The 44,756-nt window shown below is 71.0% G+C and carries 50 protein-coding genes and 1 tRNA gene; 24 read left to right on the top strand and 27 right to left on the bottom strand.

The window, feature by feature from the left end:
* The 5 genes from MET9862_RS29825 to MET9862_RS15390 form a co-directional block, all read left to right on the top strand.
* Positions 1 to 362, top strand: a 362-nt coding sequence (locus MET9862_RS29825) for a hypothetical protein (protein WP_210248107.1), incomplete at its 5' end; no start/stop codon positions are given.
* A gap of 335 nt (positions 363 to 697) precedes the next feature.
* Positions 698 to 1,204 carry a hypothetical protein gene (locus MET9862_RS15405; RefSeq protein WP_185156880.1) on the top strand — a complete coding sequence of 169 codons (507 nt, stop codon included), beginning with the start codon at positions 698 to 700 and terminating at the stop codon, positions 1,202 to 1,204.
* A 237-nt stretch (positions 1,205 to 1,441) separates the two neighbouring features.
* Positions 1,442 to 1,690: a hypothetical protein gene (locus tag MET9862_RS15400; protein ID WP_142583789.1), complete on the top strand. Its 249-nt coding sequence runs from the start codon at positions 1,442 to 1,444 to the stop codon at positions 1,688 to 1,690.
* Positions 1,691 to 1,784: 94 nt separating this feature from the next.
* The gene (locus MET9862_RS15395; protein WP_142583788.1) at positions 1,785 to 2,240 is read left to right on the top strand and encodes a cupin domain-containing protein; all 456 of its coding nucleotides are present in this window, start codon (positions 1,785 to 1,787) and stop codon (positions 2,238 to 2,240) included.
* 218 nt (positions 2,241 to 2,458) lie between these two features.
* Positions 2,459 to 3,775 carry an MFS transporter gene (locus tag MET9862_RS15390; RefSeq protein ID WP_142583787.1) on the top strand — a complete coding sequence of 439 codons (1,317 nt, stop codon included), beginning with the start codon at positions 2,459 to 2,461 and terminating at the stop codon, positions 3,773 to 3,775.
* An 85-nt stretch (positions 3,776 to 3,860) separates the two neighbouring features.
* Here MET9862_RS15390 and MET9862_RS15385 read toward each other — a convergent pair.
* Positions 3,861 to 3,950 (bottom strand) — tRNA-Ser (locus MET9862_RS15385).
* 313 nt (positions 3,951 to 4,263) lie between these two features.
* Between MET9862_RS15385 and MET9862_RS15380 the strand changes: the two genes are divergently transcribed.
* Positions 4,264 to 4,392, top strand: coding sequence for a TFIIS helical bundle-like domain containing protein (locus MET9862_RS15380; RefSeq protein ID WP_142583786.1), 129 nt, complete (start codon positions 4,264 to 4,266; stop codon positions 4,390 to 4,392).
* A 35-nt stretch (positions 4,393 to 4,427) separates the two neighbouring features.
* Here the strand turns inward: MET9862_RS15380 and MET9862_RS15375 are convergent, their stop codons facing one another.
* The gene (locus tag MET9862_RS15375) at positions 4,428 to 5,030 is read right to left on the bottom strand and encodes an exopolysaccharide biosynthesis protein (RefSeq protein ID WP_280178971.1); all 603 of its coding nucleotides are present in this window, start codon (positions 5,028 to 5,030) and stop codon (positions 4,428 to 4,430) included.
* A gap of 384 nt (positions 5,031 to 5,414) precedes the next feature.
* Here MET9862_RS15375 and bcsS point away from each other — a divergent pair, with 384 nt between their 5' ends.
* The 3 genes from bcsS (at position 5,415) to MET9862_RS15360 (ending at position 7,355) form a co-directional block, all read left to right on the top strand.
* Positions 5,415 to 6,107 (top strand): cellulose biosynthesis protein BcsS, encoded by a 693-nt coding sequence (gene bcsS, locus MET9862_RS15370; RefSeq protein ID WP_142583785.1) that lies wholly within the window; start codon positions 5,415 to 5,417, stop codon positions 6,105 to 6,107.
* Between the two features lie 203 nt (positions 6,108 to 6,310).
* On the top strand, positions 6,311 to 7,174 hold the full coding sequence (locus MET9862_RS15365; protein ID WP_142583784.1) for a formyltransferase family protein: 864 nt from the start codon (positions 6,311 to 6,313) through the stop codon (positions 7,172 to 7,174).
* Between the two features lie 4 nt (positions 7,175 to 7,178).
* Complete coding sequence (locus MET9862_RS15360) at positions 7,179 to 7,355, top strand: DUF2256 domain-containing protein (protein WP_185156879.1); 177 nt, start codon at positions 7,179 to 7,181, stop codon at positions 7,353 to 7,355.
* Here the strand turns inward: MET9862_RS15360 and MET9862_RS15355 are convergent.
* The 9 genes from MET9862_RS15355 to MET9862_RS15315 form a co-directional block, all read right to left on the bottom strand.
* Positions 7,331 to 7,927 (bottom strand): nucleotidyltransferase family protein, encoded by a 597-nt coding sequence (locus MET9862_RS15355; protein ID WP_142583782.1) that lies wholly within the window; start codon positions 7,925 to 7,927, stop codon positions 7,331 to 7,333. The genes MET9862_RS15360 and MET9862_RS15355 overlap by 25 nt on opposite strands.
* Complete coding sequence (locus MET9862_RS15350) at positions 7,920 to 8,945, bottom strand: molybdopterin-binding protein (protein WP_142583781.1); 1,026 nt, start codon at positions 8,943 to 8,945, stop codon at positions 7,920 to 7,922. The genes MET9862_RS15355 and MET9862_RS15350 overlap by 8 nt, the downstream gene beginning before the upstream one ends.
* Positions 8,942 to 9,637, bottom strand: a complete 696-nt coding sequence (locus MET9862_RS15345; RefSeq protein WP_142583780.1) for an XdhC family protein — start codon at positions 9,635 to 9,637, stop codon at positions 8,942 to 8,944. The genes MET9862_RS15350 and MET9862_RS15345 overlap by 4 nt, the downstream gene beginning before the upstream one ends.
* A gap of 1 nt (position 9,638) precedes the next feature.
* Complete coding sequence (locus tag MET9862_RS15340; RefSeq protein WP_142583779.1) at positions 9,639 to 9,962, bottom strand: XdhC family protein; 324 nt, start codon at positions 9,960 to 9,962, stop codon at positions 9,639 to 9,641.
* Positions 9,963 to 10,142: 180 nt separating this feature from the next.
* On the bottom strand, positions 10,143 to 11,696 hold the full coding sequence (locus MET9862_RS15335) for a sensor domain-containing diguanylate cyclase (RefSeq protein ID WP_142583778.1): 1,554 nt from the start codon (positions 11,694 to 11,696) through the stop codon (positions 10,143 to 10,145).
* A gap of 160 nt (positions 11,697 to 11,856) precedes the next feature.
* Positions 11,857 to 12,702 (bottom strand): 23S rRNA (adenine(2030)-N(6))-methyltransferase RlmJ, encoded by an 846-nt coding sequence (locus MET9862_RS15330; RefSeq protein ID WP_142583777.1) that lies wholly within the window; start codon positions 12,700 to 12,702, stop codon positions 11,857 to 11,859.
* A 108-nt stretch (positions 12,703 to 12,810) separates the two neighbouring features.
* Positions 12,811 to 13,491, bottom strand: coding sequence for a ribonuclease T2 family protein (locus tag MET9862_RS15325; RefSeq protein ID WP_142583776.1), 681 nt, complete (start codon positions 13,489 to 13,491; stop codon positions 12,811 to 12,813).
* A gap of 44 nt (positions 13,492 to 13,535) precedes the next feature.
* Positions 13,536 to 13,961 carry a hypothetical protein gene (locus MET9862_RS15320; RefSeq protein WP_373322010.1) on the bottom strand — a complete coding sequence of 142 codons (426 nt, stop codon included), beginning with the start codon at positions 13,959 to 13,961 and terminating at the stop codon, positions 13,536 to 13,538.
* Positions 13,962 to 14,203: 242 nt separating this feature from the next.
* Complete coding sequence (locus MET9862_RS15315; protein ID WP_142583774.1) at positions 14,204 to 15,202, bottom strand: extensin-like domain-containing protein; 999 nt, start codon at positions 15,200 to 15,202, stop codon at positions 14,204 to 14,206.
* 88 nt (positions 15,203 to 15,290) lie between these two features.
* Here MET9862_RS15315 and MET9862_RS15310 point away from each other — a divergent pair, with 88 nt between their 5' ends.
* Positions 15,291 to 16,523, top strand: coding sequence for an amidase (locus tag MET9862_RS15310; protein ID WP_142583773.1), 1,233 nt, complete (start codon positions 15,291 to 15,293; stop codon positions 16,521 to 16,523).
* Here MET9862_RS15310 and MET9862_RS15305 read toward each other — a convergent pair whose 3' ends face one another.
* The gene (locus MET9862_RS15305) at positions 16,524 to 17,702 is read right to left on the bottom strand and encodes an AI-2E family transporter (RefSeq protein WP_142583790.1); all 1,179 of its coding nucleotides are present in this window, start codon (positions 17,700 to 17,702) and stop codon (positions 16,524 to 16,526) included.
* 44 nt (positions 17,703 to 17,746) lie between these two features.
* The gene (locus tag MET9862_RS15300; protein WP_142583772.1) at positions 17,747 to 18,250 is read right to left on the bottom strand and encodes a molybdenum cofactor biosynthesis protein MoaE; all 504 of its coding nucleotides are present in this window, start codon (positions 18,248 to 18,250) and stop codon (positions 17,747 to 17,749) included.
* Positions 18,251 to 18,453: 203 nt separating this feature from the next.
* Between MET9862_RS15300 and MET9862_RS15295 the strand changes: the two genes are divergently transcribed.
* Both MET9862_RS15295 and MET9862_RS15290 read left to right on the top strand, forming a co-directional pair.
* Positions 18,454 to 19,470 carry a gamma carbonic anhydrase family protein gene (locus MET9862_RS15295; protein WP_142583771.1) on the top strand — a complete coding sequence of 339 codons (1,017 nt, stop codon included), beginning with the start codon at positions 18,454 to 18,456 and terminating at the stop codon, positions 19,468 to 19,470.
* Positions 19,471 to 19,668: 198 nt separating this feature from the next.
* Positions 19,669 to 20,883: an NADP-dependent isocitrate dehydrogenase gene (locus MET9862_RS15290; RefSeq protein ID WP_142583770.1), complete on the top strand. Its 1,215-nt coding sequence runs from the start codon at positions 19,669 to 19,671 to the stop codon at positions 20,881 to 20,883.
* 89 nt (positions 20,884 to 20,972) lie between these two features.
* Here MET9862_RS15290 and MET9862_RS15285 read toward each other — a convergent pair whose 3' ends face one another.
* The gene (locus MET9862_RS15285; protein ID WP_142583769.1) at positions 20,973 to 22,661 is read right to left on the bottom strand and encodes a methyl-accepting chemotaxis protein; all 1,689 of its coding nucleotides are present in this window, start codon (positions 22,659 to 22,661) and stop codon (positions 20,973 to 20,975) included.
* A gap of 239 nt (positions 22,662 to 22,900) precedes the next feature.
* Here MET9862_RS15285 and MET9862_RS15280 point away from each other — a divergent pair, with 239 nt between their 5' ends.
* The 8 genes from MET9862_RS15280 to MET9862_RS15245 all read left to right on the top strand — a co-directional run bounded on the left by MET9862_RS15280 (position 22,901) and on the right by MET9862_RS15245 (position 28,509).
* On the top strand, positions 22,901 to 23,695 hold the full coding sequence (locus MET9862_RS15280; protein WP_142583768.1) for an inositol monophosphatase family protein: 795 nt from the start codon (positions 22,901 to 22,903) through the stop codon (positions 23,693 to 23,695).
* A 61-nt stretch (positions 23,696 to 23,756) separates the two neighbouring features.
* A complete protein-coding gene (locus MET9862_RS15275) occupies positions 23,757 to 24,302 on the top strand; it encodes an adenine phosphoribosyltransferase (protein ID WP_142583767.1) in 546 nt (181 codons plus the stop codon).
* A gap of 169 nt (positions 24,303 to 24,471) precedes the next feature.
* Positions 24,472 to 24,651 carry a hypothetical protein gene (locus tag MET9862_RS15270; protein ID WP_142583766.1) on the top strand — a complete coding sequence of 60 codons (180 nt, stop codon included), beginning with the start codon at positions 24,472 to 24,474 and terminating at the stop codon, positions 24,649 to 24,651.
* A gap of 196 nt (positions 24,652 to 24,847) precedes the next feature.
* Entirely contained in the window at positions 24,848 to 24,982 is a 135-nt protein-coding gene (rpmH, locus tag MET9862_RS15265) for a 50S ribosomal protein L34 (protein ID WP_007558110.1), read from the top strand.
* Between the two features lie 70 nt (positions 24,983 to 25,052).
* Positions 25,053 to 25,592: a ribonuclease P protein component gene (gene rnpA, locus MET9862_RS15260; protein WP_142583765.1), complete on the top strand. Its 540-nt coding sequence runs from the start codon at positions 25,053 to 25,055 to the stop codon at positions 25,590 to 25,592.
* The gene (gene yidC / locus MET9862_RS15255) at positions 25,582 to 27,426 is read left to right on the top strand and encodes a membrane protein insertase YidC (RefSeq protein ID WP_142583764.1); all 1,845 of its coding nucleotides are present in this window, start codon (positions 25,582 to 25,584) and stop codon (positions 27,424 to 27,426) included. The genes rnpA and yidC overlap by 11 nt, the downstream gene beginning before the upstream one ends.
* Before the next feature lie 43 nt (positions 27,427 to 27,469).
* Positions 27,470 to 28,141 (top strand): ribosome biogenesis GTP-binding protein YihA/YsxC, encoded by a 672-nt coding sequence (gene yihA / locus MET9862_RS15250; protein WP_142583763.1) that lies wholly within the window; start codon positions 27,470 to 27,472, stop codon positions 28,139 to 28,141.
* Complete coding sequence (locus MET9862_RS15245; protein WP_142583762.1) at positions 28,138 to 28,509, top strand: DUF423 domain-containing protein; 372 nt, start codon at positions 28,138 to 28,140, stop codon at positions 28,507 to 28,509. Before yihA ends, MET9862_RS15245 begins: the two co-directional genes overlap by 4 nt.
* Here the strand turns inward: MET9862_RS15245 and MET9862_RS15240 are convergent.
* Positions 28,490 to 29,521, bottom strand: a complete 1,032-nt coding sequence (locus tag MET9862_RS15240; protein ID WP_142583761.1) for a D-cysteine desulfhydrase family protein — start codon at positions 29,519 to 29,521, stop codon at positions 28,490 to 28,492. The two genes, MET9862_RS15245 and MET9862_RS15240, sit on opposite strands and share 20 nt — an antisense overlap.
* 45 nt (positions 29,522 to 29,566) lie before the next feature.
* The gene (locus MET9862_RS15235) at positions 29,567 to 31,411 is read right to left on the bottom strand and encodes an ABC transporter transmembrane domain-containing protein (RefSeq protein WP_142583760.1); all 1,845 of its coding nucleotides are present in this window, start codon (positions 31,409 to 31,411) and stop codon (positions 29,567 to 29,569) included.
* 259 nt (positions 31,412 to 31,670) lie between these two features.
* Between MET9862_RS15235 and rpmE the strand changes: the two genes are divergently transcribed.
* Positions 31,671 to 31,922 carry a 50S ribosomal protein L31 gene (rpmE, locus tag MET9862_RS15230; RefSeq protein WP_142583759.1) on the top strand — a complete coding sequence of 84 codons (252 nt, stop codon included), beginning with the start codon at positions 31,671 to 31,673 and terminating at the stop codon, positions 31,920 to 31,922.
* Positions 31,923 to 31,992: 70 nt separating this feature from the next.
* Here the strand turns inward: rpmE and MET9862_RS15225 are convergent, their stop codons facing one another.
* Both MET9862_RS15225 and MET9862_RS15220 read right to left on the bottom strand, forming a co-directional pair.
* Positions 31,993 to 33,198, bottom strand: coding sequence for an acyltransferase family protein (locus tag MET9862_RS15225; protein WP_142583758.1), 1,206 nt, complete (start codon positions 33,196 to 33,198; stop codon positions 31,993 to 31,995).
* Positions 33,199 to 33,341: 143 nt separating this feature from the next.
* Positions 33,342 to 34,760 (bottom strand): sensor histidine kinase, encoded by a 1,419-nt coding sequence (locus tag MET9862_RS15220; RefSeq protein ID WP_142583757.1) that lies wholly within the window; start codon positions 34,758 to 34,760, stop codon positions 33,342 to 33,344.
* Between the two features lie 98 nt (positions 34,761 to 34,858).
* Here MET9862_RS15220 and MET9862_RS15215 point away from each other — a divergent pair, with 98 nt between their 5' ends.
* Complete coding sequence (locus MET9862_RS15215; protein WP_142583756.1) at positions 34,859 to 35,044, top strand: type II toxin-antitoxin system VapB family antitoxin; 186 nt, start codon at positions 34,859 to 34,861, stop codon at positions 35,042 to 35,044.
* Positions 35,045 to 35,194: 150 nt separating this feature from the next.
* Here the strand turns inward: MET9862_RS15215 and nhaA are convergent, their stop codons facing one another.
* From nhaA to MET9862_RS15180, 7 genes are all read right to left on the bottom strand, one after another.
* Positions 35,195 to 36,379, bottom strand: a complete 1,185-nt coding sequence (gene nhaA / locus MET9862_RS15210; RefSeq protein ID WP_142583755.1) for a Na+/H+ antiporter NhaA — start codon at positions 36,377 to 36,379, stop codon at positions 35,195 to 35,197.
* A 211-nt stretch (positions 36,380 to 36,590) separates the two neighbouring features.
* Positions 36,591 to 37,268 (bottom strand): response regulator transcription factor, encoded by a 678-nt coding sequence (locus tag MET9862_RS15205; protein WP_142583754.1) that lies wholly within the window; start codon positions 37,266 to 37,268, stop codon positions 36,591 to 36,593.
* A gap of 13 nt (positions 37,269 to 37,281) precedes the next feature.
* Positions 37,282 to 37,659 (bottom strand): PepSY domain-containing protein, encoded by a 378-nt coding sequence (locus MET9862_RS15200; RefSeq protein ID WP_142583753.1) that lies wholly within the window; start codon positions 37,657 to 37,659, stop codon positions 37,282 to 37,284.
* Positions 37,660 to 37,834: 175 nt separating this feature from the next.
* Positions 37,835 to 38,041, bottom strand: a complete 207-nt coding sequence (locus MET9862_RS15195) for a hypothetical protein (protein ID WP_142583752.1) — start codon at positions 38,039 to 38,041, stop codon at positions 37,835 to 37,837.
* On the bottom strand, positions 38,038 to 38,340 hold the full coding sequence (locus tag MET9862_RS15190) for a hypothetical protein (RefSeq protein ID WP_142583751.1): 303 nt from the start codon (positions 38,338 to 38,340) through the stop codon (positions 38,038 to 38,040). The genes MET9862_RS15195 and MET9862_RS15190 overlap by 4 nt, the downstream gene beginning before the upstream one ends.
* A gap of 159 nt (positions 38,341 to 38,499) precedes the next feature.
* Positions 38,500 to 38,991 carry a hypothetical protein gene (locus MET9862_RS15185; RefSeq protein WP_142583750.1) on the bottom strand — a complete coding sequence of 164 codons (492 nt, stop codon included), beginning with the start codon at positions 38,989 to 38,991 and terminating at the stop codon, positions 38,500 to 38,502.
* A gap of 31 nt (positions 38,992 to 39,022) precedes the next feature.
* Positions 39,023 to 39,631, bottom strand: a complete 609-nt coding sequence (locus MET9862_RS15180; RefSeq protein WP_142583749.1) for a lysozyme — start codon at positions 39,629 to 39,631, stop codon at positions 39,023 to 39,025.
* A 182-nt stretch (positions 39,632 to 39,813) separates the two neighbouring features.
* On the opposite strand from MET9862_RS15180, the gene MET9862_RS15175 reads away from it, so the two are divergent.
* Both MET9862_RS15175 and MET9862_RS15170 read left to right on the top strand, forming a co-directional pair.
* Positions 39,814 to 40,863, top strand: a complete 1,050-nt coding sequence (locus MET9862_RS15175) for a hypothetical protein (RefSeq protein ID WP_142583748.1) — start codon at positions 39,814 to 39,816, stop codon at positions 40,861 to 40,863.
* A gap of 63 nt (positions 40,864 to 40,926) precedes the next feature.
* Positions 40,927 to 41,922, top strand: coding sequence for a hypothetical protein (locus MET9862_RS15170; RefSeq protein ID WP_142583747.1), 996 nt, complete (start codon positions 40,927 to 40,929; stop codon positions 41,920 to 41,922).
* A gap of 27 nt (positions 41,923 to 41,949) precedes the next feature.
* Here MET9862_RS15170 and MET9862_RS15165 read toward each other — a convergent pair whose 3' ends face one another.
* Together MET9862_RS15165 and MET9862_RS15160 are read right to left on the bottom strand one after the other, a co-directional pair.
* Positions 41,950 to 43,530 (bottom strand): DUF2793 domain-containing protein, encoded by a 1,581-nt coding sequence (locus MET9862_RS15165; RefSeq protein WP_142583746.1) that lies wholly within the window; start codon positions 43,528 to 43,530, stop codon positions 41,950 to 41,952.
* Positions 43,531 to 43,557: 27 nt separating this feature from the next.
* The coding region (locus MET9862_RS15160; protein WP_244612732.1) for a GTA baseplate fiber-binding domain-containing protein at positions 43,558 to 44,756 on the bottom strand (1,199 nt) is incomplete at its 5' end.

Raw genomic sequence — 44,756 nt, 5'->3', positions numbered from 1 at the left:
ATCGGCTTGATCTGGTTGCGCAGGAAGAGGATCGCGACGCCGAGCAGGACCATCGAGGACCCGGTCATCCACACCAGGAAGATGTGCGAGTTGGACGCGACATCGGCCAGAGCAGAGCGAGGACCGCGGCGGCGGTCATGCCCGCGAGAATGAACCAGATCGGCGTCATCGGACCCTATCGATCGGACCGAACTTGGGCCCGTGCGCCAGGGTACGGGCGCGCTTCCGCCCGCACGATCCCCGGATTCGGCGACACGGTGTCACGCGAATCGCGCCCGAAAATCAAGAGCGCGCCGCCTGCCGGGGCGACGGGGCGGGATTGTCGAGCCGGGTCGAAACGTTTTCGTCTGGACTTGCTCTGACCTTCACGCGTTGTGCGCCGCGTCTTGCGTTTTGCTCTGCGATATTCTCGTTCAACTGTTGCCGGACTGTGCGACTTGTGCGAGAGAGAGCGCGTCCGCACAAGGCTTGGCGGGAGAGCCCAGATCGGCGTGAGCCGGTTATGGCGTCGTGGAGCGACCGCCCCCGGAAGCTTCAAGGCACAATCCCGTGGAGTTGGACGATCTGGAGTGTGACGCCTTGCGCGTCCCGACGGGCAGGAGGCCGGGCACGGCTCTTCGGCTCCCAGGTACTCGCGACAGAGGGGGGCAGCCGAGTGGTTGACGGGCCACGGGCCCGCTGTCGTGGAGAATGCGGCATGTTCCGAGACGACGCCTTCCAGGACGATCCCGCAGACGCGTTCGAATACGTGCTCGACCGGCCCGATCGGTGCTGGAACTACGAGCCCTCGCGCGCCGAGGTGTTCAAAGAATTCGCCGCTGCCGTCTACACCACGGATGCCGAGGGCTGGCTGACCTACTACAACGATGCGGCGGCCGAGCTCTGGGGGTTCCGGCCGGTGCTCGGCAAGGCGCGCTGGTGCGGCTCCTGGCGCCTCTACGAGCCTGACGGCACGCTGGTGCCCCATGGCGAGAGCCCGCTGGCCGTGGCTCTGCAGACGGGGGTGATCACCCGCGGCCAGCAGATGCTCTTGGAGCGGCCGGACGGCACCCGCGTGCCGATCATCCCCAGCCCGACCGCGCTGCGCGACCGCACCGGCACCCTGGTTGCCGGCTCGAACGTGCTCCTGCGCGTGTCCTCTGCCCGGCCGCGGCGCCGGCTCGGCCGCGAGGCCGCTCGGTCGCGCCTCGCCATGACCGCCTGAGGCCCGGCTCGGCGCGCCTCCTCGGATCCATCACGCCGCAAGAGCCGTTCCCGATCGCGCCGCGATCGGGAACGGCTCCGAAGTCTTGTTTTGACGCGCTCTCTTGCGCCGAACCGGTGTCCACTTCGGCTTAAGAGCGCTCTGGCCCTGCCCTTGGCGGCCGGCTGGCGCCTCCCTTACACCGGGCGGAGACGGCGGGCCGGCGCGGGCTGCCGGTTCGACGAGGAAGCGGGACCGATGACCGAAGACCAGCCCGAACCGCTCGACGAGATGACCCGGCTGCAGGCCAAGTTCGCTGCGATGGAGATCGTCGTCGGCGTGCTGATCGGCCGCCTGGCGGAGGAGAATCCCGAGATCCGCGAGGACGTGAAGCGGGACGTCTCGGTGATCCTCGCCGACATGGCCGGCGGAAGCGAGAGCGAGGAGCTGGTCGTCACCGAGGTCCGGCGCGCGGCTGCGCTCCTGACGAGCGTCTCGGTCTCCTGATCGCGGAAACTCTCTCCCCGGCATGGTCCGGGCGGCGTATGCTGTCGGTCTCGCGGCCATCCCGGCCGCACCGGCCGAACGGATCGGAGGGCTCATGTCACAGCCCGCGGCTTCCCCATCCGACGCGAGCCTGTCTGGCAAGACGTGCCGCTTGGTCCGGGCCGACCGCTCGGTCCGCGGCAAGCAGGGGCTCGACTACACGGTCGGCATCTCGGCCGAGAGCGTCGGGGCGCAGGGGATCCACCTGCAGCTCGTGACGATCCCGCCGCTGGCGCGGGCCAAGGCCCATCTCCATGCGGGCCACGAGACGGCAATCTACGCCCTGAGCGGCGTCTCCGGCTGCTGGTACGGCGAGGGCCTTGAGGAGCACGCGGTCGTCCGGCCCGGCGACTTCTTCTACATCCCCGCCGGAGTGCCTCATCTGCCCTACAACCCGAGCGCCGACGAGCCCTGTGTCGCGGTCATCGCCCGGACCGATCCGAACGAGCAGGAGAGCGTCGTGCTCCGGCCGGATCTCGATGCGGTCCGGGCCGGGACGGGCGGTTCCTGAGCGGTCCGGCGCGACCATGCGCGCAGGCTGGCAAGGGGCCCACGCTCACGGTCCGGCTCGGCGACAGACCATAACGCAGTTGTGAAACGCCGCCGCGGCATCCGGGCCGCGCGGCGCGGAACCGGACGGCGCACGGGCACTTGTCGCGCTGCCGATGATTCGGGTTCATCCGAGAACCGGAAACGGCGCCTGACGACCTCTTCGATCCGGAGATCGCCATGACCTCATCGCGCCCGATGGCCGCGCCGAGCGCCGCGCGCCAGCCTTCAGCCGCGACCCTGCGCGGCCTCGACGCCCTCAACTTCTTCCTGGCCGACGTGCGCGACGGTCTCGGTCCCTATCTCGCCATCTACCTCCTCGCCGTACGCGGGCCCGACCAGGGCTGGAACGAGGCGACGATCGGCCTCGTCATGACCATTGCCGGGATCGCGGGCCTGATCGCGCAGACGCCGGCCGGCGCGCTGATCGACCGGACGCGCGCCAAGCGCGCCATCGTCATCGCCGCCGCGCTCGCGGTCACCGCGAGCTGCCTCGTCCTGCCCTGGATCTCCAACTTCTACCTCGTGGCCGCGACGCAGTCGCTCTCCGGGATCGCGGGCGCGATCTTCCCGCCGGCGCTGGCCGGCATCACCCTCGGCGTCGTCGGTCCGAAGCTGTTCTCGAAGCGGGTGGGGCGCAACGAGGGCTTCAACCATGCGGGCAACGCCGTGTCCGCCTTGCTCGCGGGCGGTCTCGCCTACCTGTTCGGCCCGGTCGTGGTGTTCTGGCTGATGGGCATCCTTGCCCTCTGCTCGATCGGCGCGATGCTGATGGTGCCGGCCTCCGCGATCGACGACGACCTCGCCCGCGGCCTGGATTACGCGGAGACCCAGGATTGCCAGCAGGCGTCGGGCGTCGGGGCTCTCCTGCAGAACCACAGCCTGCTGCTGTTCGCGGTGCTCTGCGCCGCCTTCCACCTGGCCAATGCCGCCATGCTGCCCTCGGTGGGCCAGCTCCTGACGAAGGTGGTCGGCAAGGACTATGCGACCTCCCTCATCGCGATCTGCATCGTCGCCGCCCAATGCGTGATGGTGCCGATGGCGGTCATGGTCGGGCACAAGGCCGACGGCTGGGGACGCAAGCCGATCTTCCTCGTCGCCTTCGGCTTCCTGGCCCTGCGGGGCGTTCTCTACACGCTCTCCGACAACCCGGTCTGGCTGGTGGCGGTCCAGTGCCTCGACGGCATCGGGGCGGGCATCTACGGGGCTCTGTTCCCCATCGTGGTGGCCGACCTCACCCGTGGCACGGGCCGGTTCAACGTGGCGCAGGGCGCCGTCGCGACGGCGCAGGGGCTCGGCGCCTCGTTCAGCGCCACGCTGGCCGGCGTGCTCATCGTGTCCGCCGGCTACTCGACCGCCTTCCTGGTCCTGGCTGCCGTCGCGGCGGCGGGCTTCGTGGTCTACCTGCTGTTCATGCCGGAGACCTACAACTACGAGCCGCGCCGGGACGACACCGCCGCGGCGCCCCCCGCCCCGCACGTGGTTCCGGCCGAGTAGGGTGTGGCGCAGCGGAGGCGCTGCGCCCAGGCGCAGAGGCGATCAGGGCCCGGCAGAACGGCCGTCGTCCGGTCTCAGGAAGAACTGGCGGAGGGAGCGGGATTCGAACCCGCGATACCGTTTCCGGTATACACACTTTCCAGGCGTGCGCCTTCAACCACTCGGCCACCCCTCCCGACTCCGCGATCGGAGCGGCGCGCGGCGCGTGGCCGGCTGCTCGGGATGCGGAGTGGCGCGTGCTGTACCTGCCAGGACAGCCGGGCGCAAGGCGCCTCGCCACGATTTGCGCAGACCGCCTCCTGGCGGCCCACCCGACGGCCCGCGAGGAACGGGCGCGCGGCTCGCCCGTTGAAGGGGGAAGCTGCGCCGCAGCACGCGATCCGCTCCCGAAACGGCGGTCCGGCGCGGCGCGCGCATCACATCCGAGGCTGGACGCGCGGCATATTCGGGTCGGCCGCCGTCCCAGTCCGTTAGCTGAGGAGGTTCCCATGAGCCTGATCGGACGCATCGTCACCAAGATCCTCGGCAATGAGGATCGGCCCGTCGTCCGCGACGGCCGCAACGCGGATTCGAGCACGCCGATCGGGCGGCTCGTCACCAAGATCCTGCGGAAGTAGCGGGGCCCGGCGGCACGGGCCCCGCCCGTGCCGCTCTACAGGCCGAACAGGGCCATGATCCCGGAGACGATGGCGTAGACGAAGCCGGCATTCAGGGCGACGCCGACCACGCCGATGGCGAGGCCGACCAGCACGACGATGCCGTCGCGCTCCACCAGCCCCAGGCCGACCAGGCAGACCGCGAGGCCGAGCGGGATCTGGCCGATCACCGGTGCGGCGACGATCAGCGCCATGGCGAGGGTCAGGAGCGCCACGCCCATGCCGCGCATGCCGAGCGCGCTCTCGAACACGCTCATCCGCGGGCGCGACCAGCGCTCCAGCCGCTGCAACAGCGGCACCGCGCGGTCAACGGCGCGCTTCACGTCCCGCCGCGGAATCGACCGGCCGAGCAGCCTGCTCGGCAGCCAGGGGGCCGACATCCCGGCCGCGATCTGGATCGCGACGAGCAGCAGCAGCAGGCCGCAAACGAGCGGGATCGGCGGCGGCATCGGCAGGCAGTTCGGCAGGCCGAGCAACACCACCAGCAGCGCGAAGGCACGGTCTCGCAGCACGGCGACGATGTCGCCGACCGTCAGACGGTCCCCCTCCTGGCTCGCCAGGATCGTGAGGACTTCGGACGTTCGTGCACCGGAATACAAGGCTCGACCGCGGTTGGCTGTCCCGGCGCGGCTCTAGCCGAGTTCCGGACGGTCGCCAAGTTCCGAGGTCCACGCTGATCCGGGATGGGCCCGGACCCACAGGTCACGAACAGCCAAGCCGATTCGCAATGTCCGCGCGGGTCTGGATTTCCGTCAGGTTTGTTTCCTGCGCGATTGGCAGACTCGAAGGAGGGGATCGGCCTGACGTTCCTATTTTGTCCGGAGAAAACTGGATCTTCCGGACAGTGAATATTACGATACAGCAGTCATGAGGCGGCATTCCGGGCTGTTCAAAGGGATGCTCGCTGAGGATGTATTTCGTCAGGGATACGCCTGTTGGCTGCATGCCTCATACGGCGCGGATGGAGAGCGGTCGGTGCGGGCATGGCTGCGCCGCTGATACTGGCCTCGACATCCGTCCGTGCGGACGAGACCTGGAATCTCCTGCTGTTCGGCAGCCTGGATGCCGGCGCCTCTACGTTTCTGACCACCGGCGCGAAGCTGGGATTTGGCCGGCTCGACCGCGACGGCTTCCTCCTGCTGGCAAGTTTCGGGACCGGATCGAGGGCGGAGCGCGCGACGTGCGCCTTCGCACCTGCCGTCACCGTCTCTCGCGAACGGCGCACGGCGATGGGTTCGGCCCTCGCCGGTCATCAATGGGTTTCCGATTGGGGCGTCGTCGCGCTTTATGCCGGGCCCGAGGGCTCGGTCGAGATGCTGACGGGCGGGTTCGGCAGCGCGATGCCGCCGCCGCGCTACGGCCTGCGTCTGCACGGTGAGCTCTGGGCCCGTCCGACCGACGACACCCTGGTCCAGGGCACCGCGATTCTCGGCACGGCGCGGATGGATGCCTGGCTGCGCCTTGCCTGGGGATACCGGCTCTGGGGCGCGTATCTCGGTCCGGAGGCGAGCCTCTACGCCGACCGGCTCGGCTACCGGAAATCGGCGCTCGGCCTGCATGCCACCGATTTCGACCTCGGTCGCTTCAGCCTGCGCATCTCTGCCGGACTTCAGACGGAGACGGGTCTGCGCGACCCCTATCCCTACCTCTCGATCTCGGCCTGGACGCCGTTCTGAAGCACCGGCCGTCACGGGGCCCGGCACGCCCGTCTCACGCTCCTGCTAGGGCGGACCGCGCCTGCCGCCTCGCCTCTTACCGTGCCTCTTGCCGCGCCGCCGGCCGCGAGCAAGGTATGACGATGCCCGGGGGGATCTGTCGGGGCAGCCCTCCCGCTCCCGCCGTCGCCATCCAGGTCGCAGCCCCGTCCGCCGGAGAGATCATGAAGTTCGCGTTTGCCGGCATCGATTTCCTCGGCGGCGTCTTCGACGGGCTGCTGGAGGCGGGCTGGACCCCGATCAAGCTGTTCACCCGCCCCTGCGACGGCATCTACGACCACAACGAGACCGTGGTGGCGCGCGCCCGGCAGTTCCGCATCCCGATCCAGCTCTCGCGCATCCGCACGGCCGACCTCGACATGCTGCAGGCCGCGCATGGGCGTGACTGGGCGCTGGTGGTGGCGGGCTATCCCTGGCTGGTGACGGGCTGGCGCGGCCGGGCCGCCTACGGGCTGAACATCCATCCCTCGCCCCTGCCGACCGGACGCGGGCCCTATCCGCTCTTCCGGGCGATCGAGGAGGGCTACGAGAGCTGGGGCGTCACCGCCCACGTGCTGGCGGACGGCTTCGACACCGGGGACATCATCGCGCAGGACATCTTCCCGCTCCCCGCGAATGCGGACCACGAGGGGCTCCTCGCCCGATGCCAGATGGCGGCCCGCCTGATCGCCACGGGCCCGATCGCGCGGGATCTGCCGCAGCGCTGGCGCCGGGCCGAGCCGCAGGGCGACGGCTCCTACTGGCCGCGGGCGACGGATGCCGACCGCACCCTCGATTTCCGCGCCGGAGTCGATGCGGTGCTGCGCCGGGTGCGCGCTTTCGGCGCCATCGAGACCCTGGCGCGCCTCGACGAGGGCCGCATCTTCGTGGCCGAGGCGAGCGGCTGGCACGAGGCGCACGGCCACACGCCCGGTGCCGTGGTGCACCGCTACCGCCGCCACCTCGTGATCGCGGCCCGCGACGGCTACGTCCAGATTACCCGCTGGTCGCCGGTCCCGCTCGCGGAGGCCGGCCGGATCGGCCGCTGAAGCGATGCCGCCGATGCGCCGCAAGGGCGATCTTCCCGTCAAGACCTGCGCGCAGTGCGGCCGTCCCTTCGCGTGGCGCAAGAAGTGGGAACGGGTCTGGGACGCGGTGCGCTACTGTTCCGACCGCTGTCGCACGGAGGCGCGGCGCCAGCGCGTTCAGGAGCCCGAGCGGCCCGGCTGAAGCGCCGCCAGCGCCTCGGGCGTGTCGATGTCGAGCCCGCTGCCCGGATCGCCCGGGATCTCCAGGACATCCGCCCGTGCGGCCAGCAGGGGGCCGGCGCCGCGGTCTCCGTCAAGCCCCGCGAGTTCCGCGGCGAGGCGCCGCCGGTTCAGCAGGACCGGATTGCCGCGGCGTCCGCCCGCGACCGGGACCACGGCGGCCTGGCTGCCGTCGAAGGCGTCGGCAAGACGCGCGACCAGGGCCGGCATGACCCGCGGCATGTCGCCGAGCATCACCACCGCTCCGGCGCAGCGTTCGGGCAGGGCGGCGAGCCCGGCCTTCAGCGAGGTCGAGAGGCCGGCGGCGAAGTCCGGATTCTCGACGAAGGCGAGGTCGAGGCCGGCCAGGGCCGCCCGCACCGGGGCCGCCTGCGCGCCGAGCACGACGACGACCGGCCGCAACCGTGTCGCGAGCGCGGTCTCCGCGGCGTGCCGCACGAGGGGGCGCCCGTCGAGCGCGGCGAGGAGCTTCGGGCGCGCGCCGAACCGGATGCCGCGTCCCGCCGCCAGCAGGACGATGCCGGTCTCAGGCATCGCCGTCCTCGGCGCTCTCGCCGCCGGCGCGGGGCTGCGGGCGGGAGACGATCTCCATCAGGAGGCCGCCGACGCCGAGGGCGACGATGTCGGCGCGGGTCACCGTCAGACCGGCGAGCAGGCGGTGCAGCACCCAGTCGAAGCCGTTCTCCTTCGGCGAGCGGGCGCAGCCCGGTGCGCCGATCACCGGCACGGTGCCGAGACGCCCGACCAGGAGCAGGTTGCCGGGATCGACCGGCATGCCGAGATGGTCGACGCACCCGCCCGCCCGCTCCAGGCCGGCGGGGATCACGTCCTGTCGATCGGCGATGGCCGAGGCGCCGAAGACGATCACGAGGTCGGCCCCTGCATCCGCCAGACCGGCCAGGGCCTCGGCGACCGCGGCAGCCGTGTGCGGCACCCGGTGCTCGGCCAGGATCGCCGCGCCCGTGGGAGCGAGGCGTGCGGCGAGCACCGCGCGGGTGCGGTCGAGCGTCGCCGGCTTCAGGCCCGGCAGCAGCGTCGAGACGACGCCGACGCGCCGACGGCGATAGGGAGCAATGCCGAGCGCCGGTCCGGTCGCCGCCGCGACGGCCCGCGCCAGGGTCGCGCCGGCGACCGCGTAGGGGATGATCTTGACGGTCGCCACCATCTCGCCCGCGACCACCGGCTTGAAGGGCGGCAGGGTCGCGAGGGTCACGGCCTCGTCCACGGCGTTCACCGCATCGACGGTTCCCCGCTCCACGAGCAGCACGCCGGCTGTCTCCGCGTACAGGTTGCAGCGGCCGGTGAACGGCGCCTCGGCGGCAAGGCCGGTGCCGGCGACATGGCGGGCGAGCCGGCCAGCCGCCTCGTCCTCGCCGACATCGCCGGGCTCGAGCCGGACCGCCACCACGGCGTCGATCCCGGCCCGGGCAAGGTCGGCCGTCATCTCGGGCGGGATGATGCGGCCCTTGCGCAGGGTGGTGTCGGCCGTGCGGAGGGTGTGGGCGGTGATGAGCCCGGCGGCCTCGGCCACCGGCACGGGGCCGAATCTCACGCGTGCCCCTCCGGATGGCGCAAGGCCTGCACGATCTCGCCGAGCACCGAGAGCGCGATCTCGGCGGGCGTCGCCGCGCCGATGTCGAGCCCGATCGGCGCGCGGATGCGGGCGGTCTCCGCCTCGGAGAAGCCGGCCTCGGCGAGCCGCGCCAGGCGGGCCGCATGCGTCTTCCGGGAACCCAGCGCGCCCACATAGAAGCAGCCGGCGCGGAGGGCCGCCTGGAGCGCCGGATCATCGATCTTGGGATCGTGGGTCAGGGCGGCGAGCGCGCAGTAGGGATCCAGCGGGGGCACCCGGGAGCCGAGCGCCCGGTCCGGCCATTCCGCCACGAGCTCGGTGCCGGGGAAGCGCTCCGGGCTCGCGAAGGCGGTGCGCGGGTCGATCACGGTCAGCGCGAGGTCGAGGGCGGCGGCCATCGGGACGAGGGCCTGCGAGATATGGACGGCGCCGATCACCACGAGGCGCACGGCCGGCACCTGCACGGTGAGGAAGATCGCGCGCCCCTCCGCCTCGACGAGCCCGCTCCTGCCCGAGGCCAGGGCCTTGCGCAGAAGCGGCGCGAGCGGGTCGCCGGTCAGTGCCTCCGCGGTCACGAGGCGCTGCGTCCCCTCCGCGATGTCGGTGACGAGAACGGCCGGACGGCGCGCGGCCCGCTCGGCATTCAAGGCCTGAAGGGTGTGGTCGCGCATATCAGTCGATCCGCTCCACATAGACGCGGATGCGGCCGCCGCAGGACAGGCCGACTCGCCACGCGGTCTCGTCGGCCACGCCGAATTCGAGGATGCGGGGCTTGCCCTCCGCGATCACGTCGAGGGCGTCCGCGATCACGGCGCCCTCGACACAGCCGCCCGAGACCGAGCCGAGGAAGCTCCCGGCCTCGTCGATGACGAGGTGGCTGCCCACCGGTCGCGGGGCCGAGCCCCAGGTCTCGATCACCGTGGCGAGCGCCACCCCGCGCCCCGCGCGCCGCCACGTCTCGGCGGCGGCCAGGATGTCGGTGTCGGAGGAGAGCATGGATCCAGGCCTTGTGATCCCGAAAGCCGCGACGGGTCCGGGTCTCCCGCAGGTATGGCGTGCCGGGGCCGGCGCAAGGTGAGAGCGCCGCCCCAGGCCGCTGCCCGCCGGCTTCGATACGTCCCGGACGCGGAGCTGTCTCCCTCGGATCGTCTCTGATGCTCCGTCGTGGCCGGTCCCTCAGACCGTTTGCGCGTGCCGGTGCTGGGGCCGGTTCGCAGAGTCGCTGGTCTCGCTGGACGCAGGCGCCGTGCCGAGGGAGGGAGCTTGGCAGGTCCGGTTCCGTCCGGTTGCCTTGGCTTCGTAGAGCGCGGCATCGGCGCGGCCGAAGAGATCCGCGGGTCTCCCGTGCGGGGCTGTGGCGAGGCCGATGCTCACGGTCACGGCCTCGGCGCCGATCCCGGCGCTGCCGATGGCGAGGGCCGCCACCTCGGCGTGGATCTTCTCCGCGATGCGGAGGGCACCGTCCGCGTCGGTGCTGGGCAGAAGCAGGGCGAACTCCTCGCCGCCCACACGGGCGACGAGGTCGTCGGGCCGGTGGACGCTTGCCGACAGGGCGCCGGCCAGCGCCCTCAGCACCGTATCCCCCACGGCGTGGCCGTAGCGGTCGTTGTAGCGTTTGAAGTGGTCGGCATCGACGATGAGGAGCGAGAGCGGCTCGCTCCCAGCCCGGAGCCCGTCGAAGGCCTCCGCCAGGGCATCCTCGAAGCGGCGGCGGTTGGCGAGCCCGGTCAGGGCATCGGTGTGGGAGAGCCGGGCCAGTTCCGCCTCCACGGCGGCGCGGCGTCGAAGCTCCCGGCCGAACAGCAGCGACAGTCCGATGGTGAGCCCGCACAGGACCAGCACCACCGCACCGATCACCAGGGCCCGCACGCGCCACTCGGCCTCGATCTCCTGCGTTGCCAGGGCGACGTTGAGAATGAGCGGCAGGTCGCCGACCTGGGTGAAGGTGTAGAAGCGCTCGATGCCGTCGCGCACGGAGATGGCGACCGCACGGCCGCTCCTCGCGCCCGCGAACAGCTCGAAATTCTGCGTGCCCGCGATGTTCGCGCCGATATCGCTGGCGATGGACGGGTAGCGGGTGATGCGCGTGCCGTCGCGGCGGTAGAGGTTGATGGCGCCGAGCCGTCCCAGTTCGAGCCGCTCGAACAGCCGGTCGAAATAGGAGAGCGAGAGGCTGGCGAGCACCAAGCCGCCGAAGGAGCCGTCCGGCTTGTCGATCCGGCGGCTCAGCACAATGATGCTGTTTCCGCCCAGACGCGAGACCAAGGGCTGACTGATGTGGAGCCCGAGCTTGGGGTCGGCCTTGTGGGCCTGGAAGTAGGCGCGGTCCGCGTTGTTCAGCCGGCGGGCGGGCCAGCCGGCCGCATCGATCACGCTGTCCCCATTCTCGTCGAGGACGAGCATCACGCCGAGATCCTTGGCGCTGGCCGCGCGGTCGAACAGGATCAACTGGCGCAGTTCCGGGGTCGCCTCCGCCACCCCCGGAGCCTGTAGATTGTCGATGACCGCCTGGAGCGACAGGTCGATGATCTCGACGTTGCGCGCGATGTCGCGCTCGACCACCTGAAGCAGGTTCCGCGAGGTCTGCTCGGCTCTTTCCCACGCGTCCCCGCGCATCTCGATGAGCATCACGCCCGAGACCGCGACCATGCCGATGGGCGCGAGGACTCCGAGGACGATCCAGGTGCGGGCCGACCGGAGCCAGGATGCGACGCGGCGCGGCGAACCCATTCTCATGCGGCTCCCTGGATCAGCGCCCTATTTCGCGGCCTTTGTCCGGTCAAAAGCTGAATATTGCCTTTAGAAGATCGGTCCAGAGCGGGACTTGTCGGGTCTGGCACCGGTACAGCGAAGGAACATGCGTGAGTACAGGGGCATGGATCTGGTCCGCTCAGGTCGGCGTTCCGATCGCGTCGCAGCGGAATCCGCCGTAGCCGCCGCGGGCGAGGCGGGAGGCCAGGGCCGGCAGGAACAGAGCCGCCTCCTCGGCGAGCCGCCAGGGCGGGTTGATCACGATCATCCCGGTGCCCGCGAGGCGGGTGCCGTCCGGCCGGTCGATCATGAGATCGAGGCGCAATCCGGGGCGCCCCAGATCCTGGTCGAGGCCCTGCGCCATGCGGTCGATGGCTGCGGCATCCTTGATCGGGTACCAAGCGAGGAAGATTCCGGTCGGCCATTTCCGCACCGCCTTGGCGAGGTGGAGGCCCAGGCGCGCGATCTCCCCGGGCACCTCGTAGGGCGGGTCGATCAGCACGAGCCCGCGCCGCTCGGGCGGCGGGATCATCGCGTTGATCGCCGTCCAGCCGTCGAGATGCACCACCTTGGTGCGGGAATCCCGGTTGTAGCGCTCGCGCAGGGTCTCGACATCGACCGGGTGCAACTCGACGAAGACGCCGCGGTCCCCTGGGCGCAGGGCCTCGCGGATCACGGCCGGCGAGCCCGGATAGACGGTGTCGCCGTGGCGCGACCGCACCGCCGCCACCGCCGCCCGGTAGGGTTCGAGGAGGCCCTCCACCGCTTCCGGGAACGGCGCGTCGAGCCGGCCCCAGCCTTCGCGCCACTCGCCGGTGCGCTCCGCCTCGTCGGCGGTCAGGTCGTAGAGGCCGAGCCCTGCGAAGGCGTCGATCGCCCGGAAGGCGGTGGGCTTGAGGCGGAGATGCGCCAGAACCCGCGCCAGCACGAGATGTTTGAGGACGTCGCAGAAATTGCCCGCGTGGAAGGCGTGCCGGTAGTTCATGCGGGCGGTCTGATGTCTCTCACGGATCTCCCGCCGATCGGAAGGTCGTGACGTGCCCTTACACGAAGTCGCGCCGTCCCGCAGGCACGGGAGCACCGGCGCGTGGGATCAGCGCCCGGCGCCGACCGTGACGGTCCCGGCGCGGCAGTTCTGCCGGGCGAGCTCGGGGCAGGGGGTGAAGCCGCGCAGGTCCTTGGAAAAGCAGATCCGCACCTCCTGCAGCGCGCCGCGCGCGCAGGCGACCTGCATCATGTCAGGGCGCAGGCCCCGGTTCGCCGCGACGAACAGGCGGGCGATCTCGATCGGGGCCATGCGCCGCTCGGGACCGCCGCCCTTCAGATCGTCCGGGATCGTCACCGCCTCGCGCGCGTCGCGGGCGGCACGGAAATAGGCGGCCGGGTCGAGGCCCGAGCAGGTGCCGTGCTTGCGCCACTCGTAGCGGGCGAGGCCCTCGCTCGGATAGACCGTGCCCGCCACCTCCATCGCCTGCCGAGTGGGCGCGCGCTCCACCGCCGAGCAGTTCTGCGGATAGCCACGCTCGAATTGCGGCCAGAGCCCGTGCACCACGAAGCCGAGGCCGCGGCCGGACGCGCATTGCCGCGCATCGGGCCGGTCCGCCGTCTCGCAATAGGTCGGCGACCAGGACAGGGCGAGGACGTAGAAGTCGAAGGCGCCCGGCCGGTCGCTGCGGCTGAAGCCGCCGTAATCCTGCGCCCTTGCTGCCGCGGGCAGCAAGCCGAGCAGGCAGGCGGCCGCGCATCCGAATCGTCTCAAGATCCCGTCCCGCATGACCGTCCCCCCGAAAGGTCGAAGCGTGTGGGTGTGCCGCGATCCTACGGCCGCGCCATGCGGCAGGCGGTGGCGTAGGCGTAGCTGAGGTCGCGGTCGAGGCCGTGGATGCAGAACTCGACGCCCCAGGTCGAGCCGATGATGCCGAGGTTCTCGCGGACCGAGTAATCGACCTTGCGGCGCACGCCGTCCGAGGTGGTGGCGGTCGCCGAGCAGAAGCGGCGCGGGATGTAATCGAGGCCGTAGGGCCGCCAGGCGGTGCGCTCGATCCGGTCGAAGGCCACGATGGTGAGCGAGGAGTTCCAGAACTTCGCTTCCTTCTCGGCGAACTGGTCCGAGACCTTCTCCAGCACGCCCGGATCCTGGCAGCCGGGGATGTTCGCGTCGTAGGGGAAGGTGTGCTCCTCGGCGGGCTCGATCTCCTCGCGGGCCGAGCGGGCAAGCGCCGGCTGCAGGGCGGCCAGCAGCATCAGGCCGGCACCGAGGGCGGCGGGGAGCCGGCGCGACTTCGCGGCGATGGGCGACATGGGCGGACTCGTACGCTCGGATTCCTGAATCCGGAGGACGATGAACCCGGCCGGCCCCGAGTCAAGCCGCGGGCGCCGGCCGAGGTCGATTCCCGTGGCGGTGCGGCAGGGGGGTCACATCGCGCGCCCCGATCCGTCGGCGATGACGCGAGCGCGCCGCCTGCCGGCGCGATGCCGCGGCGATGTCAGTAGAGCGGACCCGGCGAGGCGCCCGGCGGGCTGATCGACAGCGGCATGGCATCGGGCTCGAAGGCGCTCCGCGGCGGGGCGGCGCGCGGGGGCGCTGGCCGCGGCGGCACCGAGGCGTAGGCCGCCGGGGCCTGATGCAGGGCGGGCTCCTGCGGACGGGCCGGGGCGCGGGCCACCTGCGTGGCCGCGCGGTTCTGCGACATCGGCGTCACGCCGTAGGGATCGTCCTCCTCGACGTCGATCGGCGCCTGGGGCGGGGCCGGCTGACGCGGCGGCGGCAACGGCCGCGAGGGCGTGCGGCCCTCGGCGCCGAGCTGCGGCGTGAACTTGATCAGCGGCTGGCAGATGCGGCGCAGGCCCCGCGGATCGTGTCGGGCGAGGTCCACGTGGATGTGGTCGTAGTGGAAGACGTTCGACCCCGGCGCCAGCACGGTGGTGAAGCGCTGGCAGGCGCCCAGGAAGACCTCCCGCAGGAAGCCCTGCTCGGCCTCGGTGCCGCGCCAGCCGCCCTTCACGGTGATGACGTAGCCGTCCGCCAGCTTGAAGGACATGATATCCACGGCGTTGCCGAAGGAATGCTCGGAGAGCTTGGCGCCGGGCTGGTTGTTGCGCCCGCGGCAGGCATAGGAGCCGGCATTGATCTCGGCGACGGGCTGGCCGAAATACAGCTCGGCTGCCGGTTGGATCGTGTCGGCGAGCCACGCCTCGGCCTCGGAGAGCGCCGGGCAGCCCAGGGTCATGCGCTGCTTGAGCGCGACGGTGCCGCCCGCCAGCCGCGTCACCCGGAAGGGCTGCTGCATGCCGCAGGGGCCGGGCCCGTCGATTTCCTTGACCGGGATGATGAACTCGGTCGGGGTCACGAGCTTCTTGGACAGGCAGATCTGCTCCGCCTGATCCCGCCATGGGTCGCGCCGCTCGAACTTGTTGAGCGCACAGCCCGTGAGCCCCGCGCCGGCCAGCGCCAGGGCGGAGAACGCAATTACGCTACGCCACATGGCGCGGAGAATGCGCAGCTCTCCGTAAAGCCTTCGTCAACGTTGCCCCGGCGTTGACAGGATCGGTCGGGGCCGGACAGACCGAGCCATGCTCTCGCTTCTCGACATCCGCTCCCGCATCGAGGCCGGCCAGCTCACGCCGGCCGGCGCCATCGACCTCTGCCGCGCGGCGATCGCCGCCCGCGACCCCGGGATCGGCGCCCTGGCGAGCCTGCGCGCGGAGGCGGCCGTCCCGGAGACGGGGCCGCTCGCCGGCATCGCGGTCGGCGTGAAGGACATCATCGACACCGCCGACATGCCGACGCAGATGGGCTCGCCGATCTATGCCGGCTGGCAGCCGAAGGCCGATGCCGCGGTGGTGGCGCGCCTGCGACGGCTCGGCGCCGCGATCCTGGCCAAGACCACGACCTCGCCCTTCGCCAGCGCCGACCCGACCCAGACGCGCAACCCGCACGATCCCGGCCGCACGCCGGGCGGCTCCTCGGCGGGCTCGGCCGCGGCGGTGGGCGCGGGCCTGCTCCCCCTGGCCCTCGGCACGCAGACGGCGGGCTCGGTGATCCGGCCCGCGAGCTTCTGCGGCTGCGCCGCGATCAAGCCCTCCTTCCGCCTGCTGCCGACGGTGGGCGTGAAGACCTTCTCCTGGGCGCTCGACACGCTCGGCCTGTTCGCGGCCGGCACGCAGGACCTCGCCTACGCGCTGGCCGTCCTCGCCAACCGCCCGGAGATCGCGGGCGCTGCGGTCGCGGCGCCGCGCATCGGCCTCGTCCTGCAGGATTTCGCGGGCGAGGCCGAGCCGGAGGCGCGCGCCGCCCTCGAGGCCGCCCGGCGCGCCGCCGAGCGGGCCGGTGCCCGCGTCGACGACCTGATCCTCCCCGAGCCGATGCCGGAGGCCTGGACGCGTCAGCGGGTGATCCAGGACTACGAGGCGGCCCAGGCCCTCGGCTGGGAATATGCGACGCATCGTGCCGCCCTGTCCGAGCAGCTCGGGCAGCATCTCGACGGGGCACAGGCCATCCCGGCTTCCGCATACGACGCGGCGCGCCGCGCCGCCCACCATGCCCGCCGGGCCCTGAAGGACCTGTTCTCCGATTACGACGCGCTGCTCACCTTCTCGGCACCCGGCCCCGCGCCGCAGGGCCTCGCCTCGACGGGCGACCCGCGCTTCAATCGGCTCTGGACCCTGATGGGCGTCCCTTGCGTGAACGTGCCGGTGCCGGGCGGCCCCCTGCCGGTCGGCGTGCAGGTGATTGCCCGGTTCGGCGATGACGGCCGCGCGCTTGCCGTGGCGCGGCTGATCGAGGAGGCGCTGGCGCGGCAGTGATCAGCGGTCCTTGGACTCTCCGAGCACGTCCTCGACGTAGATCTGGTCGAGCATCACCTTGATCACCGCCATGAGCGGCAGGGCCAGCGCGATGCCCCAGAGGCCGAAGATCACGCCGAGCAGGAGCTGGCCGGCGAAGATCGTGGCGGGCGGGATGTCGAGGGCCCGCTTCTGGATGAAGGGCGTGAGTCCGTAGCTCTCCAGGGTCTGGACCGCGAGGTAGACGCCGAGGGCGCCGAGCACCGCGTTGGTGCCCGAGGCGAGGCTCGCGAGCAGGATGACGACGCCCGCGACGAGCGGCCCGATCGTCGGCACGAAGGCGAGCAGGCCCGCCTGCAGCCCGAGGATCAGCGCGCCGCCGATCCCGAGGAAGGCGAGGCCGGCCCAGGTGCACAGGAAGATCACCGCCATGGTGAGGAGCTGGCCGAACAGCCAGTGGCGCAGGGTTTCGCCCGCCCCGTCGAGGACGGCGGCCCCGCGCGGGCGCCTACGCGGCGGCACGAAGCGCAGCACGCCGTCGCGGTAGCTGCCCGGATCGGCCGCGAAGGCGATGCCGAGGAACACGATCACCGCGATGTTGCCGAGGGCGTTGAACAGGCCGAGCACCACGGCCGCCGCCGGCCCGAGCACGTTTCCGGCATCGGACAGGAGCGAGCCCGGGCTCTTGAGGATGCCGGCGGCCAGCCCCTGGAGGCCGCCGGACTTCTGCCCGTCCTTGGCATCGGAATCCGGCTTGCCGCCCTCGCCGCCCTGGCCGGGGAAGGGCACGTCGATGCCGCGCTGGGCGAGCCAGTCGCGCACCGTGCCGGCCTGCGCGCTCACCGTCTGGCCGAGGTCGCGGCCTTGCTGGGCGATGGTGGCGCCGCCGATGCTCGCCAGGCCCGTGGTGCCGGCCGCCAGGGCGAGGCAGACGGCGGTGAGCCGCAGCCAGCGCGGGAGGGGGAAGACGTGCCCGAGCCCCCGGGTCAGCCCGTCGAGGAAGACGCCGAGCAGCACGCCCGAGAAGATCAGGAGCAGGGTGTCCGCCGCCCGCCAGGCGAGCGCGAGCAGGACGCAGAAGCAGACCACGCCGATGCCGGAAAGCGCAAGCGGCCGTGCTCCCCGCCAGGGGCCGACCGGCGGCCCGCCCGCATCCGTTCCGTCGGCGCCCGCCGTCTGTGCTGCCACGTTCGCCGCCATGTCCGTCCCGGTCTCTGCCGCCATGCCCGTCCCTTGCCTGCCGCTCAGGCCCAACGGGCTGCGGCCGCGTCGTCGGCCTCCGCCGCCTCGACCCAGCCGCCCGTGGTCCCGTCGGCGAGATGCTCGCGCTTCCAGAACGGCGCGCGGGTCTTCAGGTAATCCATCAGGAAGCTCGCCGCCTCGAAGGCCGCGATCCGGTGGCTCGACGCCACGATCACCAGGACGATCCCGTCGCCCGGCGCCACCAGCCCGTGCCGGTGGATCACCCGGACCGCGTGGAGCGGCCAGCGATCCTGCGCCTCGGCGACCACGCGCCCGATCTCGGCCTCGGCCATGCCGGGATAGTGCTCCAGCTCCAGTCCGGTGAGCCGCCCGCCCTCATCCCGGCACAGGCCGGTGAAGGTGACGACCGCACCCGCCCGGCCGCCATGCGCGGACTCGACCCGGGCGATCTCGGCGGCCACGTCGAACGGGGCGGCCTGAATGCTGACGAGCGACGGGTCCGGCTGCGGGGCGGGCGGCGTGCCTGCTGGCGAGTCTGGCGGCATGGCGGGTCGGGACTCCTGACAGGGGAGGGGGCCTCGCGGCCCGGCACGCGGTCCCGTGCCTGACACCCACCTCCCGGGGGTCTATATGGCACCGCAGGACGGCACGGCAGGTGCTCCCGTGCGCGACCCGCGCGGGATTGCCCTCCGGCGCCGAAAAGCGTCGCCGCGCCGGGCCGGCGCGGAACTGCATCGAGGACGACCCCGTGAGCCCCGACCTGATCCTGCCCTACGAGGGCGTCCTGCCGGTTTTCGCGAGCCGCCCGGTCTGGTGCGGCCGGGGCAGCACGGTGATCGGCGCCGCGACGATCGGTGCCCAGGCCTGGATCGGCGACGATGGCGTCATCCGCGCCGACGGCCAGAGCGTCACGGTGGGCGAGCGGTTCTGGCTCGGTCACCGCTCGACCGTGCACATCGCCACCTTCACCCACGGCACCCTCTGCGGCGACCGGGTGACGGTCGGCCGCAACAGCGTGGTCCATGCCTGCACGGTGGGCTCGGACGTGGTGATCGAGGACGACGTGGTGATCCTCGATGGCGCGGCGATCGGCGACGGCGTGGTGATCGAGGCGGGCTCCACCGTGTTCCCGCGGGCCGAGCTGCCCGCTGGCTTCGTCTATGGCGGCACGCCCGCCAAGCCGCGCCGGCCGATCGAGCGGGCCGAGGTCGCCGAGCGGGCAGAGCGCCTGCGCGAGGGCATGGGCGAGGGCACCGCGCTGCCCGCCGCGCCGCCGGAGGTGGACGAGACGGTCTTCGTCGCCCGCACCGCGCGCCTGCGCGGCCGCGTCAGCCTCGGCGCCGGATCGAGCGTGCTGTTCTCCTGCGACCTCCATGCCGAGGTCGGCCCGATCGTGGTCGGCGCCGACACCAACATCCAGGACAACACGGTCATCCGCAGCCGGGCCGAGGGCGTGGTGATCGGCCGCGACACCACGATCGGCCACAATGTGCGCATCGGCGATTGCCGCATCGGCGCGCGTTGCCTGATCGGCATCGGCGCATCGATCGCGCCCGGCACGGTGATCGCCGACGAGGTCATGCTCGCGGCCGGCGCCACCACCGATCCCGGTCAGCTCTTGGAGGGCGGCCATCTCTGGGGCGGACGCCCGGCCCGCATCCTCGGGCCTCTCGATGCGGACAAGCGCGCCATGATGGCCCGCATCGTCGAGGGTTACTGCAAGCATGGGCGGGAGTATCGCGTGGCGCAGGCCGAGGCGGAGTAGAGGGTGCTGCTTCGAGCCCGCGCGAGGAGACCGAGACCGGCCTGACAGAGCCCGGAGGCTGTCACCGCGCTCCGGCGCGCACCTTGTCCGCGTGTTGCGACGCACGCTATGGACGGCGCCGGTTGCGGCATCCGGATTGCCTGGAGGCCGCCAGGAAGGCCCGCTCTAGAGGCCCTGGCTCAGGAAGGCGCACGGATCATGGCGAAGATCAAGGTGGCGAACCCGGTCGTCGAGCTCGACGGCGACGAGATGACCCGGATCATCTGGGCGGAGATCAAGAACAAGCTCATCCACCCCTATCTCGACGTCGATCTGGAGTACTACGACCTCGGCGTGGAGCACCGCGACGCCACCAACGACCAGGTCACGGTCGATGCCGCCAACGCCATCAAGCGCCACGGCGTCGGCGTGAAATGCGCGACCATCACCCCCGACGAGGCGCGGGTGAAGGAGTTCGGCCTGAAGGAGATGTGGAAGTCGCCCAACGGCACGATCCGCAACATCCTCGGCGGCGTGATCTTCCGCGAGCCGATCATCTGCAAGAACGTGCCCCGCCTCGTCCCCGGCTGGACGCAGCCGATCGTGGTCGGCCGCCACGCCTTCGGCGACCAGTACCGCGCCACCGACTTCAAGGTCCCTGGCAAGGGCCGTCTCTCGATCAAGTTCGAGGGCGAGGACGGCACGGTGATCGAGAAGGAGGTCTTCAAGTTCCCCGAGGCCGGCGTCGCGATGGCGATGTACAACCTCGACGACTCGATCCGCGACTTCGCCCGCGCCTCGCTGAACTACGGTCTCAACCGCAAGTACCCAGTCTATCTGTCGACCAAGAACACCATCCTCAAGGCCTATGACGGGCGCTTCAAGGACCTGTTCCAGGAGGTCTACGAGAACGAATTCAAGTCGCGCTTCGACGCGCTCGGGATCGTCTACGAGCACCGCCTGATCGACGACATGGTCGCCTCGGCGCTGAAGTGGTCCGGCGGCTATGTCTGGGCCTGCAAGAACTATGACGGCGACGTGCAGTCGGACACCGTCGCGCAGGGCTTCGGCTCGCTCGGCCTGATGACCTCGGTCCTGCTCACCCCCGACGGCCAGACCGTCGAGGCCGAGGCCGCCCACGGCACGGTCACCCGCCACTACCGCGAGCACCAGAAGGGCAAGGAGACCTCGACGAACTCCATCGCCTCGATCTTCGCCTGGTCGCGCGGCCTCAGCCACCGGGCCAAGCTCGACGACAACGCGGCGCTCGCCAAGTTCGCCACCACGCTTGAGACGGTCTGCATCGACACGGTCGAGGCGGGCTTCATGACGAAGGATCTCGCCCTCCTCGTCGGGCCGGACCAGAAGTGGCTCTCGACCACCGGCTTCCTCGACAAGGTTGACCAGAACCTCAAGGCCGCGATGGGCGCCTGAGCGCCCTTCGACTCACGGGACGACAACGAGACGGGGCCGGCGGTGCGAACCGCCGGCCCCTGTCCGTTCAGCCTCGGAGTCTGGCCGTCCTACGCCGCGCGGACGGTGGTGAGGAAGCGGGTGACCTCGGCGTTGAGGTGCTCGGACTGGCGCGACAGCTCCGAGGCCGCACCCAGCACCTGCGCAGCGGCCGCCCCGGTCTCCTCGGCGGCCTGGGCCACGTTGGCAATCGTCGTCGTCACCGCGCCCGCGCCGGTGGCGGCCTGGGCGACATTGCGCACGATCTCCTGCGTCGCCGCGCCCTGCTCCTCGACGGCGGTGGCGATCGAGGTGGCGACGCCGCTGATCTCGCGGATGCGGCCGGCGATCCCGGTGATGGCCTGGACCGCCTGGTTCGTCGCCCCCTGGATCTGGCCGATCTGCTGGCTGATCTCGTCGGTGGCCTTGGCGGTCTGGTTGGCGAGTTCCTTGACCTCGGCGGCCACCACCGCGAAGCCGCGCCCGGCTTCCCCGGCGCGCGCTGCCTCGATCGTGGCGTTGAGGGCGAGCAGGTTGGTCTGGCCGGCGATCTGCGAGATCAGCGCCACCACGTCGCCGATCTTGGAGGCGGCCTGGGCGAGATCCTGCACGAGCCCGACGGTGCGGTCGGCATCCGACTCGGCGGCGTTGGCGAGGCCCGCCGAGCCGTCGACCTGCCGGCTGATCTCGTCGACCGACGCGCCGAGCTGCTCGGCCGCCGCGGCCACCGTGTTCACGTTGGCCGCGGCCTCGTTCGCCGCGCCCGCCACGGTGGTGGACTGGCTCGCGGTCTGCGTGGCGGTGCCGGCCATGCTCTGAGCCGTGGCCTGAAGCTCGGTCGCCGCCGCGGTCACGCCGCCGACGATGCCGCTCACCGCGCGCTCGAAGCCATCGGCCATCTCGCGCATCGCCGCCTTGCGCTGTGCCTCGGCGCCCGCGCGGGCGGTGGCCGTCTCCGCCTCGAGCGTCCGCATGCGGATCAGCCCCTCCTTGAAGACCTGCATCGCCGCGGCGATCGTGCCGATCTCGGTCCGGGCGCCCTGATGGGGGATCGCGACGCCGGTGTCGCCGGCCGCGAGCGCGTTCATCGGCGTCACCACCGAGGCGATGTCGCGGCTGATCGAGCGGATGATCAGCGCGCCGAGCAGGATCGCCACCAGCATCGCGCCGAGGCCTGCCGCGACGAGGATCGTGCGGGTCTGCGCATAGGTCGCCGCCCCGTCGGTCTCGGCCTGAGCGGCGCCGGCATTGTTGAGGGCCACGATCGCGTCGAGGGCCGTGGAGGCGGCCCGGCGCGGGGCCACGCCGCGCGTCTCGTAGAGCGCCAGCGCCTCGGCCTTGTGACCCTCGCGCGACAGGGTGAGAATCCCCTCGACCGCCGCGGTGAAGTCGCCCCAGCTGCGGGTGAAGGTCGCGTACTGGGCGCGCTCCTCGGCCGAGCTGATCAGGGGCTCGTAGGCGCGGCGCGCTTCGTCGAGCTTGCGTGCGCGCTCCACGAGATCCTTGTCGATGCTCGCGAGCATCTTCGGCTCGCTGGTGAGGATGTGGCGCAGCACGCTGGTCGTGTAGCGCCCGGTGAGCGCGTCGACCTGGGCCGCGGTGCGCACGCTCGGCAGCCAGTTGGTCTGCACGTCGAGCAGGAGGCCGTTCACCCGCGCGGTGCTGGCATAGCCGATCCACGCCAGGCCGGCGACGAAGAGCAGGAGCGTGCAGAACGCGGCCGTGAGCTTGGCACGGATCGTCAGGGAACGGGGGATCATGGCGGGCCTCGCGCGACCGGGTGTGCAGGTCGGGGCCGGTCGCCCGGGATGTTTCACCCGCAGATGGTTAAGGCCGGATCTACCGGGTTGCAGTTTAGGTCAGGATGCGTGGGCAGGTGGCAGGAAACACCCGGTCCGCGGCTGCGCCCGCATATGACACCCATGCGGCGTAGGGGCTCGATTCCGGGCGGCGGAGCGTTTAACGCGGCGCAAACGCTCTTCGACATTCGGATCCCGCGATGATCTCATCCCCCCTGATGACCGTGATGGTCGATGCCGTGCGCAAGGCGTCGCGCGGCCTGCGCCGCGATTTCGGCGAGGTCGAGAACCTGCAGGTCTCGCGCAAGGGGCCGGGCGACTTCGTCTCGGCCGCCGACCGGAAGGCCGAGGAGGTGCTGCGCGACGCCCTGATGAAGGCGCGGCCCGGCTACGGGATGGTGCTGGAGGAGAACGGCACGATCGAGGGCACGGACAAGAGCCACACCTGGCACATCGATCCTCTCGACGGCACCGCCAACTTCCTGCACGGGATCCCGCATTTCGCGATCTCGGTGGGGCTGGAGCGCGAGGGCCAGATCGTGGCCGGCGTGATCTACGATCCGGTCAAGGACGAGCTGTTCGTGGCCGAGCGCGGCAAGGGCGCCTACCTCAACAACCGCCGCCTGCGCGTCTCCGGCCGCAACGACATGGCCGACGCGGTGGTGGCCTACGGCACGCCCTATCTCGGCCGCGGCAACCATCCGCGCCTGCTGCGCGAGGTCGGTGCCGTGATGGCGGTCTCCGGCGGCACCCGGCGCATGGGTTCGGCGGCCCTCGACCTCGCCTACGTCGCCTGCGGGCGCCTCGACGCGTACTGGGAGCGCGATCTCCAGACCTACGATTTCGCGGCGGGCGTCATCCTGGTGCGCGAGGCCGGCGGCTTCGTCACCGCGGCGGACGGGGCGGCCGAGCCGCTCGCCACCCGCTCGGTCTGCGCGGGCAACGAGACCCTGCAGCGGGAACTGCTCGCCATTCTGAAGAAGGTTCAGGCCTGAGTTCCGATTGGCAAGCCGCCGCACGGTCTGCTTTAACGCGACCGTCTCAGAGGATGTCCTGATGGAAGCCCGCCGCCACGTCGCGCTCAAGGAATCGATCCGCTCGATTCCCGACTACCCCAAGCCCGGCATCATCTTCCGGGACATCACCACCTTGCTCAGCGACCCGCGCTCCTTCCGGCGCGCGGTCGATTCGCTGGTCCACCCCTTCGCGGGCGGCCGGATCGACCAGGTGGCGGGCATCGAGGCGCGCGGCTTCATCCTCGGCGGCGCGGTGGCGCATCAGCTCTCCACCGGCTTCGTGCCGATCCGCAAGAAGGGCAAGCTGCCGCACAAGACCGTGTCGATGGCCTACGCCCTCGAATACGGCACCGACGAGATCGAGATCCACGTCGACGCGGTGAAGGCGGGCGACCGCGTGATCCTGGTGGACGACCTCATCGCCACCGGCGGCACGGCGACGGCCGCGGTGAACCTGCTGCGCGGCATGGGTGCCGAGATCGTCGCCGCCTGCTTCGTCATCGACCTGCCGGAGATCGGTGGCGCGCAGCGCCTGCGCGACCTCGGGGTTCCGGTGCGGACCCTGATGGAATTCGAGGGGCATTGAGCCGGTCTCGCGGGGATTTCGCGCCCGCTTCCGGCGCTCGCGGCCCGATCGTCCCGGTCTTGCCGGCCGCGGCCGGAGGGGATGCGTTTCCGATTTCTCCAGCGGAGTGGGCGTTGTAGATCTGAAGACGCACGACCTGATTCGGTCGTGCGTTCGAGGTCGCATCCCGATGTTCCGCCATCTTGCGGTCGCCCTGATGGGAGCGACGCTCACCGTCATCGCCGCGTGGCGCCTCCTCGGACACGGCGCCTTCCTGCTCGCGCCGCTCGGGGGAAGCATCGCGAGCCTCGCCCTCGGGGGCGTGCTGCTCCTGCGCGGGCGCGGCCGGATCCCGGTCGGCAACGCCTGAGGGGCGGTCCGCGCGCCGCCCAGTCTCGGTGTCCGGAACGTTGACTTGAGAGCACCCTTCCGCCATAAGCCCGCCAATCGCGTCGGCGCGCCCTATCCGGGCGCCCTTCGCGTTTGCAGACACTCTCCAGGACGCGTGAAGGTCGGGCGCGGCATCAGCCGTCCGCGAACGCGCCTCGACCTTTGAAGGCTTCGCCATGAAGAGAACCTACCAGCCGAGCAAGCTCGTCCGTAAGCGCCGTCACGGCTTCCGCGCCCGCATGGCCACGGCCGGCGGCCGCAAGGTGATCGCCCGCCGCCGCGCACACGGCCGCAAGCGCCTGTCCGCCTGAGGCGGACCCTTCGCGGCGTCCGCTTGGTCGGGCGCCGGCGACCATCGAGGCCAGCGGGGTCGGATCGGCGATGTCGACGATCGAGCGGCTCAGGCGGCGGCCCGATTTCCTGGCGGCGGCCGACGGGCGCCGCTTCCACACCGAGCGGATGACGGGACAGGGCCGCCTGCGTGAGGCCGGCTCCGAGGAATCCGGAGCTCTGCGTGTCGGTTTCACCATCACCAAGCGGGTCGGGCACGCCACGGAGCGCAACCGGATCCGCCGCCGCCTGCGTGCGGCCGTGGCGGCGGTGGCCGCCGACCTGCCCGTCGTGCCGGCCGATATCGTGCTGATCGCCCGCCGGCCTTCCCTCGATGCCTCCTTCGATGCGCTGAAGGACGATCTGCGCCGCGCGGTCTCCGCCGTCGTCAGGCCGCGTGCGCCCGATGCCCCTGCGCGTCGCCCCGGCAGCGGCCGGGGCCGGGGCAAGAGAACGGACAAGGCCTCCGGCCCTGGCGGATCTCAGGCCCAACCCACACCTTCCCGGCGCGAGGCGGAATCCCCACCCGCGTCCGGATCTCTTTCGCAATCCCTCTCGAACGCGTGCGGCGGTGTCCCCGATGGGCAATGACAAGACGAACATGTTCGTGGCGATCGCCCTGTCGCTCGTCGTGCTGCTCGGCTGGAACTACTTCGTCGCCGCGCCGCGCGTGGAGCAGCAGCGCCAGGCTGCCGCGCAGAACCAGGCGGTGCAGGCTCAAGCCCCGGGCGTGACCCCGGACGGCATCCCGTCTCCGGCTCCCAAGGAGGGCGGCCCCGCCGCGCCGGTGCCCGGCACCGCGCCCCAGGGCGTCGTCCCGCGCGCGGCCGCGATCGCCGCCTCGCCGCGGCTCCGCATCGAGACCCCGGCGCTCACCGGCTCCGTGGCGCTCAAGGGCGGTCGCATCGACGACGTGAAGCTGAAGAACTACCACGAGACCGTGGACGACAAGAGCCCGGAGATCGTGCTGTTCTCGCCCGCCGGGACCGAGACGCCCTACTATGCCGAGTTCGGCTGGGTCGGCCAGAATGCCGGCCCGCTGCCCACCAACGAGACCGTCTGGACCGCCGATGGCGAGGTGCTCTCGCCCGGCAAGCCGGTGACGCTGACCTACGACAACGGCGCGGGTCTCGTCTTCCGCCGCATCCTGGCGGTCGACGACAAGTTCATGTTCACGGTCCGCGACGAGGTCGAGAACAAGGGCTCGGGCGCCGTGACGCTCTATCCCTACAGCCTCGTCTCGCGCTGGGGTAAGCCGCATACCCAGGGCTACTACGTGCTGCACGAGGGCATGATCGGCGTGCTCGGCGGCGACGGCCTGCAGGAATACACCTACGACCACCTCGCCAAGGAGCCGGCCTATGGCAGCCCGAACACCAAGGGCAAGGCGTGGTCGAACGTGACCGGCGGCTTCGTCGGCATCACCGACAAGTACTGGGCCGCCGCCGCGATCCCCGACCAGGGCATGCCCTATACGGGCGCCTTCACCGAGCGGTCCGACGGCGCGACCAAGGTCTATCAGGCGAGCGTGCGCGCCGACGGGCGCAGCGTCGAGCCCGGCGCCACCGCCACCTCCACGCAGCGCCTGTTCGCGGGCGCCAAGGAGGTCAACACCATCAACGCCTACGAGAAGAATCTCGGTATCAAGCAGTTCGATCTGATGATCGACTGGGGCTGGTTCCACTTCATCACCAAGCCGATGTTCCGGGCGCTGGACTTCTTCTTCCACCTGTTCGGCAACTTCGGCGTCTCGATCCTCGTCGTCACGCTGATCCTGAAGATCTTCTTCCTGCCCATCGCCAACCGCTCCTACGTCTCCATGGCCAAGATGAAGGCCGTGCAGCCGGAGATGGCCTCCATCCGTGAGCGGTACAAAGACGATAAGATGAAGCAGCAGCAGGCGATGATGGAGCTGTACAAGAAGGAGAAGATCAATCCGGTCGCCGGCTGCTGGCCGGTCCTGATCCAGATTCCGGTCTTCTTCGCGCTGTACAAGGTGCTGTTCATCACCATCGAGATGCGGCACGCGCCGTTCTTCGGCTGGATCCAGGATCTGGCCGCGCCGGATCCGACCAGCATCGTCAACCTGTTCGGTCTGCTGCCCTTCCCGGCGCCGGACTTCATCCATCTCGGCATCTGGCCCATCATCATGGGCATCACGATGTTCGTGCAGATGAAGATGAACCCCGCGCCGCCGGACCCGGTCCAGGCGCAGATCTTCACCTTCATGCCGATCATCTTCACCTTCATGCTGGGCTCGTTCCCGGCGGGTCTGGTGATCTACTGGGCCTGGAACAACCTGCTCTCGGTGATCCAGCAGTACATCATCATGCGCCGCAACGGCGTGAAGGTGGAGCTGTGGGACAACCTGAGGGGTACGTTCCGCCGCGGCTCGACCGGCAAGAACGCCGCGGCCAAGAGCTGATCGGCAAGAGCTGAGACGGACCGAGCACGGGATCGACACCGCCGTGGACCAGACGGATCAGGACAGGGAGGCCGGCCTCGTCGAGGCCGGCCGCCTGCTTTTCGCGGGCAATGCCGACTTCTACGCGGCGGCGCAGACCCTCGAGCGGCTGCCGCCGATGGAGGATGTCGAGATCGCCTTCGCCGGCCGCTCGAATGTCGGCAAGTCGAGCCTGATCAACGCGCTCACCGGCCGCAACACGCTGGCGCGCACCTCGCACACGCCGGGGCGCACGCAGCAGCTCAACTTCTTCAAGGTGGGCAAGCATCTCAGCCTGGTGGACATGCCGGGCTACGGCTACGCCGCGGTCGAGAAGGCCAAGGTCGAGGCCTGGACGCATCTCATCCACGCCTACCTGAAAGGCCGGGCGAACCTCGCCCGCGTCTTCGTGCTGATCGATGCCCGCCACGGCCTCAAGAGCCTCGACACCGACGTGCTCGACGGCTTGGACAAGGCGGCGGTGAGCTACCAGATCGTGCTGACCAAGGGCGACGCGCTCAAGAAATCCGAGGTCGAGGCGCGGCTTCGCGGCATCGAGGCGGCACTCGCCAAGCGCCCGGCCGCTTTCCCGCAGATCCTGCTCACCTCGAGCCGCGACGATCGCGGCGTGCCCGAGCTGCGCGCGGCGGTGGCCAAGCTCCTGGAGGAGCGCGGTCTGCCCGTGCGCGCCGGATGACCGGCCTCGACCGTCTGATCCTGGCGCTGGCCGCCCTCGCCGGCGGTCTCGGCGTCGCGGCCTCGGCCGCTGCGGCGCACGGGGCCGGCACCGACGCGCTGAAGACCGCGGCCCAGTTCCTGCTCTTCCACGCCCCGGCGATCCTGGCGCTCGTCGGGCTCGGCGGAGCCGGGCTGACGCACCGCCTCGGGACGCGGATCGCTGCCGGGCTTCTGCTCCTCGGCCTCGTCCTGTTCAGCGGCGACCTGTCCCTGCGGGCGCTCGCGGCTCAGCCGCTCTTCCCGATGGCCGCGCCCCTGGGGGGCACGGCGCTGATGCTCGGCTGGCTCATGGCCGCCGTGGCGGTGCTTATCCCGCCGCGTCGCTGAAGGCGTCCGGATAGGCGAACAGGCCGGGCGAGCCGCCGGTCATCACGAACAGCACCGTCGAGCCCTGCGGATAGAGGCCGGCCGCCACGTCGCGCAGCAGGCCGCCGAAGGCCTTGCCGCTGTAGACCGGGTCGAGCAGCATACCCTCCGAACGCGCCATCAGCCGCACGGCGGCGCGCATGGCGTCTGTGGGGATGCCGTAGCCCGGACCGCGCGGATGCCCGTCGACCAGGATGTCGTCGGCCTCCACCCGGGTGCCCGGCTGAAGCAGGTCGAGGGTGGCGTTCGCCTTGGCGAGCACCTCGGCCTTGGCGGCCTCCTCCTCGGCGAGCACGGCGTAGGACTTGGCGAGCTTCGGATCACGGCCGAGGGCCTTCAGGCCCGCGACGAGCCCGGCATGGGTGCCGGCGCTTCCGTTCGGCACCACGATCTGCGCCAGGTCCAGGCCCTTGGCCTCGACCTGGGCCATGATCTCGGCGGCGCAGGCCGCGTAGCCGAGGCAGCCGACCGGGCTCGAGCCGCCGGAGGGGAAGGTGTAGACCGTGCGGCCCTCGCCGCGCAGCGCGTCCGCCCGCGCCTCGGCTGCCGCGAAGCTGTCGGCCTCGCCCGGCAATTCGTGGACCTGTGCGCCGAACAGGTCGTCGAGGAAGCGGTTGCCGTTGCCCGTATAGGCCGCCTCCTCGCGCGGCACGCTGCGGGTGAGGAACAGCTCGCATTTCAGGCCGTTGCGGGCCGCCGCCGCTGCGGTCAGCCGGGCATGGTTCGATTGCAGGGCGCCGACCGTGATCACCGTGTCGGCGCCGCTGTCGCGCGCGGCGCCCAGCAGGAATTCGAGCTTGCGCAGCTTGTTGCCGCCGCCGCCGAAGCCCGCGAGGTCGTCCCGCTTCACTAGGATCTGCACGCCGTTCAGCGCGGCGCCGAGTTCCCGCGTCAGCCCGGCCAGGGGCTCGATCGGTGTGGGAAGGCCGAGCAGCGGCAGGCGGGGAAAGCGGGCGAGGTCGAGATCGGTCATGCGGCGAAGTGGCCGCCTCGGCCTCCTCCTGTCAATGTCCCGTGTTCATTCGGCCGCCGGCAGGGCCTCGCTGCGGGCGATCCGGCCCTTGCCGCGGGCCGTCTCGTCGAGCGCGTCGGTGAACTGGAGGGCGGCGAGCTGCGCGTAGAGCGCGCCCTCGGCGAGCAGGCTCTCGTGGGTGCCCTCCTCGACGATCCGGCCCTCGTCGAGGACGAGGATGCGGTCGGCGGCGCGGATCGTGGCGAGCCGGTGGGCGATGACGAGGGTGGTGCGCCCGGACATCAGCGTGTCGAGGGCCTGCTGCACGGCGCGCTCGCTCTCGGCATCGAGGGCGGAGGTCGCCTCGTCGAGGAGCAGGATCGGCGCGTCCTTCAGGATGGCCCGGGCGATGGCGATGCGCTGGCGCTGGCCGCCCGAGAGCGTCACGCCGCGCTCGCCGATCGGGGTGTGGTAGCCCTGCGGCAGGGCGCGGATGAAGCCGTCGGCATGGGCGAGCTCGGCGGCGCGGCGCACCGCATCCTCGTCCGCCTCGGTGCGGCCGTAGCGGATGTTCTCCATCACCGTACCCGAGAACACGGTCGGGTCCTGCGGCACCAGCGCCATGCGGGCGCGCAGATCCTCCGGATCGACCCGGGCGACGTCGATGCCGTCGACGAGGACCCGGCCGGCCTGCGGGTCGTAGAAGCGGAGCAGGAGCTGCAGCACCGTGCTCTTGCCGGCGCCCGAGGGGCCGACGAGCGCGATGCGCTCGCCCGGCGCGGCGTGGAAGCCCAGACGATCGAGGGCGGGCCGCCCCTCGCGGGTGGGATAGGCGAAGGAGACATCGTCGAAGGTGACCGCCCCGCGTGCCGGCACGGGGAGGGCGAGGGGCTCGGCCGGCCGGCCGATCGCGGGCTCGGCCGCGAGGATCTCGGCGAGGCGCTCGGCGGCGCCGGCCGATTGGGCCATCTCGCCATAGACCTCGGAGAGCTGGCCGAGGGCGCCCGCGCCGAACACCGCGTAGAGCACGAACTGCGAGAGCTGGCCCGCGCTCATGGTGTGGGCGAGCACGCCTTGGGCGCCGTACCACATCACCCCGACCACGCTCGACGAGATCAGGAAGATCGCGACCCCCGTGAGCAGCGCCCGTCCCTGAACCGAGGCGCGGGCGGCGGCGTAGGCCTCCTCCGAGGCTTCCGCGAATCGGGCCGCGGTGGCCTCGGCCCGGCCGAAGGCCTGCATGGTGCGCACGGCCCCGACCGCCTCGGCGGCGTAGGCGGAGGCGTCGGCGAGCCGGTCCTGCGCCGCCCGCGAGCGGCGCCGCACGCCCCGGCCCGACAGGATCAGCGGGAAGACGATGAGCGGGATCGCGGCGAGCACCAGAACCGAGAGCCAGGGGCTGGTGATCACCATCATCGCGACGGCGCCGATGAACAGGAACAGGTTGCGCAGGAGGATCGAGATCGAGACGCCGAAGACCGCCTTCACCTGCGTCGCGTCGGCCGTCAGGCGCGAGACGATCTCGCCCGACTGGGTGCGATCGAAGAAGGCTGGATCGAGCACGGTGAGCCGCCGGAACACCGCGCTGCGCAGGTCCGCCACCACGCGCTCGCCGAGGGTCACCACGGTGTAGGTGCGCGCCGCGCTCGCGACCGCGAGCACGGCCACCACGCCGAGCAGAGCCAGGAAATAGGCGTCGATCACGCCGGAGCCGGCCTCGGAGAAGCCGTGGTCGATCACCCGGCGCATCGCGATCGGCACCACCAGCGTCGCCGCGGAGGCGGCCAGCAGCGCGACGAAGGCCGCGAGGATGCGGATACGGTAGCGGGCGGCGAAGGGCAGCAGGGGACGCAGGGCGCTCAAGGGGGCCTTGCCGCGTTCCTCGGATGCGCGTTTCGACTTAGCGGCCATGACGCTCCATCGTCGTCCGTCGTTCCCTCGTCGTCGCGCTTGTTCGCGGACGGAGCCTGCGGTATACGCGCGGCCTCATCCGATTGCGCGTGTTGAATGGCCGCGGGCCTCTGAGACGGGCCGGTCGGCGTTGCACGAGCCGTTGCCATGAACTCCGGGTTCATTGCAACAATTCCAAAATCGAACAGGTGTCCGCCCCGTGAGGCGGCGGGGGCTGCGGCACCCGCCCGAATCAGGGGCCGGTGAAGGACTGAGGATCATGGCGAAGGACGCGGCCGCGAAGGCCAAGGGGACTGAGCACCCCGACTACCACTTCATCAACGTCGTCATGACGGACGGCAGCTCGTACAAGACGCGCTCGACCTACGGCAAGGAAGGCGACACGCTGAACCTCGACATCGACCCGCTCACCCATCCGGCCTGGACCGGCGGCGAGCAGAAGATGCTCGATCGCGGCGGCCGCGTCTCGCGCTTCACCTCGCGCTTCGGCAACCTGCGCGGCCGCGGCTGACGCCCGCGCCACGCGACGGAACGAAAAAGGGCGGTCCCAGCGGGGCCGCCCTTTTTCGTTCCGTCGCGACTCAGGCCGCCCGCGCGGGCAGCCGAACCAAGCGAGGGATGCGGAGCCGGCTGAGGGCCCGGCCGGCCCGGATGCCGGGCAGCTCGACCTGCCGGTGGACCAGGGCGGCGAGCAAGGTCGTCGCGACCGCCGCGGCGGGGATCAGCAGCGGCAGCCAGGCCGTCCCGATCCGGCCGGTCACGGCCGCGAGGTCGACGAAGAGCAGGCTCAGCACCAGCCCGTGCAGCAGGTAGATCCCGTAGGAGCAGGCGCCGAGCGCCTGCGCGGCCCCACTGCGGAGGATGCCGAAGCCGTTGCCGCAGGCGGCGCAGAGGAAGAAGGCGCCGTAGAGAATCAGCGCCGCGGGCTTGCCGGGCACGGCCTGGGTCGCGAGCGCGAGGGTCACGGCGCAGAGCCCGGCGAGGGCGGCGGCCCGGCCGCGCAGGTGGGCGGCGAGGCGCTCGCGCTGCGCGACCTCGTGGGCGAGCATCCCGACCGCGAAGAGCGGCAGATAGGTCACCAGGGGCAGCGCGCCCTTCAGGAGGGGGCGCAGCAGCAGGGCGCCGACGAGCAGGGCGGCCGGCACGGCCCAGCTCGGCAGGCGACCGCGGACCGCATCCATCGCCGCGGCGCAGACGGGCACCACGAAGAGGTAGAACAGCCCCTCGTACCAGAGCGACCAGAGCACGAAGGCGTTGATCTGACCCGCGCCGGCCTCGCCGAGGAGCGGCGGCGTGCCCTGGCAGGTCAGCCAGGTCAGAACGGCGTCGATCTCGTGGCCGAGGCTGCCGGCGGCGGCGAGGCCGCGGCGGGCCGCGATCAGGGCGACCACGAGGAGCACCGAGACGACGAGGGCCGGATAGATCCGGAACAGCCGCGTCAGATACAGGCCCGGCAGGTCGAGGGCGCGCAGGCCCTGCAGGATACGGGGATAGAAGACGTAGCCCGTGACCATGAAGAACAGGCCGACGCCGCCCGCGCCGAGATTGGTGAGGATCAGGGCGGGGAGGGGCCCCCACGGCACGCCGGAGCGGGCCACCTGCTGCCAGATCGCGAAATGGTGGACGAGCACGGCCAGGGCGAGGACGCCGCGCAGCCCGTCGATGGCGGGTACGGACGCGGATGGCTGCGGGATCAGCCGCGCGCGCAGCAGCCCGGTGGCGGCGAGCGCCGCCGCGCCATAGGCGAGCATCCCGCCGAGCAGGATGTCGGAAACCGGTCCCAGCACGGGCAACCCCCTCGATTGCCGTTCGGACCGAGGGTCGCCGCCGAAGCACGGCGGCGCAAGACGGCCCCGGTGCTTCTCGTGGTGGTTGTGTCTTTCGTGGCGCACTCGCTTTGGGTGTCGTTTCGGGTGTCGCGGCCGTGCTCTCAATGCGCCGCCGCGGGTGCCGAGGCGTCACCCGGAACCTCCAGCACGGCGCGCAGGCCGCCGAGGGTCGCCTCTTCCAGGCTGAAGCGCCCGCGATAGAGGGCGGCGAGGTCGGCGACGATCGACAGGCCGAGCCCCGAGCCTGGCTTCGATTCATCGAGGCGCTTGCCGCGCCCGAGCACCGCCTTGCGCGCGTCGGGCGGCAGGCCCGGCCCGTCATCCTCGATCGAGACCACGAGATGCGGGTAATCGTCCTTCGAGACGGCCTCGGCCCGGATCGCCACGCGCCCGTGGGCCCATTTCGAGGCGTTGTCCACGAGGTTGCCGACCATCTCCTCGAAATCCTGGCGTTCCCCGCGGAAGCGCAGGCCTGGTGGCACATGGACCTCGTAGGCGATGTCCTTGTCGCGGTAGATCTTGCCGAAGGTGCGCACCAGACCGGCCAGCGCCGGCTCGACCTCCGTCGAGGTGCCGAGCGTGCCGGCAAGCGCAGCGGCCCGGGCGCGATCGAGATAGTAGTTCACCTGATCCCGCATCACGCCGGCCTGCTCGCGGATCTTCTGGGCGAGATCCTCGGGCGCGTCGGCCGCGCCGACCTCGTTGACGATGATCGAGAGCGGGGTCTTCAGGGCGTGGGCGAGGTTGCCGACCTGGGTGCGGGCCCGCTCCAGGATCTCACGATTCGTCTCGATCAGGAGGTTCACCTCGCTCGCGACCGGGGCGATGTCGCGCGGATAGGTGCCGCTGATGTGGTCGGCCTCGCCGCGGCGGATGGCGCCGAGCGCCGCGCGCATCTTCTTGAGCGGCACGAGGCCGAAGCGGATCTGAAGGAGCGTGGTGAGCGCGAGCGACAGCCCGAGCAGGCCGAAGGTGACGTAGAGGGAGAAGCGGAAACGGTCGACGTCGTTGACGATCTCGTCGGCCGGCCCCGCCACCCGCACGGTGTAGCGGCCCTCCTCGCCGAGGTCGACGTCGCGCTCGATGATCCGCAGGGGGCGCTCGTCCTGCGCGACGCCGTAGCCCTGGCGGATCTGGCCGATGCCGGCCTTCCCGTCCGGGCTGGTGGCCGGCTTCAGCGGCACGCCGACCAGCGAGCGCGAGGTGCGCAGGTCCCGCGGCTTCGCGTCCGGCCGCCCGACCTGCCAGTACCAGCCGGACAAGGGCAGGTCGAAGCGCGGGTCGCCGAGCGAGAAGGACCGGCTCTCCGGGTCGCTCGGCGAGACGAGGTCGGTGGCGAGGTTGTTGGCGAAGACGAGCAGGCGGCTGTCGAAGGCGCGCTCGGTGTTCTCCCGGTAGAGGGTCGTCAGGATCCAGGCGGCGATGAGCAGGATCGCGGACGAGGCCAGAAAGGCCGAGACCGCGAGGCGCACCGCGATGGAGCGGCGGCGGAGCGAGAGGAACTGGAGGAAGGCGGTCATGGGCGAGGGGGTAAGGCGGGCGCACCGGCGCAGGCAAGCATAGGGCGTCGATCCGTTTCGGGGTATCGTGGGGACAGCCCGACGGGGACGCTCAGCCTATGGCGTTCAAGATCGACGACATGGAGACGGAGCATCTGATCCGCCTGCTCGCCGAGCGCCGTCGCGTGACGCCCGAGGCGGCGGTCAGGATCGCCGTGCGCAATCAGCTCGATGACGATGAGGCCGCCGCGCGGTCGTCGAGCGGGCCCGGCGAGCCTTCGAGCCCGCCCATGCCCTCATCCTGAGGTGCCCCTTGCCGAGGCTGCTGACGCAGCAGTTCGAGATGAGGCGCGGACGGGCTGAACGATCTCACGGACCGAACGGGGACGGTCTCGGGGATGTGGACTCCGTCAGCTTGACCGTGTGCAGATCCTCTCCCGACCCTGAGCAGTCCTTCAGTGCCAGCTTCTGACAATACGTGGTGTCGCGAACCAAAGAACGAGGGCCCCTGCAATCATGCAGGCGATCGAACCCGCAAGCACACCGATTTTGACCTCGGCTTCCAGCGCAGGAGTGTTCGCGAAGGCGAGCAGGCCGATGAAAAGGCTCATGGTGAAGCCAACACCGCACAGGAGTGAGACGCCGTAGACCTGACCCCAGTTGGCGCGCGCGGGCCGCTGCGCCAGTCCGAGCTTCACCGCAGCGAGCACGAAGCCGAACACGCCGACCTGTTTGCCCACCAGCAGGCCGAGGGCCACGCCGAGCGTCACCGGATCGAGCAGCATCCGCGGCTCGAAGCCAGCCAACGCCACCCCCGCGTTGGCGAAGCCGAAGACCGGCAGGATCAGGTAGGCCGACCAGGGATGAATGGCGTGTTCCAGCTTGTGCAGCGGCGATGTCGGGTCGTCCGGCTTGCCGATGCTGAGCCGCAGCGGGATGGTCATGGCCAGCAGCACGCCCGCCACGGTAGCGTGGACGCCTGATTTGAGCACGAAGAACCAGAGCGCGACGCCGAACAGGAGGTAAGGCCACAGACGAGCCACGCCAGCCCTATTCAAGCCGTAGAGCACGGCGAACGTCACCGTCGCTCCGCCCAGCATCGGCAGCGATAGGTCGGCGGTGTAGAACAGGGCGATGATCAGCACCGCTCCGAGGTCGTCGATGATCGCAAGCGCGGTCAGGAACACCTTGAGCGAGACCGGCACGCGAGGTCCCAGCAGCGCGAGCACGCCGAGCGCGAAGGCGATGTCGGTCGCCGCCGGAATGGCCCAGCCCCGCAGAGTCTCGGGCGAGGACCAGTTCACGGCCGCGTAGACCAGGGCCGGCGCCAGCATGCCGCCGAGTGCGGCCAGGCCCGGCAGGATCCGGTCGGACCACGTGCGAAGCTGCCCGTCCAGCATCTCGCGCTTGATCTCCAGCCCGACGAGCAGGAAGAACACGGCCATCAGGGCGTCGTTGATCCAGTGCAGCAGGCTCAGCGGGCCGAGATAGGTCTTGAGCGCAGCGAAATAGGTGTCCGCGAGGAGCGAGTTCGCCGTTACCAGTGCGAGCGCGGCGCTGGCCATCAGGACAAGCCCACCTGCGGCCTCTCCAGTCAGCAGGTTGCGGAGGGCTGAGGCAGGTCGGGAAGGGTGCGGCATGGGCATAGGTCTCCGCCGCTGGCGGCCCGACCAACGCAAAGACCTGCCGACCCGACACGGGCCGCGCACCCGGGGCGGGCTATTGCACCAAAGGCAGCCGCTCGCAACCTACCCCCCATGATCCCAGATGTCTCGCCGGAGGTCCGCTACCCACCCTCAGCAGCCATTCGCACGGCTAAGCTGATGGCGTCTTGACCCCGGTGCCTAACCCTCACACCCGCGCTGCGGGCTGGTTCGGATCGACGAGGTAGCCCAGGCCCCGCACGGTCTGGATCAGGTCGACCGCGAGCTTCTTGCGCAGGCGGCCGACGAAGACCTCGATCGTGTTCGAGTCGCGGTCGAAATCCTGGTCGTAGAGATGCTCGGTGAGCTCGGCGCGGGAGACCACGCGGCCGGTATGGTGCATCAGGTAGGAGAGCAGCCGGTACTCGTGGCTCGTCAGCTTCACCTGGTTGCCGTCCACGAAGACCTTGCCCGAACGGGTGTCGAGGGTGACGGGTCCGCAGGAGATCTGGCTGGAGGCGTGGCCGGCGGCGCGGCGCAGCAGCGCCCGCACCCGCGCCATCAGCTCCTCCATGTGGAAGGGCTTGGTGACGTAGTCGTCCGCGCCGGCATCGAAGCCGTCGACCTTGTCCGACCAGCGGTCGCGGGCGGTGAGGATGATGACGGGGGTCTTCACCCCGGCCCGGCGCCACTTCTGCAGCACGCTGACGCCGTCGGCCTTGGGCAGGCCCATGTCGAGGATGATGGCGTCGTAGGGCTCGCTCTCGCCGAGATAGCCGCCCTCCTCGCCGTCATAGGCCTTGTCGGCGACGTAGCCCGCCTCCTCCAGCGCGGCCACGACCTGCCGGTTGATGTCCTTGTCATCCTCCACGACGAGCAGACGCACGGCTCACACTCCGTCAGTACTGGCCGGCAACCTGGCCTGTCTTGGCATCCACCACCACGTGCACGAAATGCCCGTCGCGACGCAAGGCGGTGAGCATGTAGACGAGCCCGTCCTCATGACGGCACAGGCTCGCCCGCTGGATGTCGGCCCGCGGGATCACGGTCCGCGCCGCGCGGATCGCGGCCACCGGTTCGATCACGCGCTTCTCGGAGACCTCCTCGCGCATGTCGGCGGGCGAGAGACAGCCCTCGATCCGCGGCGGTGGAGAGGCGGGGGCCTGGACCGGCCGGGGCGTGCTCGCCGAGGTCTCGTCGGCCATCGTGCCGAATCCGCCCACGGCGAGCGCTGCCGCGGTCAGGCTCAGGGCAACGAGGGCGAGGGCGTGGCGCATGGGAAGAGCTTGTCGGCCAACGGCACTGAATGCCCCCTGAATATGCGCTGCCGGCGGGCGGAGCGCCGCTCCGGTCGGGGCTGGGATCGGTCGATGGGGGTCAGATGCGGATGTCATCGCTCGGGCGCCGGGTTGCGGAGCGTTACGAGTGAGGCGCGCCGCGGTTCCCGGCCGGTCAGCCCTGCGGCATCGCTGCGCAGGGAGGCGGGCAGGGCGCGGCCGCGTCGCAGGCGGACATGGCCGTGCCGGCTTGCGCTCCATCGCGCCCGCGGGCGCCCACCGAATAGGCGGCCTGCCCACATTGGGCCAGGAACAGAACGGCGCCGACGAGGCGGCTGGCGCGGCAGAGGCCGGCAAGGCAGCGGTCGAAGCGGGCGATCATCGGAGGTCTCCCCGGAGCAGGCGCCAGAGCTGGCGCACGATCGGCAGGCGATCGATCCCGAACTGGGCGACCGCGAAGGCCGCCACCGTGACCGCCACGGCGGCATGGCGCACGCGGCGGTAGAAGCGGGCCAGCGCCCGGCGCTCGATGCGCTCCTCGATCAGCTCGTCGAGGGCGCTGAGCCGATCCGGGTTCTGGCGCCGGATGAAGGCCCGCCATTCGGTGCCGAAGCGCACGATGCGGCGCTCCTCGTCCGGTCCGGCCTCATCCGGCCGGTCGGGATCCTGGACGTGCCCCATCGACGTGCCTCACGCAGGTGTCTCTCGGACACGCCTCTCGGATGCGTCTCCTGCCGTCGGGCCTCTTGGCGTGGCCCGGGCGAGCGGGAACGGTGCCAGTGCGCTCTCGGCCGAATGGGATACCGGTTCGGCGAACGAGAGCGCGTTGAGACAACGGCTCTAGCGGGCCGCGAGCCCCGCCGCGCCGAGGGCGGGCGCGAGGGTGTTGGCGGCGGTTGCGCCGGGCTCGAGGTCGAGCCGGCGGAACACCGTCTCGGCCAGTCCCGGCAGGCCGCCGGCCGCCCGGATCAGGAAGCCGGGCACCGTGTCGGCGGCCCGCTGCACCGCCGCCGCGATCACGGCGGAGCCGATGGGCACGCTGAGCACCCGCCCCTTGGCCGCGCCCTCGACGGCGTTGAGGGCGTAGTCGGTGACGTGCCGGACCATGCTCTCCACGACGCTGCGCGCGATCACGTAGCTGGCGAGCGGCATGAAGCGGGCGACGAGGCCGGTGATCAGGGCGACGAGGACGGGGCTCAGCACCGTCTCGACGGTCTCGGCCAGGGTGACGAGCCAGGCGCCCCAGGGCAGGACGACGGCGGTCCCCTCGGCCGCGACGGCCGCGTGGGGGCAGGCGCAGAGGAGGGCGGCCGGGACGAACAGGCGGATCATCGGGACATCTCCTGGGGGATGGATCGGGGCATCAGAGGCTGCGACCGGACGTGGCTCGCGCCGCGCCTAGCCGGCGCAGGAGGCCGGGGCCGGCGTGCGGGACGACGGGAGCGAGGATCGGTGTCGGGATCGCTGGATCGAGCACGTCCGCGACCGGGGCGGCGAGGGAGATCGGCGCCGCCTGCGCCGTTGGCCGGGGCAGCGCCTCGGCATAGGGCGTGACGAGCTGGTCGGCCTCGGCGCGGCGGCGACCGCGGATCGCGGCCGGCGTGTCCCACCAGAGCAGGGCCGCGCGCGCGCCGGGCAGGTCTCCCGCGTTGAGGCGCCTCACGAAGGTGGCGCGGGCGAAGGCGTCGGGCCCGATATTGTAGCAGACCGAGACCAGGGCATCGAAGCTGTGCGGGGGAACCGCCACCGCGAGCGCCGCGCGCACCGCCGCGGCATAGGCCTCGACATCGCGCGCGAAGATCGCGTCGCACTCGGCCGCCGTGATGGTCAGCCCGCGCCGCACCGCGGGCGGCCCGGCCGCCGCGGTGTGGCCGATGCCGATGGTCCAGATCCCGGCCGTGTCGCGATAGGCGGTCAGGCGCCGGCCCTCCCGCGCGATCAGGACGGCCGTTCCGATGGGGCTGAGGGTCATCGACCGATCTCCGTTCTTGAGGATTCATCGCGTGAGGCCGCCGCCGGCCCTCGGTGGGGCAGGGCCGACAGGGTCATCGGAGCGTGTGCGGGCGAGGGCGCTCAGCGTCCTGGAGCCGAGCTTGGCTCGGTCAGGGGGCACCGCTATAGACCGCCGGCGCGACGGCCAATGCGGGATGTGCCATGGATCAGAAATGGATCGGGATTCACGATCATTCCGATTCTGCTGTCCGGTGGCTGGATGCTGGCGTGTCCTACACGTGGCTGAGAGCATTCGAGCAGGCGCAGGATATCGAGACGGTCGCCTACCTGCGCGAGCATCACTACAGTCGTGATCTGGAAATCCCTGTTCGCAATGTCCGGTACTGTTTTCGAAATACCGAATTTCCGGATTGGGCCGAAGCCATCATCCGCGAGCAGCCGTCGCTGATCCTGTACAACCTCTGCTATTATAAGGCCGGGGCCCCGATCATCCGCCGGCTGCGCGAGGCGCTCCCCGCCACCTTGCACGTGATCCGAATCCACCATCAGGTGACCTACTTGGCCGCCCATGAAGGATTCGCAGAGTCGGTCCTCGCCTGTGATGTCGCGATCGCTCCGACGTCCGGCCAGATCCCTGCGGTTCGCGATCTCGGATTTCGGGGGCCTGTCCACGCGCTGCCGTTCGGCATCGATGCCGAGGCGATGGCACGCACGGCGCGGCCCTTCAGGGAGCGCGACTTCGACCTCGTCTGCGCCTGCAACAGCCATCCGGCCCGGAATCGGTCCGTCGTCGAGGCGGTGCTGGCAGTCTTGAAGAGCCGGGGCCGCCGCGTTTGCAATTTTCAAGACATGACCCGGCCAGAACTCGCTGCGGGGCTCGGCCGGGCGAAGACGTTCTGGTTGTCCTCGCTGACCGAGGCGAGCGGGTCACGGATCATGCCCGAGGCCATAGCCGCTGGCTGCTATCCGATCGCATTCGAGGAATGTTTCACCGCCGAGGAATTGCTGCAGACCATGGGTGTCGGCTCCGTCATCAGGAGCGGGATCGCCTATGATTATCGCACGAAGACCACGTCGGTGCCGGACTCCGCGGTCGCCGATCTCGCGGACAAGCTCGAAGCGATCATCGTGCAACGCGACGCGGCTCCCGATTGGGCGCCGACACCCCTCGCCCGCGCCTATCATGAGCATCATGAAGTCGCCGACCTGACCGCGCTCCTGAGAGAGGTGGCGGCTCAGCCGAGGCCTTGAACGGTCCCGCGTCGCAATGCGACCCGTGCCGGACCGCCCGCGAGACGCCTGGCCTGACCTTCGGTGAACGACAGCATGATCGATGAGGCTGCCATGCCCCGAAGGCCGCACGCAGCGGGGACATCCGATCAAGGCCTACTGACGCGGAGTCTGATCGATCTCCCGGTGGATGCCGACGGTTATGCATTCAACCCGACCGTGTTTCGGTCGGCAGCGGGGCTTGTCTGCCTCTATCGCCATGTCGGAGCCGATGGCGTCCGAACCCTGCGCCGCTGCCGGCTCGACGAGGCGTTCCGGGCCTCGACCTACGAAATCTGGTCCGACGAGGTTCGCAACCTCGGTGGTGACGTGCGCTGGTATGCCGATCCGCGTGCGACCCGTCGCCGATCCGATACCTATGTCTCGTTCAATACGGGGCATTCCGAATGCCCGAACCAGATCTATCTCGTCCGGGTCGATGCGTACGGCGCGCCGCAGACGCCGCCGTTGCGGCTGGTCAAGCGTGACGGCCGTCGGGATTACGAGAAGAACTGGGGCTTCTTCGATTATGCGGGCGATCTGTACGCGATCTATGCGATCGTCCCCTTCGTGGTGCTGCGTCTGCGGTTCTCCGGCCAAGAAGTTCTGGGCGATACGGTCGCCGTCCACCATTGGGAGGCCGATCATCTGCGGCGGGCCTATGGACCGTTGCACGGCGGTGCAGCGCCGGTTCTGATCGGCGACCGGGGATATCTCGTCGCCCAATCGAATGTGGCTGGCGCAGCCGGCCAGATCTACCGCGGAACCCTTCTCACCTTCGAGGCGGTCCCGCCGTTCAGGCCGATCGCGGTCGCCCCCCAACCCTGCTTCACCCTCGCCGACGACGAACTCGCTCTTCGGCCCGGCACCCTGCTCAATCCTGCGATCGACACCTGCTTCTATCCCTGCGGCGCTCTGGCCGATCAGGACGGCCATACCCTGCTCGTCAGCTACGGGATCAACGATTTCCGCAGCGGCATCCGCCAGTACGATCTCGGCCGCCTCTCGAAAGGCCTGGTGCCGGTGGTCCGGACGCCCTGATAGCGTGATGGCAGGCGAGGCTGATCCTCACCGCGCGGCGATCTGCAGGCCAGCGAACAAGGACTCTGCGGCCGCGGCGTACCCATCGGCCCCGCTGAGGCGTGCGAAGATCTCCACGGTATCGCCGGCGTCGAGCTTCAGCACCGTGTCGAGCGCGATGGCCGTCACACCGTCGACGAGACTGCCCGTGGCCGCGCCGCGTCCGCGCCCCGATGGCGAGCCATTGCGGTAGGCCCGGATCTCGAAGGCGGAGGGAGCGCTCGATCCGTTGCGCTTGAAGCCGAGCGTCGCGCCGAAGCGGTAGAGGCCGCCTTCCGGAGCGACGAAGCGCTTGTCATCGGTATGGAAGACGCCTTGATCGTTGCTGTCGGTGGCGTTGAATGCGATCTTCGTCCAGGTGCCGGCCGACAGATAGGTGTCCGAGCTGGCTGTGGCGGCGAAGCAGGGCTGGTTGGTCAGGCGGGTCCAGCGTGTCCCGTCATGGCCCTTGAAGGCGCCGGCCGTGCTGTCGAAGACGAGCTGTCCGGCCGCCGTGCCGGCGCTCGGGGGGCTGGCCTGCGGCTGCAGTTCCAGGGTGCCGTTCGCCCGGACCTTCACGGCTGAGCGACGGGCCGTGCCGCCGAGCGGCGTCGTTTGAAAGTCGAGGTAGGTCCCCCAGGCGCCGGCCGTGAAATCCTCGTCCGCGCCGCCGTTGAACGCCACCGCGTTGCCGGAATAGGCGCCGCCCGCGTGAAAGCCGGAGCCGAAGAACCCGAAGAAGCGGTCGCCCTTCAGGATGGGCTGCGGTGCCCCGGCACTTCCGCGCGCAACGGCCGTCTTGATGACAACAACAGGGCCGAACGTGCCACCCGTGTCGTTGCCGTAATTCTCGAAGAAGAGCGCGTTGTTCGTCGGATCGCCGTTGGCGTTGTTGACGATGTGCAGGGGCGCCAGGGCGGGGCCGGGGCCGTTCACGGTGAGCCAGCCGGTATCGGCGCGCGCCGAGAGGGCCTGGACGAAGCGCGCGCCGTCCGGGCTCATCTTGAGGCCGAAGGCGTCCGAGCCGAGGGTTCCGAGCAGCGCGCGCGTCGAGAATCCGGTCTGGAAGACGAGGCCGGCATCCTTGCCCGCGTCCTGCTTGTTCACGGTGAGCCGCGTCGAGCCGGAGCCCGGCGTGGTCTCGTCCCAGGAGAACAGGGCGCCCTCCGCCTTCACGGCGAGGCGGTTGCCGGTATCGGCCACGGTGTTGATGCCGAGCCGCGCGAGGTTCTGCAGGACGGTGAGCGTGCTGCGGAAGCTCGTCCAGCCGGTGCCGGTGAAGGTGTAGAGGTCGGCCTCGTCCACGAGGTAGGCGAGCCAGCCGGGGCGGGGGGCGATACCCGTCCAGGCGCCGTCCTGGAACAGGGCGATCTGGCCGGACAGGGCCGCCCAGGCCCCGCCGGGCTCGGCCGCTGCGACGAGGTAGCGGTCGCCCTCCGCGGGAGCGGCGGGTGGGTTCGTGAGGTCCTTGTCGAGGCAGGCGATCTGCACGAGCGCGTCGAGGAGACTCAGCGCCTCGTTGTGGGTGACGTGCTTCTGCGCCTGCGCCGCCGCGATCAGCGGCAGCGCGAGGTTGCGCGTGGTCGACATGCGGCTCTCTCCAGGGCTTGCGAAGGATCATGCGGCGCGAATGGGCACGCGCGCGCGGCCGGGCGCGCCGGGGCCGGCGGCGGCGCCGATCTGGGCGACCACCACCTCGATCGTGGTCCGGGGCGCCCCGAAATCCGCGATCTCGTCGGCGCTCGCGTAGAGGACGCTCGGGCCCGCGGCGGTCAGGCGCCGCAGGACGCGCCCGTCATCGGCCAGCACGTCGAGGCGGTAGGTTTCCGCCGCCTCGTCGAGGGGGATCTCGGCGGGCTCCCAGGCATCGGCCGCCCGCCGCGCCCGCCGGGTCCAGGCGAGGCGCACGCCCTCCGCCTCGCGCCGCGCCCGCAGGTGCACGGGCGCGAGGCAGGTCAGCGCCGCAAGCCCTGCCGTCGCGGCGATCTCGACGAAGGCCGGGTCGCCGGGATCGCGCTCGGCCGGGCCGATGCGGTAGCGGAACGGCCGCCCCACCTCGTCGAGCCTGTCCACCAGCGGCACCACCGCATCCCCGTCGAGGCGCAGGATCAGGCTGCCCGCCGGGGCGCCGCGGCCCGCGGCCGCCTCGCTGTTGCCGAGCCCGCGCACCATGAGGCCGAGCCGGTAGCGCTCGGGCCCGATCAGCACCGCCTCGGCGGCGCCGAGGATCTCGACGCCGCCGTCGCGAGCGACCACGGCGAAGAGGTTGCCGCCGGCGAGCATCGCGGCCTCCTCGATGCTGGCGAGCGCCCCCGCATGGCGCAGGGTCACGTCGAGGCGGGCGCGGCGGTCCATCCGCCAGAGCGGGCCCGGCGGCAGGTCGGACAGGGTGCGCCCGAGACAGGCCGGGTGGTCGAGGACGGTGTGGAGGGCCAGCGGGCCGTCCGCGCCCGCGCCGCGCCAGACCGCGACCGAGCCGGGCCACGGATCGGCCGCCACGGCGAGGTATTGCAGAGCGGTCGGGCTGAACCGGTCGGCGGGCAGGTCGAGGGCGATGGCGAAGGGCCGCCCCGGCAGCGCGGGCGGCGGTGCGGCCGCTCCGGCGGGCGCCCGGTCGATGGCACGCAGGCCGGAGCCGTGCAGGGGCACGCCGCGGGTCTCGAGGCGCCGCCCGCCCGGCCCGTCATCGATGCGGACGATGCGCTGCAGCAGCGGACCGGCGGCGCGGGGGACGGGCAGAGCCACGAGGTCGCCCGGCTCCAGCGCCAGAAGGCGGGGGCTCAGGGCGAGGCTCGCGGTGTCGCGGGCGGCGATGG

The organism is Methylobacterium symbioticum (genome assembly GCF_902141845.1).
Classification (GTDB): domain Bacteria; phylum Pseudomonadota; class Alphaproteobacteria; order Rhizobiales; family Beijerinckiaceae; genus Methylobacterium; species Methylobacterium symbioticum.
This window is presented reverse-complemented; position numbering and strand designations above follow the sequence as displayed.

What these genes read in the sequence shown, in the direction of transcription:
- MET9862_RS15405 (WP_185156880.1), top strand. Translation starts at nt 698, where the DNA reads ATGTTCCGAGACGACGCCTTCCAGGACGATCCCGCAGACGCGTTCGAA.
- MET9862_RS15400 (WP_142583789.1), top strand. Translation starts at nt 1,442, where the DNA reads ATGACCGAAGACCAGCCCGAACCGCTCGACGAGATGACCCGGCTGCAG.
- MET9862_RS15395 (WP_142583788.1), top strand. Translation starts at nt 1,785, where the DNA reads ATGTCACAGCCCGCGGCTTCCCCATCCGACGCGAGCCTGTCTGGCAAG.
- MET9862_RS15390 (WP_142583787.1), top strand. Translation starts at nt 2,459, where the DNA reads ATGACCTCATCGCGCCCGATGGCCGCGCCGAGCGCCGCGCGCCAGCCT.
- MET9862_RS15380 (WP_142583786.1), top strand. Translation starts at nt 4,264, where the DNA reads ATGAGCCTGATCGGACGCATCGTCACCAAGATCCTCGGCAATGAGGAT.
- bcsS (WP_142583785.1), top strand. Translation starts at nt 5,415, where the DNA reads ATGGCTGCGCCGCTGATACTGGCCTCGACATCCGTCCGTGCGGACGAG.
- MET9862_RS15365 (WP_142583784.1), top strand. Translation starts at nt 6,311, where the DNA reads ATGAAGTTCGCGTTTGCCGGCATCGATTTCCTCGGCGGCGTCTTCGAC.
- MET9862_RS15360 (WP_185156879.1), top strand. Translation starts at nt 7,179, where the DNA reads ATGCCGCCGATGCGCCGCAAGGGCGATCTTCCCGTCAAGACCTGCGCG.
- MET9862_RS15355 (WP_142583782.1), bottom strand. Translation starts at nt 7,927, where the DNA reads ATGCCTGAGACCGGCATCGTCCTGCTGGCGGCGGGACGCGGCATCCGG.
- MET9862_RS15345 (WP_142583780.1), bottom strand. Translation starts at nt 9,637, where the DNA reads ATGCGCGACCACACCCTTCAGGCCTTGAATGCCGAGCGGGCCGCGCGC.
- MET9862_RS15340 (WP_142583779.1), bottom strand. Translation starts at nt 9,962, where the DNA reads ATGCTCTCCTCCGACACCGACATCCTGGCCGCCGCCGAGACGTGGCGG.
- MET9862_RS15335 (WP_142583778.1), bottom strand. Translation starts at nt 11,696, where the DNA reads ATGGGTTCGCCGCGCCGCGTCGCATCCTGGCTCCGGTCGGCCCGCACC.
- MET9862_RS15330 (WP_142583777.1), bottom strand. Translation starts at nt 12,702, where the DNA reads ATGAACTACCGGCACGCCTTCCACGCGGGCAATTTCTGCGACGTCCTC.
- MET9862_RS15325 (WP_142583776.1), bottom strand. Translation starts at nt 13,491, where the DNA reads ATGCGGGACGGGATCTTGAGACGATTCGGATGCGCGGCCGCCTGCCTG.
- MET9862_RS15320 (WP_373322010.1), bottom strand. Translation starts at nt 13,961, where the DNA reads ATGCTGCTGGCCGCCCTGCAGCCGGCGCTTGCCCGCTCGGCCCGCGAG.
- MET9862_RS15315 (WP_142583774.1), bottom strand. Translation starts at nt 15,202, where the DNA reads ATGTGGCGTAGCGTAATTGCGTTCTCCGCCCTGGCGCTGGCCGGCGCG.
- MET9862_RS15310 (WP_142583773.1), top strand. Translation starts at nt 15,291, where the DNA reads ATGCTCTCGCTTCTCGACATCCGCTCCCGCATCGAGGCCGGCCAGCTC.
- MET9862_RS15305 (WP_142583790.1), bottom strand. Translation starts at nt 17,702, where the DNA reads ATGGCGGCGAACGTGGCAGCACAGACGGCGGGCGCCGACGGAACGGAT.
- MET9862_RS15300 (WP_142583772.1), bottom strand. Translation starts at nt 18,250, where the DNA reads ATGCCGCCAGACTCGCCAGCAGGCACGCCGCCCGCCCCGCAGCCGGAC.
- MET9862_RS15290 (WP_142583770.1), top strand. Translation starts at nt 19,669, where the DNA reads ATGGCGAAGATCAAGGTGGCGAACCCGGTCGTCGAGCTCGACGGCGAC.
- MET9862_RS15285 (WP_142583769.1), bottom strand. Translation starts at nt 22,661, where the DNA reads ATGATCCCCCGTTCCCTGACGATCCGTGCCAAGCTCACGGCCGCGTTC.
- MET9862_RS15280 (WP_142583768.1), top strand. Translation starts at nt 22,901, where the DNA reads ATGATCTCATCCCCCCTGATGACCGTGATGGTCGATGCCGTGCGCAAG.
- MET9862_RS15275 (WP_142583767.1), top strand. Translation starts at nt 23,757, where the DNA reads ATGGAAGCCCGCCGCCACGTCGCGCTCAAGGAATCGATCCGCTCGATT.
- MET9862_RS15270 (WP_142583766.1), top strand. Translation starts at nt 24,472, where the DNA reads ATGTTCCGCCATCTTGCGGTCGCCCTGATGGGAGCGACGCTCACCGTC.
- rpmH (WP_007558110.1), top strand. Translation starts at nt 24,848, where the DNA reads ATGAAGAGAACCTACCAGCCGAGCAAGCTCGTCCGTAAGCGCCGTCAC.
- rnpA (WP_142583765.1), top strand. Translation starts at nt 25,053, where the DNA reads ATGTCGACGATCGAGCGGCTCAGGCGGCGGCCCGATTTCCTGGCGGCG.
- yidC (WP_142583764.1), top strand. Translation starts at nt 25,582, where the DNA reads ATGGGCAATGACAAGACGAACATGTTCGTGGCGATCGCCCTGTCGCTC.
- MET9862_RS15245 (WP_142583762.1), top strand. Translation starts at nt 28,138, where the DNA reads ATGACCGGCCTCGACCGTCTGATCCTGGCGCTGGCCGCCCTCGCCGGC.
- MET9862_RS15240 (WP_142583761.1), bottom strand. Translation starts at nt 29,521, where the DNA reads ATGACCGATCTCGACCTCGCCCGCTTTCCCCGCCTGCCGCTGCTCGGC.
- MET9862_RS15235 (WP_142583760.1), bottom strand. Translation starts at nt 31,411, where the DNA reads ATGGCCGCTAAGTCGAAACGCGCATCCGAGGAACGCGGCAAGGCCCCC.
- rpmE (WP_142583759.1), top strand. Translation starts at nt 31,671, where the DNA reads ATGGCGAAGGACGCGGCCGCGAAGGCCAAGGGGACTGAGCACCCCGAC.
- MET9862_RS15220 (WP_142583757.1), bottom strand. Translation starts at nt 34,760, where the DNA reads ATGACCGCCTTCCTCCAGTTCCTCTCGCTCCGCCGCCGCTCCATCGCG.
- MET9862_RS15215 (WP_142583756.1), top strand. Translation starts at nt 34,859, where the DNA reads ATGGCGTTCAAGATCGACGACATGGAGACGGAGCATCTGATCCGCCTG.
- nhaA (WP_142583755.1), bottom strand. Translation starts at nt 36,379, where the DNA reads ATGCCGCACCCTTCCCGACCTGCCTCAGCCCTCCGCAACCTGCTGACT.
- MET9862_RS15200 (WP_142583753.1), bottom strand. Translation starts at nt 37,659, where the DNA reads ATGCGCCACGCCCTCGCCCTCGTTGCCCTGAGCCTGACCGCGGCAGCG.
- MET9862_RS15195 (WP_142583752.1), bottom strand. Translation starts at nt 38,041, where the DNA reads ATGATCGCCCGCTTCGACCGCTGCCTTGCCGGCCTCTGCCGCGCCAGC.
- MET9862_RS15190 (WP_142583751.1), bottom strand. Translation starts at nt 38,340, where the DNA reads ATGGGGCACGTCCAGGATCCCGACCGGCCGGATGAGGCCGGACCGGAC.
- MET9862_RS15185 (WP_142583750.1), bottom strand. Translation starts at nt 38,991, where the DNA reads ATGATCCGCCTGTTCGTCCCGGCCGCCCTCCTCTGCGCCTGCCCCCAC.
- MET9862_RS15180 (WP_142583749.1), bottom strand. Translation starts at nt 39,631, where the DNA reads ATGACCCTCAGCCCCATCGGAACGGCCGTCCTGATCGCGCGGGAGGGC.
- MET9862_RS15175 (WP_142583748.1), top strand. Translation starts at nt 39,814, where the DNA reads ATGGATCAGAAATGGATCGGGATTCACGATCATTCCGATTCTGCTGTC.
- MET9862_RS15165 (WP_142583746.1), bottom strand. Translation starts at nt 43,530, where the DNA reads ATGTCGACCACGCGCAACCTCGCGCTGCCGCTGATCGCGGCGGCGCAG.